The organism is Fischerella muscicola PCC 7414 (genome assembly GCF_000317205.1).
Taxonomy (GTDB): Bacteria; Cyanobacteriota; Cyanobacteriia; order Cyanobacteriales; family Nostocaceae; genus Fischerella; species Fischerella muscicola.
On the sequence record NZ_AJLK01000180.1, the window covers coordinates 1 to 57,671 of the forward strand.

Annotated in this window: 48 protein-coding genes and 1 pseudogene (1 of these 49 running past the window's edge); 26 read left to right on the forward strand and 23 right to left on the reverse strand. The window is 39.6% G+C overall.

All coding sequences use genetic code 11. The annotated features are described in order from the left end of the window. The first annotated feature begins 1,453 nt into the window (after positions 1–1,453). Together UYI_RS0128240 and UYI_RS0128245 are read left to right on the forward strand one after the other, a co-directional pair. On the forward strand, positions 1,454–2,440 hold the full coding sequence (locus UYI_RS0128240) for a terpene synthase family protein (protein ID WP_016870049.1): 987 nt from the start codon (positions 1,454–1,456) through the stop codon (positions 2,438–2,440). 91 nt (positions 2,441–2,531) lie between these two features. Further along, positions 2,532–3,920, forward strand: coding sequence for a cytochrome P450 (locus UYI_RS0128245; RefSeq protein ID WP_016870050.1), 1,389 nt, complete (start codon positions 2,532–2,534; stop codon positions 3,918–3,920). A 7-nt stretch (positions 3,921–3,927) separates the two neighbouring features. On the opposite strand, the gene UYI_RS0128250 is transcribed toward UYI_RS0128245, so the two are convergent. Continuing rightward, positions 3,928–9,597, reverse strand: coding sequence for an ATP-binding sensor histidine kinase (locus tag UYI_RS0128250; protein ID WP_016870051.1), 5,670 nt, complete (start codon positions 9,595–9,597; stop codon positions 3,928–3,930). Between the two features lie 287 nt (positions 9,598–9,884). Next, positions 9,885–10,460 (reverse strand): response regulator, encoded by a 576-nt coding sequence (locus UYI_RS0128255; RefSeq protein WP_016870052.1) that lies wholly within the window; start codon positions 10,458–10,460, stop codon positions 9,885–9,887. Positions 10,461–10,669: 209 nt separating this feature from the next. Between UYI_RS0128255 and lipA the strand changes: the two genes are divergently transcribed. After that, complete coding sequence (gene lipA, locus UYI_RS0128260; protein ID WP_016870053.1) at positions 10,670–11,545, forward strand: lipoyl synthase; 876 nt, start codon at positions 10,670–10,672, stop codon at positions 11,543–11,545. Between the two features lie 246 nt (positions 11,546–11,791). Then, entirely contained in the window at positions 11,792–11,938 is a 147-nt protein-coding gene (gene psaX, locus UYI_RS0128265; RefSeq protein ID WP_026086226.1) for a photosystem I protein PsaX, read from the forward strand. A gap of 130 nt (positions 11,939–12,068) precedes the next feature. Here psaX and UYI_RS0128270 read toward each other — a convergent pair whose 3' ends face one another. Continuing rightward, on the reverse strand, positions 12,069–12,935 hold the full coding sequence (locus tag UYI_RS0128270; RefSeq protein WP_016870055.1) for a branched-chain amino acid ABC transporter permease: 867 nt from the start codon (positions 12,933–12,935) through the stop codon (positions 12,069–12,071). A gap of 153 nt (positions 12,936–13,088) precedes the next feature. Between UYI_RS0128270 and hrmK the strand changes: the two are divergent. The 7 genes and pseudogenes from hrmK (at position 13,089) to UYI_RS0128310 (ending at position 23,195) form a co-directional block, all read left to right on the forward strand. Then, a pseudogene (gene hrmK, locus UYI_RS0128280) lies at positions 13,089–14,920 on the forward strand (hybrid histidine kinase/response regulator HrmK). 543 nt (positions 14,921–15,463) lie between these two features. Further along, the gene (locus UYI_RS0128285) at positions 15,464–16,216 is read left to right on the forward strand and encodes a response regulator transcription factor (RefSeq protein WP_016870056.1); all 753 of its coding nucleotides are present in this window, start codon (positions 15,464–15,466) and stop codon (positions 16,214–16,216) included. A 42-nt stretch (positions 16,217–16,258) separates the two neighbouring features. Beyond that, a complete protein-coding gene (locus UYI_RS0128290; RefSeq protein WP_016870057.1) occupies positions 16,259–17,575 on the forward strand; it encodes a sensor histidine kinase in 1,317 nt (438 codons plus the stop codon). A 28-nt stretch (positions 17,576–17,603) separates the two neighbouring features. Beyond that, positions 17,604–18,290, forward strand: coding sequence for a phosphate signaling complex protein PhoU (gene phoU / locus UYI_RS0128295; protein WP_016870058.1), 687 nt, complete (start codon positions 17,604–17,606; stop codon positions 18,288–18,290). 513 nt (positions 18,291–18,803) lie between these two features. Then, on the forward strand, positions 18,804–20,270 hold the full coding sequence (locus tag UYI_RS0128300) for a PhoX family protein (RefSeq protein ID WP_016870059.1): 1,467 nt from the start codon (positions 18,804–18,806) through the stop codon (positions 20,268–20,270). 541 nt (positions 20,271–20,811) lie between these two features. After that, positions 20,812–21,417, forward strand: coding sequence for a Crp/Fnr family transcriptional regulator (locus UYI_RS0128305; RefSeq protein WP_016870060.1), 606 nt, complete (start codon positions 20,812–20,814; stop codon positions 21,415–21,417). Between the two features lie 149 nt (positions 21,418–21,566). Continuing rightward, the gene (locus UYI_RS0128310; protein WP_016870061.1) at positions 21,567–23,195 is read left to right on the forward strand and encodes an iron uptake porin; all 1,629 of its coding nucleotides are present in this window, start codon (positions 21,567–21,569) and stop codon (positions 23,193–23,195) included. 126 nt (positions 23,196–23,321) lie between these two features. Here UYI_RS0128310 and UYI_RS0128315 read toward each other — a convergent pair whose 3' ends face one another. Continuing rightward, entirely contained in the window at positions 23,322–23,570 is a 249-nt protein-coding gene (locus tag UYI_RS0128315; protein ID WP_016870062.1) for a hypothetical protein, read from the reverse strand. A 202-nt stretch (positions 23,571–23,772) separates the two neighbouring features. Between UYI_RS0128315 and UYI_RS0128320 the strand changes: the two genes are divergently transcribed. Beyond that, positions 23,773–24,372, forward strand: coding sequence for a DUF3318 domain-containing protein (locus UYI_RS0128320; protein ID WP_026086228.1), 600 nt, complete (start codon positions 23,773–23,775; stop codon positions 24,370–24,372). A gap of 216 nt (positions 24,373–24,588) precedes the next feature. Here UYI_RS0128320 and UYI_RS0128325 read toward each other — a convergent pair whose 3' ends face one another. From UYI_RS0128325 to UYI_RS0128335, 3 genes are all read right to left on the reverse strand, one after another. Next, the gene (locus tag UYI_RS0128325; protein WP_016870064.1) at positions 24,589–26,355 is read right to left on the reverse strand and encodes a glycosyltransferase family 39 protein; all 1,767 of its coding nucleotides are present in this window, start codon (positions 26,353–26,355) and stop codon (positions 24,589–24,591) included. 92 nt (positions 26,356–26,447) lie between these two features. Then, positions 26,448–27,176, reverse strand: a complete 729-nt coding sequence (locus UYI_RS0128330) for a class I SAM-dependent methyltransferase (RefSeq protein WP_016870065.1) — start codon at positions 27,174–27,176, stop codon at positions 26,448–26,450. A 64-nt stretch (positions 27,177–27,240) separates the two neighbouring features. Further along, the gene (locus UYI_RS0128335; protein WP_016870066.1) at positions 27,241–28,461 is read right to left on the reverse strand and encodes a glycosyltransferase; all 1,221 of its coding nucleotides are present in this window, start codon (positions 28,459–28,461) and stop codon (positions 27,241–27,243) included. A gap of 643 nt (positions 28,462–29,104) precedes the next feature. On the opposite strand from UYI_RS0128335, the gene cofH reads away from it, so the two are divergent. Further along, positions 29,105–30,244, forward strand: coding sequence for a 7,8-didemethyl-8-hydroxy-5-deazariboflavin synthase subunit CofH (cofH, locus tag UYI_RS0128340; RefSeq protein ID WP_026086229.1), 1,140 nt, complete (start codon positions 29,105–29,107; stop codon positions 30,242–30,244). 70 nt (positions 30,245–30,314) lie between these two features. Here cofH and UYI_RS39890 read toward each other — a convergent pair whose 3' ends face one another. Further along, positions 30,315–30,440, reverse strand: coding sequence for a hypothetical protein (locus UYI_RS39890; protein WP_016870068.1), 126 nt, complete (start codon positions 30,438–30,440; stop codon positions 30,315–30,317). Positions 30,441–30,523: 83 nt separating this feature from the next. On the opposite strand from UYI_RS39890, the gene psb27 reads away from it, so the two are divergent. Beyond that, entirely contained in the window at positions 30,524–30,922 is a 399-nt protein-coding gene (psb27, locus tag UYI_RS0128350; RefSeq protein WP_016870069.1) for a photosystem II protein Psb27, read from the forward strand. 395 nt (positions 30,923–31,317) lie between these two features. Next, the gene (locus UYI_RS0128355; RefSeq protein WP_016870070.1) at positions 31,318–32,853 is read left to right on the forward strand and encodes a family 10 glycosylhydrolase; all 1,536 of its coding nucleotides are present in this window, start codon (positions 31,318–31,320) and stop codon (positions 32,851–32,853) included. Positions 32,854–33,031: 178 nt separating this feature from the next. Here UYI_RS0128355 and UYI_RS0128365 read toward each other — a convergent pair whose 3' ends face one another. The 5 genes from UYI_RS0128365 to UYI_RS0128385 form a co-directional block, all read right to left on the reverse strand. Then, entirely contained in the window at positions 33,032–33,589 is a 558-nt protein-coding gene (locus UYI_RS0128365) for a 5-formyltetrahydrofolate cyclo-ligase (protein WP_026086230.1), read from the reverse strand. A gap of 101 nt (positions 33,590–33,690) precedes the next feature. Next, the gene (locus UYI_RS0128370) at positions 33,691–34,635 is read right to left on the reverse strand and encodes a GDP-L-fucose synthase family protein (protein ID WP_016870073.1); all 945 of its coding nucleotides are present in this window, start codon (positions 34,633–34,635) and stop codon (positions 33,691–33,693) included. Positions 34,636–34,657: 22 nt separating this feature from the next. Next, a complete protein-coding gene (gene gmd, locus UYI_RS0128375; RefSeq protein WP_016870074.1) occupies positions 34,658–35,737 on the reverse strand; it encodes a GDP-mannose 4,6-dehydratase in 1,080 nt (359 codons plus the stop codon). 548 nt (positions 35,738–36,285) lie between these two features. Beyond that, positions 36,286–37,107 carry a sugar transferase gene (locus UYI_RS0128380; RefSeq protein ID WP_016870075.1) on the reverse strand — a complete coding sequence of 274 codons (822 nt, stop codon included), beginning with the start codon at positions 37,105–37,107 and terminating at the stop codon, positions 36,286–36,288. A gap of 101 nt (positions 37,108–37,208) precedes the next feature. Further along, complete coding sequence (locus tag UYI_RS0128385; RefSeq protein WP_026086231.1) at positions 37,209–38,354, reverse strand: glycosyltransferase; 1,146 nt, start codon at positions 38,352–38,354, stop codon at positions 37,209–37,211. A 295-nt stretch (positions 38,355–38,649) separates the two neighbouring features. Between UYI_RS0128385 and UYI_RS0128390 the strand changes: the two genes are divergently transcribed. From UYI_RS0128390 to UYI_RS0128400, 3 genes are all read left to right on the forward strand, one after another. Beyond that, positions 38,650–39,585: an NAD-dependent epimerase/dehydratase family protein gene (locus UYI_RS0128390; RefSeq protein ID WP_016870077.1), complete on the forward strand. Its 936-nt coding sequence runs from the start codon at positions 38,650–38,652 to the stop codon at positions 39,583–39,585. Between the two features lie 275 nt (positions 39,586–39,860). Beyond that, complete coding sequence (locus UYI_RS0128395) at positions 39,861–40,151, forward strand: nucleotidyltransferase family protein (RefSeq protein ID WP_016870078.1); 291 nt, start codon at positions 39,861–39,863, stop codon at positions 40,149–40,151. 26 nt (positions 40,152–40,177) lie between these two features. Continuing rightward, the gene (locus UYI_RS0128400; protein ID WP_016870079.1) at positions 40,178–40,570 is read left to right on the forward strand and encodes a hypothetical protein; all 393 of its coding nucleotides are present in this window, start codon (positions 40,178–40,180) and stop codon (positions 40,568–40,570) included. A 294-nt stretch (positions 40,571–40,864) separates the two neighbouring features. Here UYI_RS0128400 and pgsA read toward each other — a convergent pair whose 3' ends face one another. After that, on the reverse strand, positions 40,865–41,377 hold the full coding sequence (pgsA, locus tag UYI_RS0128410; protein ID WP_016870081.1) for a CDP-diacylglycerol--glycerol-3-phosphate 3-phosphatidyltransferase: 513 nt from the start codon (positions 41,375–41,377) through the stop codon (positions 40,865–40,867). Positions 41,378–41,661: 284 nt separating this feature from the next. On the opposite strand from pgsA, the gene UYI_RS0128415 reads away from it, so the two are divergent. The 3 genes from UYI_RS0128415 (at position 41,662) to UYI_RS0128425 (ending at position 45,342) form a co-directional block, all read left to right on the forward strand. Next, positions 41,662–43,077, forward strand: coding sequence for an aspartate ammonia-lyase (locus UYI_RS0128415; RefSeq protein ID WP_016870082.1), 1,416 nt, complete (start codon positions 41,662–41,664; stop codon positions 43,075–43,077). A 115-nt stretch (positions 43,078–43,192) separates the two neighbouring features. Next, positions 43,193–44,158, forward strand: a complete 966-nt coding sequence (locus UYI_RS0128420) for a DUF362 domain-containing protein (RefSeq protein WP_016870083.1) — start codon at positions 43,193–43,195, stop codon at positions 44,156–44,158. 1,001 nt (positions 44,159–45,159) lie between these two features. Next, positions 45,160–45,342 carry a hypothetical protein gene (locus UYI_RS0128425; protein ID WP_016870084.1) on the forward strand — a complete coding sequence of 61 codons (183 nt, stop codon included), beginning with the start codon at positions 45,160–45,162 and terminating at the stop codon, positions 45,340–45,342. Positions 45,343–45,616: 274 nt separating this feature from the next. Here the strand turns inward: UYI_RS0128425 and UYI_RS0128430 are convergent, their stop codons facing one another. Further along, positions 45,617–45,844: a DUF4327 family protein gene (locus tag UYI_RS0128430; protein ID WP_016870085.1), complete on the reverse strand. Its 228-nt coding sequence runs from the start codon at positions 45,842–45,844 to the stop codon at positions 45,617–45,619. Between the two features lie 1,102 nt (positions 45,845–46,946). Between UYI_RS0128430 and UYI_RS0128435 the strand changes: the two genes are divergently transcribed. Next, positions 46,947–48,578, forward strand: a complete 1,632-nt coding sequence (locus tag UYI_RS0128435) for a fasciclin domain-containing protein (RefSeq protein WP_016870086.1) — start codon at positions 46,947–46,949, stop codon at positions 48,576–48,578. Positions 48,579–48,718: 140 nt separating this feature from the next. Further along, positions 48,719–50,338 carry a tetratricopeptide repeat protein gene (locus tag UYI_RS0128440; protein ID WP_026086232.1) on the forward strand — a complete coding sequence of 540 codons (1,620 nt, stop codon included), beginning with the start codon at positions 48,719–48,721 and terminating at the stop codon, positions 50,336–50,338. 112 nt (positions 50,339–50,450) lie between these two features. On the opposite strand, the gene UYI_RS0128445 is transcribed toward UYI_RS0128440, so the two are convergent. Continuing rightward, the gene (locus UYI_RS0128445) at positions 50,451–51,161 is read right to left on the reverse strand and encodes a rhomboid family intramembrane serine protease (RefSeq protein ID WP_016870088.1); all 711 of its coding nucleotides are present in this window, start codon (positions 51,159–51,161) and stop codon (positions 50,451–50,453) included. Between the two features lie 267 nt (positions 51,162–51,428). Between UYI_RS0128445 and UYI_RS0128450 the strand changes: the two genes are divergently transcribed. After that, complete coding sequence (locus UYI_RS0128450) at positions 51,429–53,588, forward strand: serine/threonine-protein kinase (RefSeq protein ID WP_016870089.1); 2,160 nt, start codon at positions 51,429–51,431, stop codon at positions 53,586–53,588. A 199-nt stretch (positions 53,589–53,787) separates the two neighbouring features. Here the strand turns inward: UYI_RS0128450 and UYI_RS0128455 are convergent, their stop codons facing one another. Both UYI_RS0128455 and UYI_RS0128460 read right to left on the reverse strand, forming a co-directional pair. Next, the gene (locus tag UYI_RS0128455; RefSeq protein WP_016870090.1) at positions 53,788–54,006 is read right to left on the reverse strand and encodes a type II toxin-antitoxin system HicB family antitoxin; all 219 of its coding nucleotides are present in this window, start codon (positions 54,004–54,006) and stop codon (positions 53,788–53,790) included. Further along, on the reverse strand, positions 54,003–54,227 hold the full coding sequence (locus UYI_RS0128460) for a type II toxin-antitoxin system HicA family toxin (protein ID WP_016870091.1): 225 nt from the start codon (positions 54,225–54,227) through the stop codon (positions 54,003–54,005). The genes UYI_RS0128455 and UYI_RS0128460 overlap by 4 nt, the downstream gene beginning before the upstream one ends. Before the next feature lie 12 nt (positions 54,228–54,239). On the opposite strand from UYI_RS0128460, the gene UYI_RS37315 reads away from it, so the two are divergent. Then, positions 54,240–54,404 carry a hypothetical protein gene (locus UYI_RS37315; protein ID WP_157226409.1) on the forward strand — a complete coding sequence of 55 codons (165 nt, stop codon included), beginning with the start codon at positions 54,240–54,242 and terminating at the stop codon, positions 54,402–54,404. Between the two features lie 71 nt (positions 54,405–54,475). On the opposite strand, the gene UYI_RS0128465 is transcribed toward UYI_RS37315, so the two are convergent. Next, complete coding sequence (locus UYI_RS0128465; protein WP_016870092.1) at positions 54,476–54,928, reverse strand: GNAT family N-acetyltransferase; 453 nt, start codon at positions 54,926–54,928, stop codon at positions 54,476–54,478. A 370-nt stretch (positions 54,929–55,298) separates the two neighbouring features. Beyond that, positions 55,299–56,003, reverse strand: coding sequence for an SDR family NAD(P)-dependent oxidoreductase (locus UYI_RS0128470; protein WP_016870093.1), 705 nt, complete (start codon positions 56,001–56,003; stop codon positions 55,299–55,301). A gap of 108 nt (positions 56,004–56,111) precedes the next feature. Here UYI_RS0128470 and UYI_RS35380 point away from each other — a divergent pair, with 108 nt between their 5' ends. Next, complete coding sequence (locus tag UYI_RS35380) at positions 56,112–56,273, forward strand: tyrosine-type recombinase/integrase (protein WP_071588892.1); 162 nt, start codon at positions 56,112–56,114, stop codon at positions 56,271–56,273. 19 nt (positions 56,274–56,292) lie between these two features. On the opposite strand, the gene UYI_RS0128475 is transcribed toward UYI_RS35380, so the two are convergent. The 3 genes from UYI_RS0128475 to UYI_RS0128485 form a co-directional block, all read right to left on the reverse strand. Next, on the reverse strand, positions 56,293–56,505 hold the full coding sequence (locus UYI_RS0128475) for a DUF6887 family protein (RefSeq protein ID WP_016870094.1): 213 nt from the start codon (positions 56,503–56,505) through the stop codon (positions 56,293–56,295). Then, positions 56,502–56,693: a DUF6888 family protein gene (locus tag UYI_RS0128480; RefSeq protein WP_016870095.1), complete on the reverse strand. Its 192-nt coding sequence runs from the start codon at positions 56,691–56,693 to the stop codon at positions 56,502–56,504. Before UYI_RS0128480 ends, UYI_RS0128475 begins: the two co-directional genes overlap by 4 nt. A 168-nt stretch (positions 56,694–56,861) precedes the next feature. Next, positions 56,862–57,671: the 3' portion of a Tex family protein gene (locus UYI_RS0128485; RefSeq protein WP_016870096.1), read on the reverse strand. 1,350 nt of this gene lie beyond the right edge of the window; only the last 810 of its 2,160 coding nucleotides appear in the window; its start codon lies off the right edge, out of view; it ends in the stop codon at positions 56,862–56,864.

The window sequence follows — 57,671 nt, forward strand, 5'->3', positions numbered from 1 at the left end:
GTTTTTATTTAAAAAGAAGTCCTTCTAGATATATGTCTAGGGGGACTCTTTTGTTTTATTATAGACTTCCTAAATATCGCTCTTCCTTTCTTCTGCTCTTGAGAAAGATGATTTTTTGCGGACATACGTGGCTGATACTAGCCTTAGTCAATACGGTTCGGATAAGAGAATTGGCCTACCGATAATCTTTGTAGAGACGCGAAATTTCGCGTCTCTACACATCTGAACATTCCCACGAATAACCCTTAACCGAACCATATTGCTAGCTTAGTTACTTCATCGTAGTCTTATACAATCAAGCTGTTAACAGCTTAATAACTTTTTGTCAATCTATCTATAGAATTATGATAATTTAATTGATATATTTATTACTTTAGAAAGATGCGGGTATTTTCACTTACTCACTTCAGTAAATATTTTTATAGAAGTTAGCTAATTTACAAATATATTAACTAGTATCACTGCACAGAAGTCAAAATTACTGGGTTTGTTGGCTTTGACCCCCTTATAAATAGTTACTTTATTTACAGTGCATAGTAATAGTAACTTGAAGTATTCTTTTTTAACCAAATTAAATATCTATCTATAAAATGTTATAAATTTTTTTACAACTCCATAAAAAACCCTTGAGAGATAAGTTACTGTTTATACTTAATTTTATAGATTTTCCTTCTATTATAGATTAATTCACCTAAGAAGCAGTAGTAAAAATTTCAATATCTAAATATACTTAGCTTAGTAAATAATAGGTAACTAAATTAAAAATATTTTGTTATTAATCGCACACTGTATTTTTTTGTTTAAATCAAGTTTAATAATTCTAGGTAATTACGGATAGATTTTTAATAAAAAATTAAACATTATATTTATCAATAGGTTTTAGGACGAAAATATAGTGAAGCAACACAAGCAGTATGGGCAAATTTCCCAAAAATTGGTTTTAATACTTGTTTAATTGCTTGTATGTTGAATAGATGTCTAAAACCCAGGATTTCCAAGAATTGGATGTAAATAAGTTCATCCTTATTATTGGTTAGTTGATCGTAGTTTATTTCTGCAAAATGTAATTGTAGACCCCAGATAAAGCTTAGTTCTACTATCAGCTTTGTCTAGATTGTGTATTCAAAAAAGCTATACTGTGTGGATTTATAGTGCAACTAAATAATCAACTAATTTGATTTAGAGATATGTGTGTAGATACCTCTGATAACATATAGCGCGGCTGATTGCAGATAAAGTCGCCCTTTCTTTGTGACATTAAGGATGAATGTTTAGTCATAACTGAAGGTATCAACTTGTTGTCTTATAAATCAAGTAAGTTTGCTATGGATATTTAGTCACAAAGTAAATCGTACTAATAGTTAGTACCCACAAGTATTTTCTTTAATTTTTATACGCATATTTACTTATGGGGTCAAGTCGATTTGGTGTTTACTTGACTTACAGAGCTTTTATGAATGAATTTACCTTACCTGAATTATACTGCCCGTTTTCATATCAAATTAACAAGTATGTCGACGTTTTAGAAAAACATGCTCTTGAATGGGTGCTTAAATACAACCTTTTAATTGATGAATCATATTATCAGTATTTCTGTAAGTCAAAAATTTTTTTACTAATAGCAGGTTCATATCCTTACTGTGAATTAGAAGAACTTAAGGTGGCTAATGATTGGTTAACTTGGATGATATTTTTGGATGATTATTATGATACTCCCCATTTTAAAAATCAACCCGAGTTAATCACAAAATTACATAATAGATTTTTTGAAATCTTGAATGGATCAGAAATCACAATTCAAGATACTCCCTATAGTCTTGCTTTAAATAACTTACGAAAACGGACACTTCAAATAGGAAGTGCTAAATGGTTCAATTTCTTTGTTTGTACTCTTAGTGAATTTCTAGATGGATGTGTTCAAGAAGCTAGCAACCGTGCTAAGGGCATTTTACCTGATGTTGAAACCTATATCATTCTACGTAGGTTAACTGGAGGAATGGGGCCTTTATTTGAATTAATAGAATTTTGTAATCATTTAGAGATTCCCTATTTATTGCGAGAAAACGTCTTTTTTAAAAAATTAAAAATGATGTCAAACAATATTATTTGCTGGTGTAACGATATCTACTCTACACCCAAGGAGCTTAAAATTGGTGATCCGCACAATTTAGTACTGTTACTAAAGAATCACAAGGAAATTTCTCTGAAACATGCCATTACACAGGTTTCAGAAATGCACGATCAAGAAGTACGAAAGATGATAGAGCTAGAATCAACTGTTCCATGTCTTGGACAAGAGTTAGATGATGAATTAGCTAAATATATATTAGGAATTCATGCCTGGGTAGCTAGTCATTTTCACTGGTATTCCCATTCTGGTCGCTATGAAGTTACAGAAAAGCTAACACTAGGAGAAGACCTGAAACTAGTTAAAGCTTAAAGAATAACAGTCTACTTCTGAGCAACAATTACTCTAGATATCATGCTGATACATGAGTAATTGTATAATTTATTTCTGGATAAAAATTCATATGCAATTACCCAATCGTCTTCCAATTCCCTCTTTTCTCCAAAAGCTTCATTGGGCTATTGATCCTGTGAGATATTTCGAGAGAGCAGCTCAGCAATATTCTGATATTTTTACTGCTCAAATCGTTGGTTTTGGAGACACTGTTGTATTCATTGCTCATCCGCAAGCAATACAAGAAATTTTTACGAATGATAGAAAGAAGTTTGTTGCTGCTGGTGAACTAAACAGGATTATGCAACCTTTGCTTGGAGAAAACTCATTATTGTCGCTAGACAGTAATAGCCACAAACGTCGGCGACAACTTTTAATGCCCTCTTTTCATGGAGAGCGGATACGAGCTTACGGTCAGCTAATCTGCAATATAGCTGAACAAATCTTGAGTCAGTTGCCACAAAATCAGCCATTCTTGGCTCACACTGTAATGCAGAAGATCTCCCTACAAGTCATCTTAAAGGTTGTTTTTGGCTTGAATGAGGGAGAACGTTGCCAAAAAATCCAAGATTTAATGCCATTGCTTTTAGATATATTTCGATCTCCCTTGAATTCTAGCTTCTTCCTTTTTTCTTTCCTACAGAAAGATGTAGGAGCTTGGAGTCCCTGGGGAAAGTTTCTGCGCCAAAGACAACAAATGGATGAATTAGTGTACGCTGAAATTGCTGAACGTCGTCATCAAGCAAGTCCTGAACGCATCGATATACTCTCATTGTTGATGTCTAGCTGTGATGAAAACGGTCAATCGATGACCAATTGGGAGCTACGTGATGAGTTAATGACTTTAGTGTTTGCTGGACATGAAACGACAGCAACGTCAATGGCTTGGGCATTTTATTGGATTCATCATTTACCGGAAGTCCACGAGAAACTGAAACAGGAACTTAATACCCTTGGAAATTCTCCAGACCCTATGAGAATTTTCCAACTTCCCTATTTGACTGCTGTCTGTAATGAAACCTTGCGAATTACCCCTGTTGTGCCATTTACACCACCCAGAATGGTACGTGAAACAGTGGAATTACTGGGACATCGATTAGAGCCTGGTACTGTGGTAATTCCCTCAATTTATTTAACTCATCAGCGTGAGGATATATATCCGCAACCCAAACAGTTTAAGCCAGAGCGTTTTCTGGAACGGCAATTTTCTCCCTATGAGTTCATACCATTTGGTGGTGGTGCTCGTGGCTGTATTGGTCAGGCTTTGGCTATGTTTGAAATGAAGCTAGTAATAGGAACAATCCTGTCACGCTATGAACTTGCACTGGTGGATAAGCGGCCTGAAAAACTTCAGCGTCGAGGTCTTGCGCTTGGGCCTGCAAATGGAGTCAAGATGGTAATTACAGGAGAGCGTAAGCAGCAAGAGTCTCAATCTAACTACACCTGTACTGCTGTCTGATACTTGTTCACTGTTGCATTGGAATCTCAATTACAAACTCAGTTCCTTGTCCTAGCTTAGAATCACAGATTAACTTACCCTTGTGTTTGTCTACAACAATTTGATAGCTAATCGACAACCCCAAACCTGTCCCACTTCCAACTGGTTTAGTAGTAAAAAATGGGTCAAAGATTTTTTGTTGTACCTCGGTATTGATACCAAGACCATTATCGGCAATACGAATCCTTACAGTATTTTTATCTGCTAGCTCAGTAAGAATGCGAATAGTAGGGACTGGGGACTGGTGATTTTCTTTATTCTTCTCATCCAATGCATCGATCGCATTAGACAAAATATTCATAAACACCTGATTTAACTGACCAGCATAACAAGTCAACTCTGGCAATTCTCCATATTCTTTGATGACTTGTATCTCAGAACGATCATTATTTGCTTTCAGCTTGTGTTGCAAGATCATCAAAGTATTGTCGATGCCTTCATGAATATCCACAGGCTTCATATCGGCTTCATCTAAGCGGGAGAAGTTGCGTAAACCCAAAACAATATTGCGGATACGTGAAGTTCCTAACTTCATAGAATCCAAAACTTTTGGCAAGTCCTGCACTAGGAAATCTAGGTCTATTTCTTCAGACTTTTCAGCAACTTGAGCAGAAGCATTGGGAAATTCATGCTGATAAATAGCAATCAACTCTAATAAATCTTGCACATACTCTTGTGCATGAGTAATGTTGCCATGAATAAAGTTGATGGGATTGTTGATTTCATGGGCAATCCCGGCTACCATTTGCCCTAAACTAGACATCTTTTCACTTTGAATCAGTTGTGTTTGGGTGTTTTGCAAATCCACTATTGCTTGTTTTAAGCGCTGATTATTCTCGTTAAGTTCCTGGGTTCTGCGTTCAACTTTCTCTTCTAAAGTATGGCTATATTCCTCCAAGCGTTCTTTTGCTTGTGCCAAATCCTTGTAGAGGATAGCATTCTCGAGAGAGATTGCCGCTTGGGTCGTAATTACTTGCAGAAGTTCTAGGCGATCGCGTGTAAACGCTCCTGTTGTCAGATTATTTTCTAGATACAATATACCAAGGAGTTTTCCCTGATTAATAAGCGGAATACATAACAGACTCTTGGGCCGCTCACGAATAATGTAGCGATCATTTGCTAGAAAATCTTCTAATTTGGCATCATCAACAACAAAGATTTCCTTTGTACGTTTGACATAATTAATCAAATTAATTGGCAAGTCATAGCTACAAGAAAGGCTAATTGCAGGGAATTCAGTGTAAGTAGATGCCAAAGTGGAATTGGAACTCATAGCAGTAACGTTTAAGTCCAAGTCATCACCTGGATTCAGCATTAAAGCACATTTAGAAGCTCCTGCATTTTCCATGACTACTTTCATTAAAGTAGATAATAACTGCTCTAGTTCAATTTCTCCAGACAGTGCTTGTGAAGCTCTAATCACAGCAGTCAAATCTAAAGAGTCAGAAATACTTGTGCGAGAGCTAATTAAAGTTTGGTGACTGCTTTGGGTAGATAAAGTGGTGTGATGAGAAAGAGTACTTTTTTCACTGGTATATGGACTTAGTTTCCCTTGCTGGAGAATAGGAGCAAGTAATTGAGGATAGCGTTTTGCCAAATTGTCAACTTTGGCTTTTGCTCCCCAGCGCAAATAACAATAATATGCATCAGTGAGGTAAGTTTGGGCTATTTTGTGTTTGCCCCATTCTAGATAGAACTTAGCGGCAAGTTCGTTAGCAAGAGCTTCTTCATTTATGTATTCATTTTCTCTGGCTAGAGCAATAGCGCGATCATAAGAGTCAATTGCTTCAAGATATTTACCCAAAACCCGATGCTGCTCTGCCTCTACTAAATAATATTTGTGCAGATAATTCATTGGAGCATGATGTGCCCATTTTTGCATCTTGTTCTGATTAGCTTGTATTCTATCAAGAATCTGCTGTTGCTCAGAATTGCGTACTTCTGAATACACAGCCAATCGTACCAATGAATCATAAAAATGGAAAAGAGGAAAAACTAACTGTCCTATGCCGCCCTGTAAATAATTTTCTGCTAGGTTGGCATTTTCAATACCTTGATGAAATTCCTGAAATAGATAACAAAGATACACTTTATTGAAAAATAAAAAGAGAAGTCCCATGACATCATTATTTTGCAGGTGAATCGGTAACATATTTTCCTCATCATATGATTCACCGCTTAAACAACAGGGGTTTTCCCTACTCTCTAATAAATTCAAAACACTCTGCCGATAAATTTCATTCCAGTAAAATACTGTTTTTTGATTAATTTGAGCTATTTCCTTGCTGTAGTTTGCTATCTCCTGTTTTAGCTCTGTCAATTCTTTGCCTATGAAATATGAACAGTAGCAATAAGCATTTAAAGAATAAGCACCATATTCTAAATCTCCAGTTTCTAATCCAACGAAGTAAGCTTCCAGTATAGGTTTTAATATTGTCCTAGCGTGTTCTTTCCAATGTCTGAGAATTATATGAAATGACGCTATGCTTTTGGCTTTGACTTCTTTGCCATTGAACTTAGTCAACACATTTGTACCTAATTTACCAAATTGATAGCCAGATTCAATATCTCCAACTCCCCCACAGAGGAATAAGCCGTAATTAACATATACATAAGCAGAAAATGAAGTATTGCCATATTTCAGAGATAAATGGATTTGTTGAAAACAAATCAGTGGATACAATTCAGGAGCAGATAGATAGGCATAGCTACTTGCAGTTAATAGAATACGCATAACTGCTAATGGTTGGGCTTCTGTCATTTCTGGCAGGTCGATTAAGTCCTCAATGCATCTCTCATTTAAATTTGAGGTTATTTCTGCCATTGCTAGCTGTAAATCAGACTGGGTAGGATTCTCAGGAAATTCTACTCCCAGCTGCTTGAGAACTGTGAGCGCAGTTTTGACTGCTTTTAGTGCTTGGTTCTGTGCTCCATAAGTTTTAATAGTTAATTCATAAACTTTCACTTTTTCCAGCAGTGTTTTAGCTTGTGCTAAAACGATCTGGACAAATTGCTCCATTTGTTCAAAATCACCAGCCAGGTATGCCGCTTCTGCTGCTGTTTCATGTAAAGATAAAGTCAGATCGTATTGTCTGTGCCAGCTATCCTCTTTTAATAATTCGATACCAGTAGTTAAATATTTAATTGCTGTTGCATAAGCTGTTGATGCTAAAGCTCTACGTCCGGCAATTAAATTCATATTAGCTAGTTCATCACTTTCTACCGGATTGGTGATTAAATCTACTGCTATATTGAACTGATTGACCAGAGAAAAAATGTTTTCCTCCCAATCTTGAATTGGGATTTTTTTTAATAACAGCTTGCCAATTTTGAGATGAATTGATTTTTTCTTGTCTTCAGGAATTAGTGAATAAGCAGCTTGCTGGACTCGGTCATGGACAAATTTATATTTTGGTAATTGATTATTGGTAATTGATAATTGAGTTGATTGCTTCTCATTACCTATGAACAACGACTGATTATTTTCTTCAATAAATAACTTGTAGTCATCAGTTTCAGGTATTATTAATCCTTCGTGTAAAGCAGTCCACAAATCTGAAGCAGTATCTATTGCATTTTTTTCATACACAATTGATAGGGTTTTGAGGTCAAATTGGTTGCCAATACAAGCTGCTAATTTCAGGACTTCTTGGGTATGCTTTGGCAAATTTTCTAGTTGCATAGCCATAAATTTCACAACGTCGTCTGTAAGCGACAACGTCATAATCTCCGACAGATTATATTGCCAATAACCAACATCAAAATGAAATTTAATTAGTTGCTCTGCATGTAAAGACTTAAGGAACTGATTGGTAAAAAATGGATTACCTTTAGTCTTGGCAAATACCATTTGGGTCAAAGGAATAGCGATTGCTTCTGGACAATGAAGAGTGTCAGCAATCAAGCGATTTAAATCACTTTGACTTAATGATTTTAGTGTTATGTTATTAATAACACCTCTAATTTTTTCAATTTCATTGAATGTTAAATAAAGTGGATGTGTTCTAGAGACTTCATTATCTCGATATGCACCAATTAGTAATAGGCTTCCCTCATTAGTACCTATTTCTTCCGCCTCATACTCTTGTGTATTCTCCGATTTAGTTGAATACAATAGAGGAGACTGACTTGAAGTTGTTAGTAATTGGATAAATTTTAAAGAAGCGGCATCTGCCCATTGCAAGTCATCCAAAAATATAACCAAGGGATGCTCTTTGCTGGTAAAAACCTGGATAAATCTTTGAAATAATAAATTAAAACGATTTTCAGCAGCATTGCTAGACAGTTCATCAACTGGAGGTTGCTTACCGGTTATTTGTTCTAGTTGAGGAATGACATTAATAATGACTTGAGCTTGATCGCCTAAAGCTGCCAATATTTTGGCTTTCCATAGTTGAATTTCAGCATTAGATTCTAATAATAGTTGCCTGATTAAATCGCGGAAAGCTTCTACCCACCCAGCAAAAGGAATATCACGTTGAAATTGGTCAAATTTTCCTCTAATGAAGTAGCTGTGCTGGCGGGCAATGGGTTTATGAACTTCGTTGACTACAGCAGTTTTACCAACACCAGGATCACCAACGACCAATATCATCTCGGTTCTCCTTAATTCATTCATCAGGGGGTTAGCAAGGCGTTCAAAAGCAGCGAGTAAAGTTTCTACTTCCCGTTGACGACCATAGAGTTTTTCGGGAATAAGAAAACGGTCTGAGATATCCCGAGTTGCTAACTCAAATGCATCGATCTTGCCAGTCTCTTGTAACTGTTGTTTGCATATCTCTAAGTCGTGCTTTAAACCTAAGGCACTCTGATAGCGATCTTCAGCATTTTTTGCCATTAGCTTGCTGATGATGTCAGACAAAATTGGTGGAATCCCAGAATTAACTTGGCTAGCTTTTGGTGCTTCCTTGGCAATGTGAGAGTAAACCAACTCCATTGAGTCAATGGCGGTGAAGGGTAAATGTCCTGTAAGAAGTTCAAAGAAAGTGACGCCAAGGGAATAAAAGTCGGTGCGGTAGTCAATTCCCCGATTCATTCGCCCAGTTTGTTCTGGAGAAATGTAGGATAACGTACCTTCTAAAACATTGGGATTAGTGAAACATTGAATCTCTCTTGGTAAAAGGGAGGCAATACTGAAGTCAATAATTTTGATCTCTTTTGTGGTGGGTTTGATCAAAATATTAGCGGGTTTGATGTCTTTATGAATGACACGTTGACGATGCAGTTGGTCAAGGATGGAAGTAATTTGAATGCTAATATCAAGAAAATCAGTGATAGATAATTCAAATTTATTTATTTCTCCAACTCTAGGAATTTCTACACTTTTTTTGCCTAGCCATTGTTGAAGTGAAATACCACCAAAGTCTTCCATGACTATGGCATAGCCATTGTGATAATTTTCTAAACTATAAGTTTTAACTATACCTGGAAAATCAAGTTTTTTGGTAATTGTATACTGATTGCGAAATTGAGCTAATTCATTGAGGCTGGGGTATTCATTCCGCATCAGCTTGATAACCACGGGTTGTTGGTCTTGATCTCTTATACCCCGATAAACAACAGTTCTACTACCTAAGTAGATTTGCTCAGTAATGCAATAGCCAGGAAAGGGAACAATTCTATCTGATGCTACTAACATGCTTCTAGCCAGGTCTAATTATGGTGTCCATAAATTTAGTATTCCCACCCATCTATTGCTGATATCATCTACTTTCATCAAATTGTGTGTATTTTTTGCAATATATATAGCAGAAAAAACGAACACAGATGCACACAGATGAAGCTGTACTTCATCCAAAACAGAAGCGCTGTAAGTAAACTCATACATCGACTATATGAAGTGATCAAAATAATATTTATTCAAATAAAAAAGCCTGCTTCAGCAGGCTAGTGGCTCTAATTGTGAGCATAAAAGTTTAATTAATACTACTTAATTTTCTGTTTGATAAAGGTTACAACCTGAGCTAATTGTTTCTTCAAAGCATCTATTTCCGCCTGCATTTTGAGTATTTTTTCATTCAATGCCTGAATCTCGTTACCTGGGGAAGTCATGCCGACATCAGGATTTGGTATGGAACTGTTCTCAGTAGTAGATATTGCAACTGGTACAGGTTCTTGGCGTAGCTGTTTGGCTTTTGTCATGGCTGACTTAATTGCGCCAATGAGTTGCTTTTGATCAAAAGGCTTACCGAGAAATTCAAAATTTTCAAAAGGTTCTGAGATTTTCTCTGTAACCTCTTCCTTCCTACCAGACATGATTACTAGAGGAATTTTCCTGAGATCAGGTTGCGATTGAATCTGCTGAAAAACTTCCCAACCGCTCATTTTTGGCAACAGGAAATCCAACATTATCAGGCTGAATTTTTCCTGACGGATGAGATTCAGTCCTTCTACGCCGTCTTTTGCTTCCAATACATCAAAGTTGCCCGGAGGCAACATTTCTCGTACTTTTACCCGGACAACTGTAGTGTCATCGATAACTAGAACTTTGTTACTTGCCACGACTGCTTGCTCTAACAGAAACTTTAGGTTTTGATACGGTTTTTACTGCCTTACGGCTCTTGAATTCTCCCACTATACTCAATATTTCTCTTGATTGGGGGATAGTATTTTCCAGGAGAAGCTTTGACATATGAAAGTGTTTTAATTAACTTCGACTTTGGTTGACTGTAATTTGTGTCATGGTGATAAAGAAGGATGAAGGATGAAGGATGAAGGCTGAAAGAAACAACAAGTCTGAAATTTCTGCGATGCCAACGTGGTTGCGTCGCCCTATTGGCAAAGCTAGTGAACTCTCGACGGTACAACGTATTATCAAGCAGCGCCAGATTCACACGATTTGTGAAGAAGGACGTTGTCCGAATCGAGGAGAGTGTTACGCCCAAAAAACTGCGACTTTTTTACTCATGGGGCCGACTTGCACAAGGTCTTGTGCTTTTTGTCAAGTAGATAAAGGACATGCACCGATGCCTTTAGATCCAGAAGAACCGAAAAAGGTGGCAGAAGCTGTACAAATTTTGGGATTACGTTATGTGGTGCTGACTTCTGTAGCGCGTGATGATTTATCCGATCAAGGTGCTGGTTGGTTTGTGAAGACAATGGAGGTGATTCGCCAGGTGAACCCAGAGACGCAAATTGAGGTGTTGACTCCAGATTTTTATGGAGAAAGGCAACGTATAGCTGCGATCGCTAACGCCAAGCCAGCTTGTTATAACCATAATATCGAGACAGTACGGCGGTTAACTGGGCCTGTACGCCGAGGTGCGAAGTATGATCGCTCACTTCTAGTTTTACAAATTGTTAAAGATATCGACCCCACTATCCCCACTAAATCCGGTTTGATGCTAGGACACGGAGAAACTGTGGCAGAAGTCATCGAAACTATGGCAGATCTCCGTCAAATCGGATGCGATCGCTTGACAATTGGCCAGTATATGCGTCCTTCATTAGAACATTTACCAGTGCAAAAATACTGGACACCAGCAGAATTTGACGAATTGGGTGCGATCGCCAAAGAAATGGGGTTCAGCCATGTCCGTTCCGGTCCTCTAGTTCGCAGTTCTTATCATGCTGGAGAGGAAGGGTAGGGAGAGTATGAGGAGTATGAGGGGTGTGAGGGGTGTGAGGAGAAAAGACTTTTTATATTTCTCACACTTTTCCCCCACTCCTCATACTTCCCCACTCCTCACACTCCCTCCACTTCTCGATCTCCCCATCTCCCCACCTCCCTCCCACTTGCTACCCAAAATCACGAAAATATTTTTAACGAAAGTGGCGAAATGGGACATCTGTTTGGTATTTCTGAAGAAGTCCTTAAGTTAGGAGATCATTTTATGGCAAAAGCAGATACTACAGCAGATTTACCTGTAGCTAAATCAACAACAGCTAAACCCCCCTACACATTTCGTACAGGTTGGGCTTTGCTCTTGTTAGCTATTAACTTCCTTGTGGCAGCCTATTACTTCCACATTATTGAATAGTGAAGCGGGTTAACTTCTGATCTAAATCAGGGATTGGGGAGAAGAAAAAGGTTGAAGGGGAAACAAGGGAGAAAAAATGCTTCCTTGTCCTCCTTGTCTCCCTTGTCTCCCCAATCTCCGTTCCCCAGATTCAGATCGTGCCTTTAAATAAACCCTTGGGGCGAATTAGTAGCACTAAAATCATAATTAACAGAGCTATCCCTTGTTTATACTGAGAACCAAGCAGAGGTGTGCTGACTTCTTGAACAATGCCAATAATAAAAGCTGCGGCGATCGCACCGTAAGGATTACCAATTCCACCTAAAATTACTGAAGCAAACAAAGGTAGTATTAAAAACCAACCCATGTTTGGGCGTACAGCTTCACTCAGCCCTAACATACTTCCGCCCAAAGAAGTTAAGCTACCTGCTATCACCCAAGTCCACAATACAATTTGGTCAACATTGATACCAGAGACTCGTGCTAAGTCAATATCATCAGCAACGGCTCGCATTGCTTTACCGATTTTGGTATTTTGTAAGAGGTAATGCAGAACCAAAATGACTAATATTGCTAAAACAACCACCAACAGCTTGACTTGAGGTATCTTGATTCCCCAAAAGTCCAAGGCCGGAGCAATAGGGACATTGTATTTTTGGTTACTACCACCCCAGAAGAAGATAATGCCATTGCGAAGGAATAGAGCAAGTCCAATAGAAATAATAATGAAGGTAGTGGAAGTAGCCCGAATCGAACGCATTCTTGACCACAGTAATTTTTCTGACAGCAGCATGACAGCAACAGTCCCTACTGCTGCTAATATCATTGATAGCCAAATATTTATGCCAGTGGAATTGACAAGCAGTGTTAAATAAGCACCGAGAGTGAGAAAGTCACCGTGAGCAAAATTTGACAACCGTAAAATCCCATAAGTGAGAGTAAGTCCGACTGCGCCCAAAGCGATAATACTCCCTACCGAAATACCATTGACTACTAATTGAACTAGTTGTGCATTCATATAAAAATTTCATCCAAAAATCTTTTGTATTGCTTTTAAACTCGACATTTCCAGTTTTAGTTTATAAATATAAAAAGAGGAGTGCGTTAATATACATAGCATCCTATTTGCACTTTTGTGCAAAGCTAAACTTCTTGAGCGGTCTAGTTGACCATGCAGCAGTATTCAAGCTTACCAGAACAAAACTCACAAGTAGATGCAACACCAACAGTTTTGACAACTATCCAACAACTGCGGGCTGAGTTGTGGCTGGAACGCAGCTTAAATCGGTTGCAAAATCGCTTGAATGATTGCCTTGTGAATCTCACTAGCAATCAACAAACAGGGGCGGGTGAAGCAGAGATTTTTCAAACTGTGGTCAATGAGCTAAACAGCGTTTTGAATAATAGTAAGGTGGCGATCGCACTTGTAGAACCACAACAAACTGTTGGCAAAGTTTGTTTTGTTCCTACTTCTCCACCCCAAAATTTACCATCACTAGTGCTAAAAGGGATGGTGAAAAAGAAAAAAAACTTCGTTTGAGATTAGCAGAAGAAATAGACATTGATGATTTGCAGTTGCTTGAACAGCAGAAACCGCCTAGTGCTTGGCAGTTAGCTACTGATATCGATGGTGTCATTGGCTGGTTAATAATTATCAGAACACCTGTAGAGTCTGATGGCAATTCATTCAAAGACACTTGTGTGCAAATCACATCCCAACTGCTGACATGCGCTGCCCAGCAATGCGTTACAACTATAACCCAATTCCGGAAAATACAATCTTTGCAGCAACACTGCCAACATTTAAAAACGATCAATCAGGAACTAGAACGTACTCATCAACTTAAAAATCAATTTTTAGCAAACACCAGTCACGAAATCCGCACTCCTCTCAGTTCAATTACTGGTTTTACCCACCTGCTTTTAGCCCAAGGCTACGATCCCTCTAAAGAACGTCATCAAGAGTACTTAAGCATTATTCAATCTAGTAGTAAACACTTGTTGGCTTTGATTAACGATATTTTGGATCTGTCTAAAATTGAAGCCAATCAATTGGAAATGCAATGGGAAAAAGTTGATTTGCAAACATTGTGTCGCAATGTTTTAATTTTAGTGAAAGAAAAAGCCGCTAATAAAGGTTTAAAACTCTCACTCGAATTAGATCCTAGCGTTAATACCTTATTAGCTGATTCCTTGCGGCTCAAGCAAATGCTGCTGAACTTGTTATTTAACGCCTTGAAATTCACCACTAATGGCACTGTTGGTTTACAAGTTAAACCCAAAAATTCTTGGATATATTTCACTGTTTGGGATACTGGTACTGGCATCTCTCAAAAACACCAAGCAGAACTTTTTCAACCTTATTTTCAAATTTCCAACAGTGTAGTTAGTCGAAACGAAGGCACGGGTTTAGGATTGGTAGTGACTCGAAAACTCGCTGAACTCCACGGTGGTAGCATAGAAGTAGAATCAGAACTAGGTTGTGGTTCCCGTTTTACGATTGTACTACCCCTCAAGCAGGAGAATGAAAGTGGGGGAGTAAGGGGAGTGGGAGAAGTGGGGGGAGTAGGGGAAGATGCGAAGAGTGAGGATATACCTAGTTCCCTTCAACCAGTCTCCATAAATAACCATTCCCCAAATATTTTGTTGGTAGAAGACGATTCACATAATGCCCAACTGATGCAAATTTATCTGGAAAGATTAGGCTATCAGATCAATTGGGCAAATAATGGTGAGCAAATGTGGAAAATATTAAACAGGCAAAAGCCAGCAGTAATTTTATTGGATATTAAATTACTAAATGAGAATGGTTTAGCAATCATACAACAATTGCAAGAACATCAGCAGTATCAAAGCATCCCTATAATTGTGCAAACTGCAATGGCGATGAAAGGCGATCGCGAAATTTGCCTAGCAGCAGGAGTCAATGAATATATTTCTAAACCGATAGATTTGCCACTACTAGGCAGTTTGGTGGCGAAATACGCTAAACCAACTATATGAGGGGAAAGGGGAAGGGAGTATGTGGTTTTGTAGGGTGTGTTGTCGCAGCGCAACGCACCAAGGAGTGATTTTCGGTGCGTTAGGACATTGGGTCCATAAGGCAACGGCAATAAAGCGGGAGGAATATCCACACCGATGACAGCCTCTCCTACCAAATTCAAGCCAAGGTCAGTTATACTTTTCGACTTGTGTGTACACGTAGCCTTGTAGGGGAAGGGTTAGGCTTAATGCTAAGATTGAAAACTTTGATGAAAAAATAGCGAGCGCAAATTCTATCAATTAAAGCCAAAATTCACAAAAATCAGCAATTATTTGTGAAATAGTTTGTTTAGGTATTGATCAAAAAAATTACTATCAACCGTTAATTACCAATAACCTTCTATGAAAGAATCCTATATTTTTTTGCTTAGATGGTTTATAATAAATGGCATATTGTTATATTAACTACCAAAAATCATAGTTTCCAAATCAAACAAGCGTAGAAGCACGGTTGTCTGATGAATATATTGATACAGCTACAATTGCAGAATTTTGTGAGCATCAATGCATACTAGTGAATCAACTAAGTATTCTCCAACGACAGACATCGGTCAAAGAAGTCGTATTTTAGTTGTTGAAGATGAAGAACTAATCCGAGAAATGATAGTTCTGGCTTTGGAGGAGGAGGGATATGGAGTAGTAACAGCGGCAGATGGTCGCTCAGCCGTAGAACAGTTAAAAAGTTTTGAAGCCAACTCAGGGGAACCTACTTTTGATTTAGTCATCCTAGATTTGATGCTACCTCACATTAATGGTTTAGATGTCTGCCGCTTACTGCGCTATCAAGGCAACCCAGTACCTATTCTCATGCTCAGTGCGAAAGGCAGTGAAACTGACCGTGTTTTAGGTTTGGAAGTGGGAGCTGATGACTATTTAACAAAACCTTTTAGTATGAGGGAATTAGTAGCTCGGTGTCGTGCTTTGCTGCGTCGCCAACGCTTGAGCACTTTACCACAACTACCAGCACTCCAGTATAAAGAAATTACTCTATATCCACAAGAATGCCGCGTCTTAGTTCGTGGTCAGGAGGTAAGTCTCTCACCAAAGGAATTCCGCTTGTTAGAACTGTTTATGAGTTACGCCCGCAGAGTATGGTCACGGGAACAGTTACTAGATCAGGTTTGGGGACCAGATTTTGTCGGAGACAGTAAAACAGTTGATGTTCACATCCGTTGGTTACGGGAAAAATTAGAGCAAGATCCTAGCCGTCCTGAATATATTGTGACTGTACGCGGTTTTGGTTATAGATTTGGCTAAGTTGTTAGTTATGATCTGTGCGAAAGCAACTAACAACTTGTGATGTTAGTATTTAGTTTTCTTTTCGGTCTGACAATTGGACTCGGGGTTTGGATTTGCCAAATGGTGCAACTGCGCCGCCTGATCGGAAAAATACCGCCCTCATTAAAATCACAACCTAGTGATATTGCACTACCGCTGATTCCACGCTTGCGGCACGAAATTGCCGAGTTGAAACAGCAGCAGTTATATTTGCAACAAATTATTAATAATTATCAAGCACTGTTAGAGTCAGCGCCCGTAGGATACTTGCAGGTAGATGAAGAAAATCAGATGCTGTGGTGTAATCAGCAGGCGCGAGAGATGTTGTATGTGCAAAGGTGGCAACCGGGACAAATACGGTTGTTGTTAGAGTTAGTGCGGTCTTATGAACTAGACCAGTTAATTGAACAAACTCGCGATCGCCAGCAATCTCAAATCAAAGAATGGGTATTTCACCCCTCTTGTGAAAATGCGGCAGCAATGTTAGAACAAAAGCCTGTAGTATTACGAGCTACTAGCTTGCCTTTATCCCAGGGAGAAGTTGGCGTATTCTTGGAAAATCGCCAAATACTGCTAGAAATTAACCAAGCACGTGACCGCGCTTTCTCCGACCTAGCCCACGAACTGAGAACGCCATTAACGTCTATTCGGTTGGTAGTAGAAACTTTGCAAGACCGCATTGAAGCACCTTTAGATCGCTGGGTTAATCGCCTCATGCAGGAAGTTGACCGACTGATTTCTTTGGTGCAAAGCTGGTTAGAACTCACCCAACTGGAAACCGATCCCACCCTCAAACTCAACCGCCAATCTACAGAAGTGCGATCGCTAATTAGCAAAGTCTGGGAAAGTCTTGAACCCCTAGCAGCACGCTATCAAGTCCAGCTTATCTATAAAGGACCGGAAAATATTTTGCTTAATGCAGATGCTTCCCGTCTTTACCAAGTTTTCCTGAATTTGTTGGACAATAGCATCAAGTACAGCCCTTTTGGCGGTACTATTACTGTTGAAACAAAAATCTTAAATGTAGAAAATAATAGTAGTACTAAACCAACTACACCAGCCAATCTTGAAGTGAATATTGTTGACTCTGGAGTGGGTTTTGCCGAGGCAGATTTACCCCATGTTTTTGAACGATTTTATCGGGGAGATCAAGCACGCACTCGTGACAAAACAGTAGAAACTTTTTCTACAACAACAGTAGTGGGTAGTGGTTTAGGTTTGGCGATCGTCCGTCAAATAATTCTGGCTCATAGCGGTTCCATCAAAGCCATGAATCACCCCATTACAGGTGGTGCATGGATACAGTTTGTACTACCCGAGGTCATGGCAAATTCTTAAAGCCAAGACTATATTTGAAGATATCTTCATGTTTGAGAATGCAAGCGTGAAAGCCATTATATATGATCCTAACTCTGGAACAACCCAGATAACGCGCGAAATCAGGCGCATAGAGCGGGATATCTTACGCATGGGAGCTTTGGTAGAACAATCCTTTCGCCTCAGCCACCAAGCGTTATTTACCCGTGATTTAAAAGCAGCTGAGGAACTTCCCCGTATAGATAAACAAATTGATCACTTCTACAAGCAAATAGAGTCAGACTGCGCGGCGATTATGACAATGCAAGCTCCTGTCGCTCAAGATTTGCGCTGTTTAAGTGCTTTTATGCAATTGGTGCGTGACCTAGAGCGAATAGGGGACTACGCTAAGGATTTAGCTGAGATTGCAGTCAAAATTTTTCCTTACCCGCCCCACCCTTCGTTACCTGACATTGCCATGATGTCACATCACGCTCAGGCAATGCTAGCAACTAGTTTGGTAGCATTAGCAGATTTAGATGAAGTTGGTGGACGCAGTATCAAACAGTTAGATGATGCTGTCGATAGTGCCTACGAACATCTTTATCAGACTTTAGCTTATCAAAGAGATGTACCAGGTGTAGTTGAGCCTATTTTGTTGCTGGTATTAGTAATACGCCATTTAGAACGTATGGCAGACCACGCAACGAATATTGGTCAACGAGTGGCATATATTGTCACAGGTCAGCGTCACTAGGAAAAGCAAAAAGTAGAAAACAGGCAAGAGGCTTTGCCTCTGCTGCTTGTTTATTCATATCTCGCCTAATAGCCAAGATTTTTTAACATTGACAATTAATAATTTACCATCAGTTAATAAGCAAAAGTCAATTGTTTAGATAAAAAATTATTATGTTCAACTAATTTCTTAATGAAAATTGACCAAAATTTAAATATCACCTGACTTTCAATGGTAGTTAGTGACAAGCCTGTAGAGTTTTTAAACGCAAAGGAACGCAGAGGAGAACGCAAAGGAGCGCAGAGTTTTTCTCAAACTGCCCATGAAGTCTATCTGCGTTTATCTGCCTCCTGCCTTCTTTATTACACTCACTCCTAAAGTAGACAAAACCAGAACAGTAACCGAAATCAATTGTGATCTAACTGACATTTCACAAAAAGCTTACCTGTTCTTAAACTTTGACTACTAAATTAACCAATGACCACTTAAAATGTTTGCCATCTAACAGTGGCTTATGTGTAATTAACCAAACTGATGAGTATCACACGTAGAGATTTTTTGCTGTTAATGGGAGGGAGTGCAGGTGCAGTAGCACTAAGTTCTCTGGGGGGATGCAATGTAAAATTACCATCACAGAAGTCTGAATTTACATTTCAACCTATTAAAGGGCCGATACCCCTACTGACCGATAGCTTCAAACCAGAACAGCAAAAAGAACGATATCGCACCTACGAAGTAGTAGATGATTTAGTCCTACCAGATGGCTATCAATACCAAATTATTGCTACTTGGGGTGATAAAGTTGGTGATTCTCGCTTTGGTTACAATAACGACTATCTTTCTTTGATATCTACAGGCGAAAACGAAGGACTTCTCTCGGTTAACTTTCAATACATCAGTGCCATCCCTTGGATGCAAACTTACGAACAAGTCATTGGGAAACCGTTACCGTTGGCACAAGTGAAAGCAGCGCTACAAAATAACTCATCCGGGAAGAATGAAATTAATGCTTTTGCTTTAGCGGATAATGACCCAATCAAAGCTAAAATTACGGAAATTTGCCAGGAAGCACTTCTAGATCAAGGACTTGGTGTTATTTCCGTGCGGAAAACAGCGGATGGCAAATGGGAACGTACTAATTCTCCAGCAGATAGAAGAATTTCTGGTATCTCCGGTTTAAGTGATGGCAAATACTTAAAAGCAACTGGGCCTGCGGTAGCTGTATTTCGCAAACAACAGGGACAGGGATATATTGATCAGTTAGGCGATCGCATCATTGGTACTTTTGGCAACTGTGCTGGTGGCACAACTCCTTGGGGTACAGTCCTCAGTGCAGAAGAAAATTTTCAAGCCCAAGTCCCGGAAGCTGTATACTCTGATGGTACTTCTTTAGACCCCAGCAAACGTCCTTTTGCTTTAGGTGATGAGGAACTGTACGGACAGGGTAATGTTTTTGGGTTAGCTGGGAATAAATACGGTTGGATTGTAGAAATAGATCCCACCAATCCTAATGACTATGGCACAAAACATACGTGGTTGGGACGCTATCGTCATGAAGCTGTGGGTGTGCGCGTGGAAGCAGGCAAACCATTGGCATTTTATTCGGGATGCGATCGCACAGGCGGACACATTTACAAGTTTGTCAGTCGCGACAAGGTTCAATACCCCAAAAATAAAGCTAATTCCCAGCTATTGACTATCCATACTCAGGAAGATGATGCTGGTAAGGCTTTTCTATTTGCTACTGGCCCTGTAGAGTGTGAACTTACAGGCCCTTGCTTTACTACTGACGAAAAAGCAATGTTTATTTCTATACAACATCCTGGAGAAGTAAATGATATTCGTAAGAACCAAGCCTTAGAAAGCAGAGAATTCCTATTAATAACCACAACAGGTGAAGAATTTTTGCAAACTCGTCAAGTTCCTATTGGCTCCAACTGGCCTGGAAAAACCGCTGACGCACCTCCTAAACCCGCAGTTATTGTCGTTGCCAAAGCCTAAACATAGTTGACAATAATTATCAACTAATCTAGACTACAATAATAATTCACCAAGAATTAAGCAAATAGCTGCACATTTGGATTAGTATTACTGCATACTGGCAAGTAAAATTTGTTTTAATATCTTGCTTTGGAAGTATCAAAACTACCTAAAAATAGCTACCAAAGTAAAATATCCACCTAGTAACCAATTTTTATTAATGTTGAATATGCATTAAAAGCCGTATAGACATACTTTTTACACCAAAACGCAAGATTTACCCCTTGGGAATCAGCTAAATCGGTGTAAACCTGAGTTTTCAAAGCAATTTTCCAGAACTCGTCTGGTATTTTGTATTGTTCCTTAAGTCAAACAAGTATTTCCCAATATACAAAATTTTTCGACACCAGCCATCTATCTTTTGGTTGAACTCACTTAGGTTTTCTCTAGAAGACTTTAGCCATAAGTTCACAACTTTGGCAAGTAACTTATGATACCGCAATTAAATTTGCTATCTATTTCGCTCCTTTGAGTTGATTAAAATCCTAACCCAACAACACCAATGATTTATTCCAGCAGTCACACACAAAACTCAATTGCATCACATAAGACTAGCTTATCACCCAATTTCCCTCAACGTATCTTTACTCGTAGAGAAGTTATTCCACCACGTAACGACGTATTATGGCGAATCGAACGTGGGGCAGTGCGTACCTTAACTTGGAGCGAAGATGGAACATTCATCACTCTAGGATATTGGGGACCCGGAGATTTAATTGGTTATCCTCTTTCTAGAGTTAAGCCTTATCAAATAGAATGCTTAACCAATGTAGAAGTGAGTGTAGTACCACCACATCATTGGAATCAAGATGTCAATGCTCTTATGACTCATATTCAACAAGCGGAGGAACTGTTAAGTATTGTCCATAGAAAACCAATCTCTCTACGTTTGTGGCAATTTTTGGTTTGGCTAAGTGAAAAATTTGGTCGGGATGTCGAACAAGGCAAGTTGATTGAACTCAGTGTTACTCATCAAGAGATGGCAGAAGTCTTAAATACAACAAGAGTAACAGTAACGCGTCTTCTCCAGCAATTCGAGGACGAAGGTAACTTGTTACGCCACAAACGCAGAATTATTTTATGTTTATCAAATAAAGTAATTAAATAACAATTAAAAAAGGTGGTGAGTACTTGCGTTAATCACCGCCTCTTTTGGTACAATTGTTACTGAAAATTATGGTGATAATTCAAGTGAAAAAACGCTTTGAAGAAATATACCATGATTAACCCAGTAGGTGTGAGTGAGACTAAAACAAAATGACAAAACCATTGTGGAACGCCCTGAAGTTAAGTCCGCTTGTTTTTGCTGCCACATTATTTGCAGCAAACAATGCTTTCGCAGCAGAAGTAAAGCAGGAAATTAATCAAGACGTAACTTCTGTAGCTCAGTTGTCCCAAGGATCCACTGACAGCATGGGCCAAGTTACATCTGTTTCTCAGTTTTCTGACGTGCAGCCTACAGACTGGGCATTCCAAGCTTTACAGTCTCTAGTTGAGCGATATGGTTGTATTGCAGGTTACCCCAATGGTACTTATCGCGGTAACCGCCCTATGACCCGCTATGAATTCGCCGCAGGTTTGAATGCTTGTTTAGATCGGGTTAATGAACTAATTGCCACAGCAACAGCTGAATTGGTAACTAAAGAAGATTTGGCTACCCTACAGCGTTTGCAAGAAGAATTTTCTGCGGAACTAGCGACTTTGCGTGGTCGTGTGGATGCTTTGGAAGCTCGCACTGCTGAGTTGGAAGCCAATCAATTTTCTACAACAACCAAGTTAGTTGGGGAAGCAATTTTCAATGCGGCGGCAGCTTTTGGGGATGAAAAAGCTAATGGTACTGGGGATGATGTAGATGAAAATGTTACTTTCTCAGACCGGGTTCGTTTGAGCTTGAATAGCAGTTTTGTAGGTACAGACCAGTTACAAATCCGTTTACAGGCCGGCAATGTGCCTAACCTCAGCGGAGCAACCGGTACCAACATGGCCCGTCTTGCTTTTGACAACGATACTGGCAACGACGTTTTCATCGATAAAATTAACTACGCTTTCAACCTCAGTGATGCGATTCGTGTCAAGGTAGATGCTAACAATGGTGAATTTTGGGAAAACATTCCTAACTTCTCTGAATTTGCTAGTTCAGGAAGAGGTGCTATTTCCCGCTATGGTCGCTTCAGCCCCATCTATCGCCAAGGTTCTGGTGGTGCAGGTATAACTGTTAGCTACCAACCTCAGGGTTCAGCTTTCAATGCAGCTATAGGTTATCTAGCTGGCGGTCGTAATAACTTCGCTAATAACCCAATAGATGGAGCAGGTCTATTTGATGGCAACTTTGCTGCACTTGCTCAGATTGGTTTCCAGCCAACTCAAGCATTCAATATAGGTCTGACTTACGTTCGTAGTTACCAAAATAATGTTGGTGGCGTTAACTTGTTTGAATCTACAGGTAGCGCAAATGCTAGCCAACCATTTGGTGCTGGCGTTGCTACTGCTGCTAACCATTACGGCGCTCAAGTTAACTTCAAGCCAAGTTCTAAGCTTACTGTTGGCGGTTGGGTAGGCTTCAGCAACGCGGAAGCTAAGAATGGCCCAAATGAAGGTGATAATGCAGATGCTTTCTATTGGATGGCTAACGTAGCTTTTAAAGACTTTGGCTCAGAGGGTAGCTTACTCGGTTTTCAGTTTGGTCAACCACCTAAAGTTACCGATAATGATATTGAAGCACGTGAAGATGATGACACTTCTTATCACCTAGAAGCACTCTACAGATACCAGCTTACCGACAACATCTCTATTACTCCTGGTTTCCTAGCCATCTTCAACCCTGAGCATAACGACAATAACGACACTGTATACGTTGGTACCCTTCGTACCACCTTCACTTTCTAATGAGTTGTTAGTTGGTTGTTGTTTGTTGGTTGTGTCAACTAACTAAATAACAATCAACTGTTATTAACACTAAAAAAATTTATCCCCGCCAGAGTGCGGGGTTTTTTAATGACAATTAACCAAAGACTATTGATTAGTAAAATTGGATGGTGGGCGATCGCTACTCCAAGCCCACCAAACACAACCACAGTGACAGTGGTAAAATTCTTGCCACTTGCGACGGTATTCTTCTGTAATTACGGGCGAACGGCGATTAATCCACACTTGTGTAGCTTCGAGACTGCTAGAGTGGCATGTCGGACAGCAAAACTCACGAGCGTGAATTGCTTTATTAGTCCATTCAGGTGGGATGGGAGCAAAAGCATCTATGGTCATCTGTTATTGATCATTGGTCAAGAGTCAAGATAATCAGAACTTTTAATAAACTAGGTATGTAAATATCGTAAGCATACATCAAAAAAATCATACAAGCTGATGGTAGTTCACGGCTTAGTAAACCCGCATGTGGTTTGTTTTCACCAAAGATGGAAATTCCTCTTTCCCAGTCACTAATTCCCGACCCCTGATCCCTTGTCTTATGGAGCCAACCGCCGAAATTCGTCGTTTGTTTGATATTATGCCTGCTTCTGGTCGTATAATGACCAAAATTCTGAGTAAACCCGAACAGGCAAAAGTAATTGATGTTTCCTTTCCTTTGCCTTGGAACCAGGAACGACCAATATATATTAATTTCGATTTGTGGCGTCGGTTGCCGAAACAGCAACGGGATTTAACAATATTACGGACAGTTTGTTGGTTAACAGGGGTAAGGTGGTTTAAACCAGATATTTATCAAGGTATAGCCGTAGCTGGAATGTTAGGCGCATTGGTAGAATTCTTGCAAACAGATCCAGTGGGTGTTGTTGTTGCTGGTGGACTGACTACTTTGGCTATATATCGGATTACAGCTATCAACGGTTCTCAACAGTCCGAGTTAAACGCTGATGAAGCTGCTATCAACATAGCCCAACGTCGTGGTTACTCAGAAGTTGAAGCAGCACAACATTTATTATCTGCCATTGAGACTGTGGCCAAAATAGAAGGACGCAGCGCCTTAACTTTTGATGAATTAATTCGTTGCCAAAACTTACGAGCGATCGCTGGTTTGTCTTCGGTGGGTGTACCGAAGGAATTATGAATTATGTCTGATGTGAATAGAAGAAGCAACATCAGGTTTTTTGGTAATTACCCAGTTGATTTTGATTAACGTAGACACGCAAGCGGCTTCCCGTAGTGTACACTCATGGAACACAGATGCACACTGATAATCTATCTGTGTTGCATGAGTGTTCCATGAGTGTTCGACTTCAAAAACAGGGTTTTTACCGTAATTTTAATTCACGTTAGGCATGAATTATGAATTACAGTGATAAATCTTATATTTGTAACCGTTTACTGCTGGTAGGGTTTGGGTATCGGAAACACAATTTTTGATTGCTTCTGGTTCAGCAGCATGAAAGTTTACTAACCATAAGTCAAGGGGACGAGGTAGTGTTTTTAAAACATTTTGGAGAGTATTAGAAGCATTAGTCTTTTTGTCTTTATGGGCTAAAAGGAATTGTGCAGACAGGGAAAAAGAATTGCGAAACTTGAATTCTCTGGCGACTCCCATCATTTCGCCAATTTGTACATGAGTTTTTTGAGTTGTAGCGATCAGTACTGGTACTTTAGATGTATTTTGAATCAGTTCTACAAACAAGTCTGGGCGGTAATATTTTTGATAACCTAAATTACAAACAACTGTAATAGCACTGAGAAAACCCATTACCCAAATAATGATCACAGACATTTTTCCCGTTACCCCCCACCTGGCTATTTTCCTTTGGAGAGTATTCCAACTAATTGCCAGACTTGCCCCGACTAATACCACTACCGCAGGAAAGTATACAAAGTTATAACGAGCGCCTCTAGTCAGATCAATACCAAGAAAATAAGTGAAGCAAAAGAACAAAGCGATCGCTGCCACAACTACACCAGCAAACACTTGGGTAATCATCCGGCTTTGTGGTTTTTCTAGCTGAGTTTTAAAGCCATTAAACAAAATTGGTATTGCCCAAATAAAGAAGATAATCATTACTAATCCAGAAGCAATTACTACTGGAATTTCTGGTGATTCCACTGGTAGCAAAGAAATCATCGTAATCCATGCTGCCATAGCTTGAAAAATCGGACTAATCCAAGCAATGCCAATGCGATCGCCCTGAATCCAACCTGTTAATTTGTCACCGTAAGCATTATGTAAAAATGCTGGTATCCAAACTATACCTGCTACAAAAGTGCCAATAGCAACAGCATAGATGCGTCTCCAAGGAGGGGAGAAGAGGGAGGTGGGGTGATGGGGAGGTGGGGGGGAATTCTTTATGTAATCTTCTTTGGCGACCTGTCTGTGTGGCGATCTGTCTGTTGGTCTCCACTGTTGCCAAGCAAGAAAAATTAGCACAACGGCTTCAGTAACCAGGGTAAGCGCAAAAAAATAATGAGTTGCAACACCCAAAGCATTAATTCCAATCCAAGCCAAAACTAGCCAAATGGGTAACTGAGTGCGTTTTTGAATGTGGCGTGTGACAACTACTAGGCAAGCCAGAGAAGCAATGACCCACAAAATAGCTAAAGTATAGTGACGGGCTTCTTGAGCCAAAAAGATGCCGTAGGGTGAAATTGCCATGATCGCAGCAGCTAAATGGCTCACCAGACGGGAACGAAAAGCCAGCCAGCTTAAACCATAAATCGCAGGAATAGATATTGCTCCAAAAATAGCAGCAAGCGATCGCGCCCCCCACAGTGAAACTAGACCTGCTTGTGTGGGAAACAACTTCAGCCACAGGTGAGTTAGCACAAAGTACAAAGGTGGATGATTGCTTTCACTGAATAAATGCGTTAAGACATCTTGAATCGTTGCACCGCTTTGGGGTTGCAGTGGTTGTAATAAAACATCGATTGCGATCGGTTGATTTAACGGTACTGGCAAAAAACTATTTCCCAGACTAAATACTAAAGTAGAAAATTCATCTGTCCAAGGAGGTTTTGCCGTCAAATTGGTTAAGCGTAAACCCATACCGATCAACAGCCAAACCAAGAGCAAACAGGGGTGAAACCAACGGGGATATGCTGGAGCCGCCATCACATTAATATTGAATTTAAGTATCAGACGTAAAATTTTAAATTAAAGTTCAACTGAACATCCTACTAAATTCAACATCACCTAGACTGAATTTATGCTTTCGTTGCGATAAATCCGACTTGGGCTTGACTGAATTTGAATTCTCCATATCCATGAATAACTCTGACTTGAAAGCCAACTCTTTGCAATTGTTGTAAAATTTCAGAACCCTTGTATAGTTGAACACGATGTAGTTCTTCACTTCTGCGATAAAGATTTCCTATCTTGCGGAAGATGGTCATTTTACGAGTTAACTGATGAGTTTTTTGATCTTCTTCTTTTTCTAGCAGGATTGCCCAATCTTGTCCTTGAGAATAGGTTTTTTGTGGATTCATACCACTAACATATCCCAGCTCAGCAATATCCAAAATAAATACGCCACCTGGTTTTAAGCTTTCGTAGATGTGAGCAAATAGCTTTTGGATTTCTCCTAAACTATGCTGATCAAATTGATAATTTAAGCATTCTCCAATTGAGGTTACAGCATCACATTTTGGCAGCGTGACTCTCAGAAAAGATGCTTTTTGGAAATTAGCCTTTGGTGCTTTTTTTCTGGCTAAATCTATAAATGCATCAGAAATATCTATGCCTAAAACGTCATAACCAGCTTGGGTGAGTGCTTTTGCCCAGATACCACTGCCACACCCTAAATCAACTACTAGACCCTTATTTATACCTTTTTGATGCAATATTTCCAATAAGCCTGGTGCAGATTCACTTGAGAAAGCACCAAAACCCACATCGTGAATGTAAGCAAGATCCTCTTGATAACCTGCAAGCATACATACATGACCAAGTACATACTACATGGTCATACACACTGAGTTGCTTCAATTCCCAAAACAACTATTTAACTTGGGTAACACGCCAACTGAGTTTGAGGTTTACCCAAAAATTCCAAACCGTAGCAATAGCGATCGCAATCAAGTTAGCCACATAGCGGTTGCGAATCAGGAAATTAAACACCAAATTTAACACCAACACATTCAACACCAACCCCGCCAAACAAATAATGTTGAATTTCAAAAACCGCTTGCAGCGCTGACGCCACGAGTTCTGTTGCATCGCCACATCAGCAAAAGTCCAAGCATCATTCCACAAGAAATTATTAAAAATCGCAATTTCACCAGCGATGATTTTACTGCGAGTTAGGGGTAATCCTAAGGTAGTTGGGTCGCTGAGTAAGTAAAGTACCGCCATATCTACAAACACCCCACTCAGTCCCACCAAACCAAAACGGACAAATCGACCGACTGGGAAGTTTTGACTAAATTTCCCAATGTGTCCGGTGGAAAGCCGTAAGCGCAACAAATGATGAATGTATTCTAGATATTGCTTCCAAGTAACTTTACTCTCACCCTGTTTGCGTTCACAGAAGACGTAACCAACTTCAGCGATTTGCTTAATTTGACCACGCCCCAACACCTCCAGCAGTATTTTGTATCCTACGGGATTGAGAGTGACATTCGCTATGCTGTGGCGACGCACTAGAAAATAACCGCTCATTGGATCTGAAACTCGACCAACGACGCTAGGTAGAATAATCAATCCTAACACTTGAGCGCCACGAGACAAAAAACGCCTGATTAAACTCCAACTGGAGACTCCCCCACCATCTACATGGCGACTAGCGACTGCTAAATCAGCCCCCTTGACAATTGCATCTAATAGTTGTAACAGCACATGGGGTGGATGTTGTAGGTCGCCATCTATCACCCCTAAAAGAGTTCCTTTTGCTACTTGCCAACCCCGAATTACTGCTGAGGAAAGACCCCTCTCATCCTGACGCCGCATAACTTGTAATTGCGGGTATTTTTGCATCAAAGATTGTGCTATCTGCCATGTACCATCAGGACTATTATCGTCTACTACTATCAATTCGTAGTTTCCAGGAATCCGCTCATCCAACAATTGAGTTAATCTTTGGATGATTTTTTCGATATTAGCAGCTTCGTTGTAAGTCGGAACAATCAACGAAAACCATACTAATTCTTGAGAAGGTGATTCTGGTATCTGTAATGTTCCTGATGGAACTGGTAACAATGAATTGGGTTGATTTATATTCATTAAGCAAAGGAGAGATTATTAAAAAGCAACATTAGCATTTGGTGAGAGAGCTGATGTCGTTTATATTACTCTTTCTTATATAAGTAAGATTGTTTATATTTATTTAAATTCTAATCCAAGTCAATGTATACAATTATGATTAGCAGCTATTATATAATATTTAATCAGATTTTAAAAAAAATTAAGCTTTGAGTTATTGATAATCAGGACTTACACAAAAATTGACAAAAAGCTTAATATATTGAACCGCCAAGACGCCAAGCACGCCAAGGTTTTGTGGACTTTAACTCAGTCTTAATAATTTATTAAAATACAGATTTTCTCAGGATATAGTTAACACAAAATATTATCAATATCTTTGGAAAAAACAGTTGAGTTTTTGTAGTCAAAATTAATGCTTACCAAATTTTTTAGCAATGAAATTTATGTTTGGGAGGACAGGAACTAAGTATTTTTCGGTAAATTAATGTATTTTTTTATCAGCAATACATAAAATTGGTATTACGGCGATTTAGTTAAAGATAAAATTTTCATTCGCCATCATAGTTTTCTACTGGCATGGCTGTTTTTATTAGAAAGTAGAATTTTATTAGTTATAGTCAATTTCCAATCAATCCAGTCTTTGAGAAAAACGGCACATAAGGTGATAGACAGCACAGTAGAAATGATTCTTGATCGTGCCTTAATGGGGTACGACTTATCTCCTGAACAGGGATTGGTATTATTACAACAGTCTGATGCAAGTTCAATTGCTGCCATTCGCGCCACAGCAGACAAACTGCGTCACCGCCAAGCAGGCGACACAGTTACCTACGTGATCAATCGTAATATCAACTTTACTAATATCTGTGAACAGCACTGTAGTTTCTGCGCCTTCCGCCGAGATGCAGGTGACGAAGGTGCTTATTGGTTAGATTGGACAGCAATTTTGGAAAAAACAAAAGATGCTGTCAAGCGCGGTGCAACGGAAATTTGTATGCAAGGTGGATTAAACCCAGCAGCACAAATTAACGGTAAATCTTTGTCTTATTACCTCAAATTGGTAAAAACTATCAAACAGGAATTTCCTCATCTGCACCTACACGCTTTTTCTCCCCAAGAAGTACAATTCATCGCTAGAATCGATGGACTTAGTTATGCTGAGGTAATCGCTGCTTTACGAGATGCTGGTGTAGATTCAATGCCAGGAACAGCAGCTGAAGTATTAGATGATGAAGTACGGCGCATACTTTGTCCTGAAAAGATTAACACAGCAACTTGGTTAGAAATTGTGAGTACAGCTCATAAATTGGGTTTACATACCACTAGCACCATGCTGTCGGGACATATAGAGAACCCAATACAACAAATTCAGCATTTAGAAAAATTGCGATCGCTCCAAAAAACTACCATTAACCAAGAATATCCAGCCAGGATTACTGAGTTTATTTTACTACCATTTGTTGGGCAAGAAGCACCCAAACCCCTACGCCGCCGTGTCGGTCGCGATCAGCCTGTGTTAAAAGACGCACTTTTACTTACCGCCGTCGCTAGAATTTTTCTAGGAAACTGGATTCCAAACCATCAACCAAGTTGGGTCAAATTGGGACTTCCAGGAGCAATTGAAGCTCTAAATTGGGGCTGTAACGATATTGGTGGTACATTAATGGAAGAACATATAACCACAATGGCAGGAGCGATTGGGGGTACATGCATGGAAGTTGAAACCTTGCAAAGTGCGATCGCTTCTCTCGGAAGACCTTACCAACAACGCGATACTCTTTATCACAAAGTTAGTGGTTAGTTGTTGGTGGTTGGTGGTTGGTGGTTGTTGGTTGTTAGTTGTCAGTGGTTAGTGGTTATTATTCTACTCCTCACACTCCCCATCTCCCTTTCCTTACCTTGTCACCCTTGTCTCCCCTGTCTCCCTTGTCCCCCCATCTCCCCATTGCCCCTAATCCCCACTCCCTTGGGGGAGTGGGGGCCGGTGAGTTCCCCATCTCCCCACCTCCAGAATGATCCCCATGATACCAATCCAGGATAGGATGGACGTTGATTTACGTATAGTTTCACATCAATGATTATGAAGCGCTATTGGTCACGTCTGCTTGCTCTGGTCTTAGTTGTAGCTATTGGTCTAATGGGTTGTTCCGGTAGTCCAGATGGTTTGTCTGGTGATTATCGCCAGGACACATTGACTGTACTCAATACTTTAAGACATACCCTAGAGTTACCAGACGATTCACCAGAAAAAGCAACTGCGCAAGCACAAGCGCGTCAACAAATAAATACTTTTGCAGCTCGTTATCAACGGGATAATTCTGTAACAGGTTTGGGTTCTTTTACAACCATGCGAACTGCCCTCAATTCCCTTGCTGGACACTACAGTTCTTATCCCAATCGTCCTGTACCGAAAAAGCTCAAGGATCGTCTAGAAATGGAGTTTAAGCAGGTCGAGATGTCACTACAGCGTGGCGCATAGTTGTCTGCTGAGGCAGAGTTAAAAGTCAAGATTTAACAGAAGGCAGCGTCCTAACGGATTCCTCTAATTGTAAACCACCAGAGGCTTCCGAAGATGGCTGCTGCCGTTCTAGAGTCAAACAATTTTGGATTTTGGAGACTTTTTACTCGGAATTCTTGTTCATCTGTGGGATACCACTGTATTAGTATAATCAAGCTACCAGCAGCATATCAGGACGTAATGTGATAGTTTTTTATCACTCAACTAAATCAAAAATGCGGCAACAGAAATGAGGTTTTGAGAGTCACTCAAAACCAGGCTGCAAAGCCTCAGAACTAAGCCTGGAATTTTATACACTTTTTCCCAACTCATCTGAATTTGGGACAAATGATTCTTTTGTCATTTTATTGCTAAGTATGTTTAACCGTCCCCTGAATGTTGCAAAACCAATATTCTTTTGGCGGCGTCTTTTCGCTGCAATTTTCAGCAGTAGTATGCTGATACCATATTTTGAGAATCAGCCTGCACAAGCACAGGAAGTCAACCAATATTGCCAAATATCAGCAGAACAAGCGCAAGCAAAAGAAAAATTACGTTTGTCAGCCCTGCAAGGTGATCAACAAGCGCAAAACCAATACCAGGAACTTGTGCGCCAACATAAACAAACTGTACAAGAATGCCGAACTCGCAACTGGCCACAAGTGCAAGCAATCTGGTTGCGTTTGTATCCCTGCGACATTCAGCCGGGCGAAATCGACAGAATCATGGATCGAATTGTCAATCGGGGCTATAACCAAGTTTATTTGGAAGCATTTTACGATGGACAGGTATTATTACCAGCAGCAAGTAATTCTACAGTATGGCCTTCTGTAGTTCGCACACCAGGAGCAGAAAATGCTGATTTACTGTTGAGAGCAATTCAAAAAGGACAAGAACGGGGTTTAAAAGTCTACTCCTGGATGTTTACGACTAATTTTGGCTATACATATGCCCAGCGTCGTGATAGAGAAGGAGCGATCGCTCGCAATGGCAAGGGTCAAACGAGCTTGTATGTTGTTGATGATGGTTCTCAAGTATTTATTGACCCCTACAACTTACAAGCAAAGCGTGACTATTACCAGATGGTACAGGAAATTTTACGCCGTCGTCCTGATGGCATACTGTTTGATTATGTGCGCTATCCACGACAAGCAGGGGCTGATTCTATAGCCACTAAAGTTACAGATTTGTGGCTATATAGTCAAGCTACCCAACAAGCGTTATTTCAACGGGCGCAAAATAATAAAGGCTTAGAATTAATTCGCCGCTTTTTAAGTAAAGGATACGTGACAGCGGGAGATATCAGTGAAATTGATAAACTTTACCCCCAAGAAGGAGAACCAATGTGGCAAGGCCGTACACCACCGCCACCAGCAGAACCACCATCACCAATAGGACAAAAAGCTGTCGCTGCGGTAATCCCTCCCGCACAAAGACAACCAATCCTCCAATCAGAATTATGGCAGCTCTCTGTTGCCCATGCCATGCAGGGTATTCTGGATTTTGTTAATCTAGCTGCTTATCCAGCCCAAAAGCTTGGTATCCCCGCAGGGGTAGTATTTTTTCCTGATGGCAACCAAACTGTTGGACAGGGTTATGATTCCCGCTTACAGCCTTGGGATAGGTTTCCCAGTTCCCTAGAGTGGCATCCGATGTCCTATGCTAACTGTGGCAATGTCACTTGTATTGCAGCACAAGTACAACGAGTTTTAAGCATGGCTAAACCAGGTACTAAAGTGATTCCTGCGATCGCTGGTCAATGGGGTAAGAATGTTAACGGTCGTCCATCACTAGACGCCCAAATGCAAGCAATGAGACCATTCGCTTCCCAAATCACAGGGGTAAGCCATTTTGCTTATTCCTGGCAAGATCCAGAACATGACCAACAACGGAAATTCTGTCGAGTGAGGTGATTGGGGATTGGGGAGGTGGGGAGATGGGGAGGTTGGGAGGTGGGGAGGTTGGGAGATGGGGAGACAAGGGAGACAAGGGAAACAAGGGAGCAAATTAACAACCAACAACCAACAACTAACCACTAACCTATATAGAGACGCGCCATGGCGCGTCTCTACAACCACTAACCACTAACCACTAACAACTAACAACCAACTTTGTTTCTGTACAAACAGCATGTAAAGGTTTGTCCCACGGGTCTATTGGTAATTGGGATAAATAAGCAAAATCAAAGACAATGCCAATAGTGAATTTATTTGTCCACTCAGGTGCAGCAAATAAGCGATCGTAATATCCCCCACCGTAACCCAAGCGATAGCCTTGTTGGTCACATGCGACACAAGGCACAAGGATTAAATCTACTTGCTCATAGCTTAGAATTGGAGCATTGGGATGAGGTTCGGGAATGCCGTATGCCCCAATTTGTACTGAGTTATTGGGTGTCCATTGATGCCATAACAAAGAATCGCCGACACAGCGAGGCATTCCCCATATTTTGGTAAGGGTATTTTGCAATAAGGGACTTAAATCAGGTTCTTGACGAAAGCTGAAATAAGCAAGTACTGTTTTTGCTTGGGTAAACTGGGGTGAACTGAGAAGGTTAGTGCAAATGCGATCGCTTTTTTGTTTCCATTCTGTGAGTGACATTGATTGACGTTGCTTGAGAAGCGATCGGCGTAGCTGTGTTTTTTCCATTAAATAATTTATAAAAAAATAAACACAAAGACACCAAGTAACATTCTTTGTGTCTTGGCGTCTTTGTGGTTCTATTATGCTTAATTCAACTCAGACTGAACTTACGCAGCGTTTTGACGCCACCATTCAATGGTATTTTTCAAGCCTTGCTTGAAGTCTACCTGGGCAGTAAAACCAAAGGTTTGTTTTGCCCTTTCGATATCTAAACAACGGCGGGGTTGACCGTTAGGTTTGTCGGTTTCCCAAACAATTTCACCTTCGTACCCCATCAATTCACAAATTAAGTTAATCAAGTCACGAATGGAGATTTCGTAACCAGTTCCCAGGTTCACGGGTTCTGGGTCGTTATAGTATTGCGTACCCATGACAATACCCCGCGCTGCATCTTCTGAATAGAGAAACTCGCGGGTAGGACTACCATCACCCCAAACAGGGATTTGCTTTTCTCCCTTAATTTGGGCTTCGTAAACTTTGCGAATTAAAGCTGGGATAACATGGGAACTTCTGGGATCAAAGTTATCTTCTGGACCATATAAATTCACTGGCAAAAGATAAATGCCGTTAAAGCCATACTGTTGGCGATAAGCTTGCAGTTGGACTAAAAGGGCTTTTTTGGCTACGCCGTAAGGGGCATTAGTTTCCTCGGGGTAGCCATTCCATAGGTCATCTTCTTTGAATGGTACTGGGGTAAATTTGGGATAGGCACAAATAGTACCCACGCAAACGAATTTTTCTACGCCAGCTTGATAAGCAGCATGAATTAGCTGGGTTCCCATCATCAAGTTGTCGTAAAATAACTCGGCGGGTTTTTCTCGATTGAGACCAATACCGCCGACATGGGCTGCTAAGTGAATGACAATATCTTGTTGATCAACTGCACGCTGGCAGTTTTCCATCAGGCGTAAATCACAATCACGCGATCGCGGTAATGTAATTTTTTCTGGATTAGCTCCAGCTTTGTATAACTGGTTGACTACCTGACGTCCCAGAAAACCAGTACCTCCAGTTACAAGAATGCGTTTATCTTTGAGTTCCAAGGCATTCATCTTTTGTCCTCGTGGATCTTGTTCACAGATGCAGCACCCCTACTTCTTGCCGAATCATGGCATTATCCATAATTGCGTTTGCTAATTTCCCGTTGGGAGAAGTTAAACCTAAAGCTTGTAAGTCTGCTTCCACCATTAAGGAAACTAGTTCCTCAAATGTTACTGAAGGCTTCCAGCCCAATTTTTGTTGCGCTTTTGTCGGATCACCTATCAACAAGTCTACTTCTGCTGGGCGGAGATAGCGTGGGTCAAATTCCACATGATCTTGCCAATTGAGATTTACATAACCAAACGCCAGTTCTAGGAACTCCCGGACTGTATGGGTTTCACCAGTGGCAATTACGTAGTCGTCAGGTTCGTCTTGCTGCAACATCATCCACATTGCTTTGACGTAATCTTTGGCATAACCCCAATCCCGCTTGGCATCCAGATTACCCATATATAGTTTTTTCTGTCTACCAGCAAAAATGCGGGCCACTGCCATCGTTATTTTACGTGTGACAAAGGTTTCACCCCGTCTAGGTGATTCATGATTAAAAAGAATACCGTTACACGCGAATAAGCCGTAAGATTCCCGGTAGTTTACTGTTTGCCAGTGGGCATAAACCTTAGCACAGGCATAGGGACTGCGGGGATAAAAAGGCGTAGTTTCCTTTTGGGGTACTTCTTGTACCAAACCAAACATTTCTGAAGAGCCAGCCTGGTAGAAGCGCACCTGAATACCTGTACGGCCTTGATAGTCGCGGATTGCTTCCAAAAGACGCAGTGTTCCCATTCCCACTGCATCAACTGTATACTCTGGTGCATCAAAGCTGACCCTTACATGGGATTGAGCGCCCAAATTGTAAATTTCTGTTGGCTGGACTTCTTCTAAGATGCGGCGCAGTGTAGTACCGTCTGTCAGATCCCCATAGTGAAGAAATAACCGCACTCCCTCTTTATGAGGGTCTTCATAAATATGATCAATGCGGTCTGTGTTGAATGTGGAAGTCCGGCGAATAATGCCATGAACTTCGTAACCTTGTTCGAGTAAAAATTCACTTAGGTAGGAACCATCTTGACCGGTAATACCAGTAATCAACGCTCGCTTTTGTTGCGTCATGCTCAATTATCCCTTGTCGTTTCTGATGATTATTGATACAGGCGACCTGGTACAACTTAGCAATAATTTGCTTAATTGCCCAATGGGAAACCTACGAGTTTCCTTGCTTCTATGTTAGTTAACCTCAGTAAATATGCTGATTTTAAATTATTTTCAGGTACTTTTGTAATCAAAACAGATAAAAATTTTTGATACTGTTTATCTTTTCTAAATTTTTTTACTAAAAGTTTATATATTTTTGAAATTATGAAGAATTTATCAAGCTGAAATAAAACAGACAATTCAGAGTGAAAACTACATTGATTTTATGACTAAATATTTATTCCCAATTTATTCCCAATTATAAATATAAACTATCCAATTTTTAAATCCAAGTTTTTCTATGAAAGCAAATTGTGATAGTTAGTATTGTTTGAGATTCCTGGAATAGCCTTTTAGCAAAGACCCCCAATCTAAAATCCTGTTGGGTAAAATCCAAAATAGGTATGAGTCATTTTTTGTGCATTTGGGGCATTAACTGCCCCATAAAATCAGGGTGTGCTAATTTTTCAGTAAGCTCCGTTATCTTTAGGCATGATTACCACACGAATCGTTTTCAAAACTATCCATAGATCGAGCCAAAAGTTCCTAAATTTTACATAATGCAGGTCTATTTGGACTCGTCGAGGGTAAGGAATGTCATTGCGACCAGAGACTTGCCATAATCCAGTTATTCCAGGTCGGATAGTTAAAATCTGATCAATGTAATAACCGTATTTTGGTAATTCTTCCGCAACTAATGGTCGTGGGCCGACAACACTCATATCCCCTTTGAGAACGTTCCAAAATTGAGGAAACTCGTCCAAACTGGTAATTCGTAAAAATTTACCGATCGTTGTAATTCGGGGGTCGTGTTTGAGCTTGAAATTGTTTTCAAACTCTTGCCGCAACTCTGGCGATGTATCCATCATTTGCATGAGAATTTCGTCAGCATTCGTTACCATTGTGCGGAATTTTATACAATTGAAAGGTTTGTAGTTTTTACCAACCCGTTCTTGGACATAAAAAATGGGGCCTTCTGAGCTTAAAGCAATCAACAAGGCCAAAACTAAATAAACGGGAGAAAACAAAATTAATACAGAAAGCGAAAAGACAATATCAAATAGTCGTTTAGCAAACTCTCCGTTGAGAGCCTGAAAAGACAGACTTCTAGGCGTCTTTGCTGGTTGACCGCGTTTTAAGAACGTACGCGATCGCCCAATTAACGTTAATCTGGCTTCACCAGATGGTGAACGTCTTTCAGGCAAAGAGGGGCTGTCTGTGAAAGAACGCCCCGTCCCGGATGCGCTACGTGAGCGCTTGCCGGAGAGGAGTGAGCTCTGGGCAGTCATCATACTCCTTAATAATCCACACCACACATAGTCCCAATCTTAAAGCTAAACGCAGGTGCTTCTGGGAGCAATTTTCCAAAAGCTTCTGCAAAAATCAGACCTCACATACACTTGGAGAATTTTTTTTCGATGCACGTCTGTAAAAATTCTAAGTAACGTTGGGCAAATATTTGCCTTTTAAATTGATCGGCGTGCGCTCGAACATATTCGGGATTAAATTTGCTGTAAGAGGCTTCTAAAGTTTCTATAGCTCCAATTAAGGATGCTTCTTTTTGTTCCTCAAACAATATACCCGTTCCTGTTTCTCCCCAGGTGCGGATATCCCGTACCGTTTCTTTAGCGCCACCAGCGTCATAGGCAATCACTGGCGTACCACAAGCTTGTGCTTCTACTAAGGCAATGCCAAAATCTTCACAAGCTGCATATACAAAACCTTTAGCATGAGCCATATATTTTTTGACAACCTCATCAGGCTGCCACCCAAGAATTTGTATATTTGAATTTGCTATTTTACGAATTTTTTTCATTTCTGGGCCTGTGCCTATTACTACTAATTTTTTTTGCATTTGGTTGAAAGCGCTGACAATTAGAGATACTTGTTTGTAACTAACTAATCGGGAAACAGTTAAATAGAAGTCTTGTTTGTCAGGAGAAAAAGAAAAATTTTCGATATTCACAGGTGGATAAATAACAGTTGCTTCCCGTCGGTAGCAACGCCAAATGCGACGAGCTGTATGGTGAGAATTAGCAATAAAATAATCAACACGATTTGCACTCAGCACATCCCACATGCGTAATTGATGTAACAAATATCGCGTCATCCAACCGGGTAAACCACGACCGAGTTTGCTTTGATGTAGATAATCAAATGTTAAGTCCCAAGCGTAGCGCATGGGACTGTGACAGTAGCAGATATGTAACTGTTCAGGAGAAGTTAGAACTCCTTTAGCAACAGCATGGGATGAAGAAAGAACAATATCATACCCGCGTAAATCGAGTTGTTCAATTGCTAATGGCAAAAAAGGTAGGTATTTTTGTATACCTTTTTGGGCAAAAGGGAAGTGTTGAAGAAACGTCGTGCCAATCTGACGTTTAAATAAATAACTTTCTGGGTTACGAGATTCAAAATCGATGAGGGCATATAAGTCCGCATCAATATAGTTCAGAATTTCCCGCACGACCAGTTCTGAACCGCCAGTGGCTTTAGGTGTCAGCCACTCATGCACCAAAGCATATTTCAAGGGCACAGCTAACTTTAATTAATAGGTAGAAAACGACACAGGTAAATAATGAGGTTAACTGAAAAGTTTCCCGTTGTAATTGAAAATGGGAAATGCCCCATATCCAATCAAAGACGTTATCTTCTCAAAATAGGTTCCACAAGCTGATAACCTCAGATCAGGGATTGGGGATTGGTGATCGGGGATCGGGGATCGGGTATTAGGGATTGGATATAATCCTAATCCCTAATCCCTAGTCCCTAATCCCTAGTCCCCATTTCCTAGCCCCTAAAATGACAAGTGACATAAAAATTGGGGATTTATGCGAATTCTAATTGTGGGTGGTACTCGATTCATTGGCGTCTACCTGACTCAACTGCTGGTACAGCAAGGACACGAGGTAGTACTTTTCAATCGTGGGAATCGTCCGTTACCAGTTGAGGGTGTAGGACAAATTACAGGCGATCGCACTGACGCCACCCAATTAAAACAAAAACTTTCTAAAGAGAATTTTGATGCCATCTTTGACAATAACGGGCGGGAACTTACTGATACTCAACCACTTGCAGAAATTTTTCAAGACCGCGTGCAAAATTTTATCTACATGAGTTCTGCTGGGGTATACCTCAAATCAGACCAAATGCCTCATATTGAAGGTGATGCAGTTGATCCGAAAAGTCGCCACAAAGGTAAACATGAAACAGAAGCTTACCTAACACAACAGGGAATTCCCTTTACCTCTATTCGTCCCACTTACATTTATGGGCCAAAGAACTATAACGATTTGGAAGCTTGGTTTTTTGATAGAATTGTGCGCGATCGCCCGATTCCGATCCCTGGAAATGGCTTACATATCACCCAGCTAGGCCATGTCAAAGACTTAGCAACGGCAATGACCAAAGTTTTGGGTAATTCTCGAGCAGTCAGACAAATTTATAATGTTTCAGGCGATCGCTTTATCACTTTTGATGGTTTAGCGCGTGCTTGTGCTGTAGCGGCTGGTAAATCGCCGGATGAAATCAAAATCATCCATTACGATCCGAAAAACTTTGATTTCGGCAAGCGTAAAGCTTTTCCTTTAAGAACACAGCACTTTTTTGCTTCGGTCAATAAAGCCATGACAGAATTAGATTGGCAACCTGAGTATGATCTAATTTCTGGACTGCAAGACTCCTTCGAGAATGATTATTTGGTGTCTGGACGGGACAAGGCAGAAATTGATTTTTCTGTGGATGAGGAAATTTTGCAAACTATATAGTTCATAGCTACTTAATAATTACGTTTGTAAGCTCAAATCTTATTGTTTGACTCAAAGAATTGTACAAATCTCCTTTGCTTCAATCCTTCTTTGAGTCTTTTATCTCCTTTCCACGATAACCCTTGTTTACGATAATTGACTGACACAAAATGGCAAAATCTGCCATAATTTATCCAGAGTTGAATCTGACTGCTTTTTATAGATGCAGAACGTCTCCCCGAACAGAAACTATATTCACTATCAACTCAAAAAAGTCACTTTTTGCGTGTAGTTGTATGAAACGAGTTCAGGTAATTTCTACTATAAAAAATCTCCAGACAAATTTGAAAGTTTTAGGTGTTAATTCCCTAGCTTTATTTGGTTCTGTAGCTAGAGATGAAGCTCAAGGTGATAGCGATGTAAATATTTTGGTTGATTTAAAGCCACCAATAACTTTTGACCGCTACATGGACGTGAAATTATATCTAGATGAGCAGTTGGGAACTCGCGTAGATTTAGTGACTTGGAAAGCTCTGAAACCACAAATTCGTGAGACTGTAAAGCAAGAAGCAATCTATGTCATGTAATATCAAGTTGTATTTAAAGGATAGAAATGAATATAGCAGTAGAACTACCGAGTGGAAAAATCTTAAATATTGCTCGCTTTATTGCTCTCATCCCAGTTACGACCACAAGTAATAATGGATATGATCTGATTTTAGAGGGTTATCCTGCTCCAATTAATCTAGAGCCAACAGATGCTGATGCTCTAAAAAAACTGCTCCAATTAAATAAGGATGTAGTTACTGCTAAGAAATCTGAATGGGAAAAAGAGCAGCAATTACAACAAAATCAGCGAGCATTAGCGCTCTTAGCACAGCGCATAAAACGCCATCAAAATATGTCTCAAGCAGAATCACGACAGCGAGAAGAAATATTTGATAACTTTAAACAAATTATAGATGCAGAACGTCTTCCTGAACAGAAACTATATTCACAATCATGATAGTTTTTATCGACTCTGGGGTACTGGGAATTCTTGCCAATCCCAATAAGTTTGGGGAAGCTTATGATTGCGAACAATGGCTATAGTGATGAGCTATTGGAGTAACTATTTTAACAACTGATGCTGAAACCTAAGATTTATATCCAAAAGCGATCGCGCTTCCATCAAAACTAAAATGCGATCGCATGGCGTTAAGATCCACGACTTCTTTGTAAGGTTTGCTTTTCCAGATAGATTATTGGCTAGAAGTCGGGGATCTGTTCGTTTGGGTTACTATTGCTTTGTCTTCTGTTTTTAATCACTATTTGTTTGCGGTAAAATATAAATCGCCCCAGAAATTAAGGTGAAGGTAACACAAACCCAAAAAGCAACGAGGGAGGGAATTTTCCAAACTTCTGGTAAGGGTGCTATTAAAAGAGCGATCGCAATAATTTGACTAACAGTTTTGAGTTTACCCCAAATATTCGCTCCGGTAATTGTGGTTTGATTGACACGCCAGCCTGCGATCGCTAACTCCCGTGCTAGTATCAAAAATACTCCCCAAGCTGGAACCTGCCCCAGTTCAATTAATGCTAGTAATGGCGCAAGTACTAACAATTTATCGACTAGGGGGTCGAGAAATTTACCTAAGTCGCTAATTTGGTTGAGTTTGCGCGCTAAGTAGCCATCTAGCCAATCAGTACCGGCTGCAACCAGGAAAATTGCTAAACACACCCACCTAGCTGTTGGTGTGGGGTTATATAAGCCGTAAAGGAGGAATGGCAAGCCTAAAAGGCGAGAAAAGGTAATCCAGTTGGGTAAAGTCATGGGATTTTAAATTAGGTGATAAGTAATAGGTGATGGAAAAATAATTACTGATTACCAATTAACGTCTAATGGGAATTGAAGAAGCAACACAAGGTTTTTTGGCAATTTTCCCGAATTTGATTTTAATTAACGAACACCGTGCAAGGCGATGCACACAGATAGATTATCAGTGTGTATCTGTGTTCATCTGTGTTCGATTATCAAAACAGGATTTTTGCCATAGTTTTAATTCGCATTAGGCGTAATTACCAATTACTATTACCAATTGTTAAACCAAAATCACTATGACTCAACAAAGAAATTCTCAATCCAGAATAGAACGCGATTCGATGGGCGATCGCGAAATTTCCAGTAGCGTTTATTACGGCATTCAAACCGTACGCGCTACAGAAAATTTCCCAATTAGCGGTATTCGTCCTTTACCTACTTACGTAGATGCTTGTATTTTAATTAAAAAAGCTACTGCTATAGTGAATGGTGAACTGGGTTGTATTCCCCAAGACATCAGCCAGGCAATAATCCAAGCTGCCGATGAAGTTTTAGCTAGCAAGTTCCGTGATCAGTTTGTGGTAGATGTTTATCAAGCGGGTGCTGGTACTTCCCATCACATGAATGTTAATGAAGTATTAGCAAATCGGGCGTTAGAAATTCTTGGCGATGAGAAAGGAAACTACAAGCGTGTTAGTCCCAATGATCACGTTAACTACGGACAGTCTACCAATGATGTGATTCCCACAGCAATTCGGATTGGTGGTTTATTGGCGTTGTCTAGAACACTGCACCCGGCTTTGGAGGGGGCTATAGCAACTTTGGAGGCAAAAGCAGCAGAGTTTCAAGATATCGTTCGTTCTGGCAGAACTCACATGCAAGATGCTGTGCCGGTGCGGTTGGGTGAAAATTTCCGTGCTTGGGCGCACATTCTGACAGAACATCAAAACCGGATTTACACTGCCAGTGGGGATTTGATGGTGCTGGGTTTGGGTGGTAGTGCGGCGGGTACGGGGTTGAACACCCATCCCCAATATCGCGCCCGTGTGGTAGCAACTCTGGCAGAACTTATCAATAGTCCGCTACAACCTGCCTCTCATCTGATGGCGGCAATGCAGAGTATGGCACCATTTGTCAATGTTTCTGGTGCGTTACGTAACTTAGCGCAAGATTTAGTAAAAATCTCTCATGACTTGCGATTGATGGATTCTGGGCCAAAAACTGGTTTAAAAGAAATTCAACTTCCACCAGTACAACCTGGTTCTTCAATTATGCCAGGCAAGTATAACCCTGTGATGGCAGAGATGACATCAATGGTGTGTTTTCAGGTGATGGGTTACGACAGTGCGATCGCACTGGCAGCCCAAGCAGGACAATTAGAATTGAATGTGATGATGCCACTGATTGCCTATAACTTGATTCACAGTATCGAAATTCTCGGTAATACCATTGCTGCACTCACACAACGCTGCATTCAAGGAATTACTGCCAACAGGGAACGTTGTTTGGCATATGCAGAAAGCAGTTTAGCTTTAGTAACAGCTTTAAATACTCACATTGGTTATTTGAATGCCGCAGCCGTAGCAAAAGAATCCTTGGAGACAGGCAAATCTCTACGACAGATTGTTTTGGAAAAAGGACTAATGAGTGAAGCAGAATTGGCTAAAGTTCTAAATCTGGAACAAATGAGCCAAATTTTACCGCTTGAATAGGAATTGTTGATTGTTGTTCGTTGTTTGTTGTTTGTTGTTTGTTGTTTGGAGAACCTAGCAACAATCAACTACCAACAATCAACCATCAACCACTAACCACCAACCACCAACAAATATGCAAACACCAACCGTTAGTTTCATTCGAGCTAATTCTTACGAACCAGATGTTTTAAGGGATTCTTTAGAAACACTGCTAGAACCATTCGGAGGAATGACAGGGTTTGTGAAACCAGGGAATCGTGTTTTACTTAAACCCAATTTGCTCACAGGCGCACGTCCTGGCAAAGAGTGTACCACGCGATCGCAATTAGTTTATGTAGTGGCACAGATGGTAATTGAAGCTGGCGGTAAACCATTTTTAGGTGATAGCCCTGCTTTTGGTAGCGCCAGGGGAGTTGCCGTTGCTAATGGCTATCAACAGATTTTAGAAGAACTTAATCTTCCAATCATTGATTTTCATGGAGTGCGTTACCAAACAGTTAGTCAAGAGTTTAACCATCTGCTACTCTCCAAAGAAGCGATGGAAGCAGATGTAGTAATCAATCTACCCAAAGTCAAATCTCATGTCCAATTAGTACTTACCTTGGGTGTAAAAAACTTGTTTGGTTGTGTTCCTGGCAAAATGAAAGCTTGGTGGCACATGGAAGCAGGAAAAGATGCCAACAGGTTCGGGGAAATGTTAGTAGAAACTGCTAGAGCAATTAACCCGAATTTAACCATATTAGACGGTATTATCGGTCATGAAGGCAATGGCCCTAGTGGCGGTGAACCTCGTTCTTTGGGTATTTTAGGCGCATCACCGGATGTATTTGCCTTAGATCGAGCTATGGTAGAGATACTTAATGTCCCAGCCACAGAAGTACCTACTGTTGCTGCATCTATGCGTCTGGGAGTCTGTCCGAACCTCAACGCTATCCACTATCCTTATTTAAGTCCTGAGTCACTACGGATAAATGATTGGCGATTACCAGACAAGTTCGTTCCCATTGATTTTGGTATGCCTCGCGTGATTAAGTCTACGTTCAAACACCTCTACATCAAGTTTATCAAAGAACCACTCAGCGCTTACGTTAGAGGTTAAATATAGCAAGTGCAAACTCTGCTACAGCAATTTCAAAACTGGCACAGTAAGCTGAAAATACCCTCCGATTGCTTAACCAGACCGCCCTACTCTACTAGTGGCGGTTTTTTTAGTTTAATGTTTTTCCTGAACTAAATATCATGTCCGTTTGAGGACTTATCATATCTGTGAAGGTTGGTAATTGGTAATTAAGATACTGATGATTTTTCCATGCCCAATGCCCAAGCTTTATGTCGTAAGTAATTAGCCGGACTTGATATAATTGCTAACAATCATGCTAATTTTTGTTTGGGAATTGACTGCTAAGCACAGATATATTAGTTGCTTGAGTAGGAAATATTTATTATCTACCTATTTATAGATTGACAAAATAGAGAATAAAGAATATTTTATTTAGGATTTTCGATGAGATTAAATTTTTATTGAGTAAAATCACTGATTGAACTCACTAAATATCAAACATTATCCTATATATATTGACTGTAAATTTGTGGATAAAAGTGTTTACTCTCCTAAACTCTGTCAACTTGTGAAAAGTCTTCAGTACTAGTACTTACAAATCTACAAAAGGTGAATATATTTCTAGTATTGCTACGGTATAAATATGAGTAAATATAACAAACTAAAAATATCAAAAGTTGGATTTTTTAGCCTTTTTTATTGCTGCATTATTATAAAAATGTATAGTTAACTACATAATTTCACTTCACTAAAATTGATGAATGTACTTTTTTATGCTACAGTTTTAATAAATGCTCAATGTAACGACGATAAAGTTTAACAACCCAATCAAGCAACAATATTTACATAATTATGCAAATTATTTATCATATAAAATTAGTATCAAGTATTGCAGCTACACAAGATTAGAAAGTAGAGTTACCCAAACTAAATGCAGTACTTGACGATGAGAAAATTTACAGTTAAAAAGTAGCTAAAATAGTAGTTAGACTTTGAGAAAAGAGTCTAAATGCAAAATCAGGTAATCAAACAAACTTTTTATGAATTCAAACAGCGAGTCTGCCAGTTCAAACGACACATCCCCCCATCGTTTGGCAGACATTATCGGAACTGTGATTGGTTTGCTAACTCTGACCTTACCTTTGTTAGTTATTGCTAATTACTCTTCCGCTAATATTCCCAATGCCCAGCCATCCCTCACTTACAACATCAAACAGAAGTAGCAGATACTAGAAATGAATTAAAAACACATTTGAACAACTCAGATATATAGCTCCAAGAGTAAGCATACATGATGTTCACCTTGTGAGCTACAGCTAGTGGTTTAGTTAATTGCAAAGAATCTGGACTGTTGCTAAATAGTCCAGATTCTCTAATTTATAACTTGTTTTAATATACGAGGCGATCGCAAAATCAAACAGAGTTATCTTTCACTAAATATTAGCTTTTAAATTATTTTACGTTTTCACTTGTTGGGCAAAATATTATTTCAATCAATTATTGGCCTTCTGACCAATTTTCACGACTTAGCAAATCAATAATGCAGTCTCTGAGCAAAAATTCATTTCTTTCTAATTCAAGCTCTACACATAACCAATCACGGTAAGGAATATATTTACATAATACGTAAATAGGTTGGTTACGTTGAATCAGTCTCTGCTTAACAAGCTGAAGTGCTTTTTCCCTAATATACTCTATGTTGTATTTAACAGCAGTATCTACCATAAATTATCTCCTTGTTTATCCATAAAAATAAATAACCATCATTACTAGTTAAATCTTGTAACGATTGATCACAAAATTTAAAGCCTTTTGTTTTTAATTATGAACTAAGCAGCGTTAGCAATAAAAACTAAGAAAGTTTGTAATTGAGAATACTTCCTCTACCTCTTAGGATAGATAAGACAGATATCTTAGTTGTATTAAGTTGGTGAAAAAATATCTTTCTTGGGCATGGGAGTCAAAAAGCTTAGGCACTTAGGTGAGATATAAAGACAGTTTGGAAACATAGCAGTTGGCTTACCTTGTAGTTTCTAAATACCTGGAATTTGCATGTACCAAATCTTAAATTATATGAATACACCTTCTGCTAACCCTAGCCTCAGGGCTATTAATACTTTGAAAGTGGCTGAGTTTATTATATGTTTATTTTTCCAATAATGAGTCACTATTGGTTAAAACTCTGGCATTAAAAATATACTTGTTGCTTGATAACCTTTACTTAACTTTAAATTTTGAATACTTAAGAAGTTAGAGAACAGAAATTTAAGATTAGACAGCAAATCTGTTCCATTATTCTACTGTGTTGCTGGAACAAGGATAACTTTACTTTATATGTAGAAGCATAACAGACATTTAGCGCCTATCATCCCTTGCTTTGGGTAGATATCTACTCCTAGCTTTTGATATATTACCCAGACACGCAAAAACAGGTATTATTATTAAATAGGTAAGTCTTGACTAAATCAATTGCCTAGTATAGAGGGTGTAATTCATCATCACTTTCTAGTTTGATCATCATCAATCGATGATATGGCTTGTAACTGAGCTAACAAAGAAACTACTTATTGGCTGGGCATCTTAAATACTTGCAAACAAATACCAGAAAAAATTTATACATATAATAGTATTATTTTTGATGGATATGTTTGAAATTAGAGGTAAAAAACTTCTGAAAGAAGTCAAAACAAAAAGTTCTGTTTTCATTTACAAAATCAACTGATATCATCACAAATAAAACGAGAATCATTGTATTTTCTCTATCTAAGTCAACGTAAAAGTCCAGTTTGATAAACTTTCGAGATGTGTTGTTGAGGAGGAAGTGTTCATGCGTAGTTTATCTGGTTGGTCGTTAACAAGTAGCGCATTAGTAGCTCTGGGAATATCGGCTACTACAGCTACTCCAATGATGATTTCCGCGCCTGTATTAGCTCAGGTTCCAACCCCAACTCCAACGCCTGCACCAGCTACAACAGCCCCTAGCTTTGCTGATGTGCCAGCAGATTATTGGGCGCTGCCATTTATTCAAGCCTTAGCTGCAAGAAATGTAATTGTTGGTTATCCGGATGGTACATACAAACCAGACCAACCAGTAACCCGCGCTGAACTTGCTGCTATGTTCCAAAAAGCTTTTACGCTGAATCCAGTGAGGCAGCTACCAGCAGAAGGCTTTAGAGATGTGCCTGCTAACTTTTGGGCAGCACCTGCAATTAGGGCTGCTTATGAAGCTGGATTTTTGTCAGGTTATCCCAATAACTTGTTTGGACCGAATCAAACAGTTTCCAAAGCAGATGCAATTACTGCTGTAGCCAGTGGACTCAATTTAACTCCCAGTGGTTCTGTAGAACAAACTCTTGCTAATACCTATGTAGATGCTGGGCAGATCCCGTCCTATGCTGTTAATCAGGTGGCAGCTGCAACACAAGCTAATCTTGTCGTTAACTATCCTGATGTTAAAACGCTCAATCCACAAGGAGGCTTAACGCGGGCGGATGCGGCTGCACTTTTGTATCAAGCTTTGGTGAGACTTGGACAGGTGCAACCATTACCTAGCAATGTGGCAGCGGCAAATTATATTGTGGGTGGTACTCCTCAAACTACAGGTGATATTGTTTCCATCGCTGAGGCTAGTGGTAGTTTCAACACTCTGACTTCTTTGCTGAAGACAGCAGGTCTAGCAGATGCTTTGAGACAGCCAGGTCCCTATACAGTTTTTGCTCCTACAGACCAAGCATTCGCAGCTTTACCTCCAGATGTTCTACAGCAGTTACAGCAACCAGAAAACAGAGAAACGTTAATCAAGATTTTGAGATACCACGTAGTTTCTGGTGATCTACCTGCTGACAAGCTGACATCTGGTGAAGTAAAAACTTTGGAAGATGAAGCAGTAAATGTAAAAGTTGATACTGCAAATAATCAGATTGCAGTCAACAATGCAAGTGTTATTCAACCGAATGTTAAAGCTACCAATGGTGTTATTCATGTCATCAACCAAGTTTTGATTCCTCCAGAATTGGCACAAGGTGAGCAAAAGGAAGGTGAAGGTGCTGCTGCTAGAGTGAAAAGAAACTATGTTGCCGTTGCTGGTAACATTGGTTTAGGTGGTAATACGGCTCTTGGCAGTGGTAACTTTGCAGTAACCAGCAAATTTGGTCTGACAAACAATTTCTCAGTACGACCAGGGGCAGTAATTGGGGATGATACTGTCTTTTTAGTTCCCATCACCTATGACTTTGCTTTCCGACCCACTGATATAGGTGGAAGTGATGCTGTTATATCTCCTTATCTCGGTGCTGGTGTAGCTATTGGAACTGGTGACGACACTGATTTTGGTTTACTACTCACTGGAGGTGTAGATTATCCCTTATCTTCCCAATTTATGGTCACAGGTGCTGTGAATGCTACTTTTGTAGATGATACAGATGTAGGGATTATGTTAGGAATTGGTTATAGATTCTAAGGAATCATTGTCGAATTGCCCATGATTAAATGACCCTGCCCCAACCTCAATAGTAGGGGCGGGGTTTTATTGATTAAATTTAGTCCAATTTTGATATCTTAGATAAAATCACCTGATCATAAAGATTCGCAGAAATATCAATGGATTGGATAACCGTACTGCGATCGCTTCAATCAGACTTCATCAAAAGGTTAACATCTGGTTGTCTGCTGCATTGTCAAACAGAGGGACAATATAGTGAAATAACAATAATCTCTGGAGAAAGATTAAAAGTTCTCAGAGAATTTTGTTGGAAGATGGCAGAAAAATATAAACGTGTTTCCCCAGTTCGTGATGTTTTTATTAGCTATCTGAAAGGAAAATTAGGAGAAGAAGTTGTTAAAGAACGCTTAGCTGATTTAATTACAGAAGTAGATTACGAAAAAAGAATTGGCGGAGATGGTAAAACAGACTTTACGATGACTGGTAATCCAGCAATTGGTATCGAAGTGAAATCTCGTTACGGTAGCTTGGATAAAGTCAGATGGTCTATTAGTGCAGAAGAAGTTGAAAAAAATTCAGCAGTAGTCTGCGTTTTGATTCAAGAGGAAGTGAATGAAGCACAATCCGAGTATCACCTATTTTTAGCTGGTTTTCTGCCAACTCAAATGATTAAGCTAAAAACTGGAAGAATTTCTTTTGGAATAGAACAACTACTCTATGGTGGTGGTTTACGCGGGTATTTAGAACATTTGCAATCTTCTACAAATTATCAAGACAAACAGACATTGAAGTCAGAAGCAATTTATAAACTACCCAATCATTCATTAACAAAATCTTCTTTATATTCAGTAAAAAATACAAACAAAATTTCTCCCAGTGAAGAATTAAATTTAATTTATCTAAAACTGGGTGATGAATACAGTGAAAAAGGACTGCATCATGATGCGATCATCAATTACACTCAAGCATTGCTACTTTATCCTTATGATGCAGAGATATACTATAAACGTGGTTTGGCACATTATCAATTAGGAAATTATGAAAGAGCGATCGCAGATTATACTCAGGCAATTACAATTAATCCTAACTATATCAAAGCCTACAATAAAAGTGGTTTAGCACGTTATCAGTTAGGAGATTACGAAGGAGCGATCGCAGATTATACTCAGGCAATTACAATTAATCCAAATGATGTAATTGCTTACAAAAATCGTGCTGATATTCGTTACTATCTGGGAGACAAACAAGGGGCAATTGAAGATTACACCCAAGTATGCAAAATGTATCCTCTTCCAGGGGGTGATCTAAATTTAAAAAATATGCAAATTGGGGATTATCAGGGAGGAGGTGATGTTTTTCTGCAAACAAGCGAGTTAAAGTGCCATGATTTTATTGCTTATAAGAATCGTGGTGATTTTCGCTTAGACTTGGGGGATTACGAAGGAGCAATTGCAGATTACACCCAGGCAATAAAGATTAATTCTAACGATGCCGATGCTTATTATAATCGTGGTAATGCTCGTTATGATCTAGGAGATTACGAAGGAGCGATCGCAGATTATACAGAAACGCTCAAAATTAATAGCAATGACGCTGATGCCTATTATAATCGTGGAAACGCTCGTTGTTGTTTAGGGGATAAACAAGGAGCGATCGCAGATTTTCATAAAGCTACATCAATTTATTATACAGAAGGTAATTTAGCAAAATATAAAAAGGTCAAAGAAAGTATTTTAGATTTAGAAATAGAAGAGTCTTTGGATATTTTAAAGTTCTAAGTTTTGGATATCATTTATATTATTCATTACGCATTAAATAATTATTTTTTGAACGCAGAGTCACGCAAAGGTAAGCGCACTAGGTAGCAGAGTTTTTGGAGTCATCATATTTTTATCGTTTTTGTAATTGTCGCATTGTAGTCATACCCATAATAAAGCCTGCAATCTGTGCCCAGTAATTAATACTATTAAGTGGGTTGACACCACCAGGAATATTTAAACTACCAATGCCATAAAATAATTGTTGTACAAACCACCAAATTGTGTAGAAAATAGCTGGTATTTGCATAGGGATAAATATAATTAAAAGAGGCATAACAGTGTCTATTTTCACTTTGGGAAATTTGAAGATATACGCCCCTAAAACAGAAGTGATCGCACCATTTGCACCAATCAATGGTATGGTCAAGTTGGGATCAGCAAGAATTTGTATTATGCCTGTCAGAATGCCACACATCAGATAAAATGCTAAAAATCGCCCATGACCGAGAATATTTTCTAAATTTCTGCCAAAAACCCATAAAAATAGTAGATTACCTAAAATTTGGCTAAAACTGCCATGAAGAAACATTGCTGTGAGTAGAGAGAGAGAACGTGACAACAGAAAAATTCCAGCAGCAGAATTACCAGCTAATAAATTAGCGATCGCACCATGTATCTGTGCTGGAATTAGACCCCAATTATTAATAAAAAGACCTAATTCTCCACTAATTTCTAGTTTTAATTCCCATACAAAAAGAAGAATATTAATACCAATCAACCAGTAAATAATTATCGGCTTTTTACGCGTACTAATGAAAAGGTTATCACTGATAGGAATCATTGCAAGTTGTTAGTTGTTAGTTGTTAGTTGTTAGTTGTTAGTTGTTAGTTGGTAGGGGCGAAGCATTTGTATGAGTATACTGAATTCAAAACTAAATATTTTTCTACAAATGCACGCGGCCTACAGTAGTTAGTAGTTAAAAGTTAGGAGTTACTTGTTGATTATTTACCACTAACCACTAACCACTATCCATTAATCACTAACCAGCGTCAGAAAACTGTGGCAAGATTGGAATCAGAGCGTAGCGTATTCAACAGGGTAAACCAAATGCTGGGAAACATGCTTGTTGGAAGATACCAAATTATCAGCCATTTGGGAGGAGGAGGTTTTGGTGAAACTTTCGTCGCTTATGATACTCAATTACCTGGTAAACCTAAATGTGTTGTTAAGAAACTTAAACCCCAAGCAACAGATCCAACAACTTTGCAAACAGCTAGACGTTTATTTGATACGGAAGCCCAGGTTTTGTATAAATTAGGTACACACAATCAGATTCCCCAACTTTTGGCATATTTTGAGGAAAACGAAGAATTTTATCTTGTACAAGAATTTATTGAAGGTCATAATCTTAGTCAGGAAATCATACCAGGAAAACCCCTCAACCAAGGTCAAGTAATTTCTCTGTTGCAAGAAATTTTAAAAATTTTAGATTTTGTCCATCAACAAAAAGTTATCCATCGTGATGTCAATCCCTATAATCTTCTGAGAAGAGAACAAGATGGTAAGTTGGTTTTAATTGATTTTGGGGCTGTTAAACAAATTACAACTCAGGTAATTAATCCTAGTGCTAAAACTAAATTTACCGTTGCGATTGGGACTCCTGGATATATTCCTGGGGAACAAGCCCAAGGGAACCCAAAATATAGTAGTGATATCTATGCTGTCGGTATTCTTGGTATTCAAGCACTCACTGGTTTATCTCCTGAAGAATTTGATAAAGATGCAGAAACTAATGAAATTATCTGGCAAAATCATGCGGAAGTAACTCAAGAATTTGCTCAGTTTTTAGACAAAACGGTGCGTTATGATTTTCGTGAACGCTACCCATCAGCAACTGTCGCTTTACAAGCTTTAAAAGATTTGCATAATCCGAATCTGCAAACAGTGGCATTAAGTGTTCCTGTTAGCAATCAACCCTCAATCACAAATAAGAAACGCCAAAAAAATATTACAAAAAAAATATTAGCTGGAATAATCATATTAGGATTAGGGATAGGAGCATCTATATACATTATAAATAGTATTAATTCTGTAAATGCTACAGAATTATATAGGAAAGCCAATACATTTTATGAATTACAACGCTATCAAGATGCTTTATCTGCATATGAAAAAGCGGTAAAAATTCGACCAGATTATGCTGAAGCTTGGAATGGACAAGGTAGTACGCTGAGTAAGTTAAAAGAATACAAAGCAGCACTTACAGCTTATGATAGAGCAATTCAAATTCAGCCAGATTATTTAGAAGCTTGGATAGGTAGAGGTTTTATATTAAAAAATTTGCAACGATATCAAGAAGCGATTGCCTCTTTTGATAAAGCTTTACAACTAGAAAACAACTCTCCTCAAGTGTGGACTGCAAAAGGAGAGGTTTTAAGCAGTTTGAAGCGATACGATGAAGCAATATCAGCTTATGAACAAGCAATTAATCTTAAAAAAGATGATTACAAAGCTTGGTACAATAAAGCGCTAACACTACAAAATTTAAAACGCTACGAAGAAGCAGTAGGAGCATACGATAATGCTGTGGAAATCAAACCAATTTATGCCGAAGCTTGGTATCATCGCGGCAATGCTTTAGTTAATTTACAACGCTATCAAGATGCATTTACTGCCTATGATAAGGCTGTGCAAGCTAATCCAAATTATTACCAAGCATGGTTATCAAGAGGTAATATTCTAATTAGCTTACAACGCTATCCTGAAGCAGTTGAATCATTTAATCAAGTTATTCAAATTACTCCTAAGAATTACGAAGCATGGTATGCTAAAGGCTGGTCGCAACATCAAATGCAAAGATACAACGAAGCTTTAGCAGCTTACGATCAAGCGGCTGAATTGAAACGAAACGATTATCAGCTTTGGTATAACCGGGGGAATTCGCTATACAATTTGCAAAAATATGAAGAAGCGATCGCCTCATATAACCGCGCCGTACGCTACAATCCTCAACACTACGAAAGTTGGTTTTCAAGAGGTAATGCCCTATTTAACTTACAACGTTATCAAGAAGCGATCGCCTCTTACAATCAAGCGATAAAAATCAAACCAGACTATCAGCAAGCTATCCAAGCACGGGACAAAGCGCAAAGTCAGTTATCAGTTATCAAACCAAATCCAATAATATTCACTCCATCAAAACCTGGTGTAGCACCAACCCAACCAACAAATTCAACAACATTGATTCTGCGAAAACTTCTACGTTAATAATGTTTAACTTTGTAGTCGACTTTACTAGTCCTTAGGGTTTTCAATTGGGCGATCGCTTACAGGTATTTTGCTAATCTCTGGACTCCTTTATGAGCGATCGCACATTGCTGTGATTGTAAGCTTTAGCCTTATTTTGGTAAACCCTCAGTAATCAAGCCATTTTAACGATTTCTGATCACGCCGCTCACAAAGAGCATCAGGCAATTTGAAGCGTATTTGGGTTAGGAATAGATTCACCTTCTGTTTGCCAAGCTTCTAAGTACATTTCAATTACTTCCTCACCGTTACGTATTGCTTCTGAGCGGGTTTTGCCATGAGTACAAGGCATAACAACGCGATCAGCAAACTCTGGAATCGTAACCAAGAAAAGCTGATCTTCGTCAGACCATTGAATTATCATGCTGTATCGACTCATGAATCTTCGTTCTCCCTTAGCTCTTCCAATGCAGCGAGTAACTTTGCTACCTGTTTTTCCAGATAGATTGGTGCATCATCTCCATCCTTACCTGAGATTGTCAGTGTTTTTCTGAGTAGAGGATGTCGCCAACGCTCATGGCTACCTTTACCACGCTTGGGCAAATAAACAAAACCCTGGCGCTCAATCTCAGCTTTCAACTCTCGGATTTTCCTGAGCATGGATGTTATTTTATGTTCTCGCTATTTTTTCAGTTTCTCATCCTCTCAGATTGCCATAGCGTTGATAACTCTTTTAATTTTACTGGCTACCAAGCGATCGCTCTACGCTCTCAAAATTATCCCGTAACCGATAACCTTACAGTTTCTAATTGGGCGATCGTTTACTCACAGAGATAGTAAGCAAGTCAGTCTGTTTTGACAATCGTAGTGATTACCTTGAAATTCAAGGGCAATTGTCAAGACAATTTCTAGATCCGTCTTTTGACAAATTTCATCTCCCCTTTGAAGTTTCCATCAGATTCAACACCAACTGAAATCCAGCCGAGATGCAGATAGAAACCGTAGGCTCTCAAGCTAGGGTCGTTGCCTGTGACTAACCAAATCTCTTCAATCCCCTTTGACCACAACCAGTTTTCAGCAGCCTGCATTAAGGCACGTCCGGCTCCGCGGCATTCAAAAGAAGGGAGGACAAATATGCCAAATATCGTTTTTTCTGTGGCATTGGCAATTGAGAAGCCAATCGGTTGATCGCCAATCTCAGCAATCCATGCGCAACACTCTGTTTCTAGCATTTTGGCAACTGACTGTGGAGTAATGCCAAGTTCAGCAATCTCTTCGCGAGATTGATAATTTTCGACGACGCTGGTTCTAATGTTAAAGAGAGTGTCGATATCGTCCCGTTGAGCAATTCGGATATTCATGTGGGTTAAAGATTTAAAGATATTGATTTTGCCCAAAATCTTGCTTCTAAATCTGCGTTTTTTCAGATAGTTCAATTTAGCAAAAAAAGCAGCGATCGCATCTGCTGATTAGCACCTGAGGTTTTCAATTGGGCGATCGCTCACAGACAGTTTGCTAGTATCTGGACTTTTTTTATGAGCGATCATGCGTTGCTGCGATCACAAGTTGTAGTCTAGCTTTGGCAAATCCTCGGCCATTAACGGTTCTGGTCAGCGGTTACCGATACTTTTGCAACACCATAAGCAACTTCAATCAATCCGCTGCATCAGAATTGTTAGATTTTATGGCTTTTCAACAAGTCTAGAAACCTTTTTCATCATATCTTTGGGGTTAACCTTTCTGGTACATATTGATTTCCGAAATATCCACAGTATTTGAAAGTGATAAAATCCATTCGATTGCAGAAATGAAATCTTTAAGAGATATTGGAATTTGTCGCTTGAATCGGCTCTCTTCAATATCTGCTATAACTTCTTCTGTTGCAATATTGCCTGGATTAATGACTGTAATACCAATTTTGTAATCACGAAGAGCTAGTCGTAATGACTGGGCTGCTCCCCTTAAACCAAATTTAGATGCTGTATTAGCTACCTCGATCGTTGGAGAATTATCTAATCCTGATAGTGCGCCAATAAATATCGCTCTTGGGTTGTTAGATTTAGCAAGATTCCTAGCAAGTTGCTTAGTTATTTCAATTGGTGCAACAGTATTTACAGCTATTACAAAGCGAGTTTCTTCATCTGGGCTTTTCATGAAGTCATATTGCTTGGTAAATGCACCATTTTCCCAAACTCCCCCCATAAACAAGAGGGCATCAACGGTTGATTCACTAATACTACTGACAATGGACTTGATTCCTTCTGGAGTGGAAATATCTGCTTGAATCCATTCTCCTGCAATTGGCTGACCTCTGGAGATTGAGAAGACAGAATCGCCTTTTTGGGCAAAGTGTTGTGCTACAGCCGCACCGATCCCTCGACTAGCTCCTATTACAACAATTTTTCTTTTCCCTGATTCCATTTCTGCCTCTTGCAACCATGCTTTTGTTGAAATCTAACTATTTATTATGCGGAAACTTTCCATATATCACATTAAGCGATTGAGGTAGGGAAAGGATTAAGGATTACAAGCATTTTAATCGTAATATCAAGAAAAGTTCTATATTTTGCTACCCATTTATTACAAAACGGTTATGACATCCGCACTGTTCAAGAATTACTCGGACACAAGGATGTGAAAACAACAATGATTTACACCCATGTTCTTAATCGTGGTGGGCGAGGTGTTCGCAGTCCCCTAGATTAATAAATAAATAATATAAGGGCTACTCTAATTCACCCTCGACTGATGTACTTTGCTGAATTTGCTCGGTGAGAGTCTCTTCCCAATGATTGTCATTTAAGTCTATGCTGATCATTCGTCCAGCAGCTTTTGAACGATCAACATAAGCCTGAAAAGCAACGATATCTTCTCGATGACTCAGTACATATCGTCTTAACTCATCAAGACTCATGGCGTCGTAATTAGCGGTTGTCATGGCTCGTATCCTCCGGTAGGCTTGATCTCGAAATCCAAATTCTCTCCAGCTAGTATGTATAACCTGCCAGTTCTCTCGTCTATGCGAACAAGCTCAATACTTTTATATTGCCATCCAGGATATATGACATTAGTGAGTCGGTAACACAATCGATAAAGCCCTTGAGTTTGTTCATTTGTCGGATTCATGTCATACGTACAGCTTAACTTACCAACTCATGGTAGTAGCTCTGGTGCAACAAATCCTACGCAAGCTAATTATAAGCTTGTAGTGAAGACTTCAGTCCTCTTCCTTGAAAGCAAGGACTAAAGTCCTTACTACGAACAAGTTTTATACATGATGTGAAAATTGAGAATTTACTGCTTCACACCCTTCATCGACAAACCAATCCGCTTCAATTTCTCATTCACTTCCATCACTCGCACTTTCACGACTTGTCCTACCTTCACGACTTTCTTGGGATCATCTACAAACCTGTCCGCAAGTTGGGAGATATGCACTAAACCATCTTGATGCACCCCAATATCTACAAACGCACCAAAGTTAGCGACATTTGTAACAATACCTTCTAACTCCATCCCCACTTTCAAGTCGGAAATTTCTTTAATTCCTTCTTGGAAGGTGGCATACTTAAACTCGGCACGGGGGTCTCTACCTGGTTTTTCTAGTTCCTTGAGAATATCACGTAGGGTTGGTTCACCTACGGTGTCGGTGACGTATTTTTTCAAGTTTGCCTTTTTGAGTTTTTCGGCAATTTGTGTCACCTGTTGTAGGGGTACATTTAAGTCAGTGGCGATCGCTTCTACCACTGCATAACTCTCCGGATGCACGGCGGTATTGTCCAGTGGATTGTTACCGTTGCGAATTCGCAGAAAACCCGCTGCTTGTTCAAAGGCTTTTGGCCCCAACTTGGGAACTTTCAATAGTTCCCGACGATTTTTAAAGGCTCCGTTTTGGTTGCGGTAGGTGACAATATTGTTGGCAACGGTGGGCGTGATCCCCGAGACAAAAGTCAAAAGTTCTTTAGAAGCAGTATTCAAATCTACACCGACGTAGTTCACACAGCTTTCGACCGTTTCATCTAATTTCTTTTTCAGCAACTTCTGATCTACGTCGTGCTGATATTGTCCCACACCAATAGATTTGGGATCGATTTTCACCAGTTC

Excerpts from the sequence above, each read along its gene's own strand:
- UYI_RS0128240 (WP_016870049.1), top strand. The coding sequence starts at position 1,454 with ATGAATGAATTTACCTTACCTGAATTATACTGCCCGTTTTCATATCAA.
- UYI_RS0128245 (WP_016870050.1), top strand. The coding sequence starts at position 2,532 with ATGCAATTACCCAATCGTCTTCCAATTCCCTCTTTTCTCCAAAAGCTT.
- UYI_RS0128250 (WP_016870051.1), bottom strand. The coding sequence starts at position 9,597 with ATGTTAGTAGCATCAGATAGAATTGTTCCCTTTCCTGGCTATTGCATT.
- lipA (WP_016870053.1), top strand. The coding sequence starts at position 10,670 with ATGAAGGCTGAAAGAAACAACAAGTCTGAAATTTCTGCGATGCCAACG.
- psaX (WP_026086226.1), top strand. The coding sequence starts at position 11,792 with ATGGCAAAAGCAGATACTACAGCAGATTTACCTGTAGCTAAATCAACA.
- UYI_RS0128270 (WP_016870055.1), bottom strand. The coding sequence starts at position 12,935 with ATGAATGCACAACTAGTTCAATTAGTAGTCAATGGTATTTCGGTAGGG.
- UYI_RS0128285 (WP_016870056.1), top strand. The coding sequence starts at position 15,464 with ATGCATACTAGTGAATCAACTAAGTATTCTCCAACGACAGACATCGGT.
- UYI_RS0128290 (WP_016870057.1), top strand. The coding sequence starts at position 16,259 with ATGTTAGTATTTAGTTTTCTTTTCGGTCTGACAATTGGACTCGGGGTT.
- phoU (WP_016870058.1), top strand. The coding sequence starts at position 17,604 with ATGTTTGAGAATGCAAGCGTGAAAGCCATTATATATGATCCTAACTCT.
- UYI_RS0128300 (WP_016870059.1), top strand. The coding sequence starts at position 18,804 with ATGAGTATCACACGTAGAGATTTTTTGCTGTTAATGGGAGGGAGTGCA.
- UYI_RS0128305 (WP_016870060.1), top strand. The coding sequence starts at position 20,812 with ATGATTTATTCCAGCAGTCACACACAAAACTCAATTGCATCACATAAG.
- UYI_RS0128310 (WP_016870061.1), top strand. The coding sequence starts at position 21,567 with ATGACAAAACCATTGTGGAACGCCCTGAAGTTAAGTCCGCTTGTTTTT.
- UYI_RS0128315 (WP_016870062.1), bottom strand. The coding sequence starts at position 23,570 with ATGACCATAGATGCTTTTGCTCCCATCCCACCTGAATGGACTAATAAA.
- UYI_RS0128320 (WP_026086228.1), top strand. The coding sequence starts at position 23,773 with ATGGAGCCAACCGCCGAAATTCGTCGTTTGTTTGATATTATGCCTGCT.
- UYI_RS0128325 (WP_016870064.1), bottom strand. The coding sequence starts at position 26,355 with ATGGCGGCTCCAGCATATCCCCGTTGGTTTCACCCCTGTTTGCTCTTG.
- UYI_RS0128330 (WP_016870065.1), bottom strand. The coding sequence starts at position 27,176 with ATGCTTGCAGGTTATCAAGAGGATCTTGCTTACATTCACGATGTGGGT.
- UYI_RS0128335 (WP_016870066.1), bottom strand. The coding sequence starts at position 28,461 with ATGAATATAAATCAACCCAATTCATTGTTACCAGTTCCATCAGGAACA.
- UYI_RS39890 (WP_016870068.1), bottom strand. The coding sequence starts at position 30,440 with ATGGGGAACTCACCGGCCCCCACTCCCCCAAGGGAGTGGGGATTAGGG.
- psb27 (WP_016870069.1), top strand. The coding sequence starts at position 30,524 with ATGAAGCGCTATTGGTCACGTCTGCTTGCTCTGGTCTTAGTTGTAGCT.
- UYI_RS0128355 (WP_016870070.1), top strand. The coding sequence starts at position 31,318 with ATGTTTAACCGTCCCCTGAATGTTGCAAAACCAATATTCTTTTGGCGG.
- UYI_RS0128365 (WP_026086230.1), bottom strand. The coding sequence starts at position 33,589 with ATGGAAAAAACACAGCTACGCCGATCGCTTCTCAAGCAACGTCAATCA.
- UYI_RS0128370 (WP_016870073.1), bottom strand. The coding sequence starts at position 34,635 with ATGAATGCCTTGGAACTCAAAGATAAACGCATTCTTGTAACTGGAGGT.
- gmd (WP_016870074.1), bottom strand. The coding sequence starts at position 35,737 with ATGACGCAACAAAAGCGAGCGTTGATTACTGGTATTACCGGTCAAGAT.
- UYI_RS0128380 (WP_016870075.1), bottom strand. The coding sequence starts at position 37,107 with ATGACTGCCCAGAGCTCACTCCTCTCCGGCAAGCGCTCACGTAGCGCA.
- UYI_RS0128390 (WP_016870077.1), top strand. The coding sequence starts at position 38,650 with ATGCGAATTCTAATTGTGGGTGGTACTCGATTCATTGGCGTCTACCTG.
- UYI_RS0128395 (WP_016870078.1), top strand. The coding sequence starts at position 39,861 with ATGAAACGAGTTCAGGTAATTTCTACTATAAAAAATCTCCAGACAAAT.
- UYI_RS0128400 (WP_016870079.1), top strand. The coding sequence starts at position 40,178 with ATGAATATAGCAGTAGAACTACCGAGTGGAAAAATCTTAAATATTGCT.
- pgsA (WP_016870081.1), bottom strand. The coding sequence starts at position 41,377 with ATGACTTTACCCAACTGGATTACCTTTTCTCGCCTTTTAGGCTTGCCA.
- UYI_RS0128415 (WP_016870082.1), top strand. The coding sequence starts at position 41,662 with ATGACTCAACAAAGAAATTCTCAATCCAGAATAGAACGCGATTCGATG.
- UYI_RS0128420 (WP_016870083.1), top strand. The coding sequence starts at position 43,193 with ATGCAAACACCAACCGTTAGTTTCATTCGAGCTAATTCTTACGAACCA.
- UYI_RS0128425 (WP_016870084.1), top strand. The coding sequence starts at position 45,160 with ATGAATTCAAACAGCGAGTCTGCCAGTTCAAACGACACATCCCCCCAT.
- UYI_RS0128430 (WP_016870085.1), bottom strand. The coding sequence starts at position 45,844 with ATGGTAGATACTGCTGTTAAATACAACATAGAGTATATTAGGGAAAAA.
- UYI_RS0128435 (WP_016870086.1), top strand. The coding sequence starts at position 46,947 with ATGCGTAGTTTATCTGGTTGGTCGTTAACAAGTAGCGCATTAGTAGCT.
- UYI_RS0128440 (WP_026086232.1), top strand. The coding sequence starts at position 48,719 with ATGGATTGGATAACCGTACTGCGATCGCTTCAATCAGACTTCATCAAA.
- UYI_RS0128445 (WP_016870088.1), bottom strand. The coding sequence starts at position 51,161 with ATGATTCCTATCAGTGATAACCTTTTCATTAGTACGCGTAAAAAGCCG.
- UYI_RS0128450 (WP_016870089.1), top strand. The coding sequence starts at position 51,429 with ATGCTGGGAAACATGCTTGTTGGAAGATACCAAATTATCAGCCATTTG.
- UYI_RS0128455 (WP_016870090.1), bottom strand. The coding sequence starts at position 54,006 with ATGAGTCGATACAGCATGATAATTCAATGGTCTGACGAAGATCAGCTT.
- UYI_RS0128460 (WP_016870091.1), bottom strand. The coding sequence starts at position 54,227 with ATGCTCAGGAAAATCCGAGAGTTGAAAGCTGAGATTGAGCGCCAGGGT.
- UYI_RS37315 (WP_157226409.1), top strand. The coding sequence starts at position 54,240 with ATGTTCTCGCTATTTTTTCAGTTTCTCATCCTCTCAGATTGCCATAGC.
- UYI_RS0128465 (WP_016870092.1), bottom strand. The coding sequence starts at position 54,928 with ATGAATATCCGAATTGCTCAACGGGACGATATCGACACTCTCTTTAAC.
- UYI_RS0128475 (WP_016870094.1), bottom strand. The coding sequence starts at position 56,505 with ATGACAACCGCTAATTACGACGCCATGAGTCTTGATGAGTTAAGACGA.
- UYI_RS0128480 (WP_016870095.1), bottom strand. The coding sequence starts at position 56,693 with ATGAATCCGACAAATGAACAAACTCAAGGGCTTTATCGATTGTGTTAC.